Source organism: Candidatus Accumulibacter sp. ACC005 (assembly GCF_907163215.1).
GTDB lineage: Bacteria > Pseudomonadota > Gammaproteobacteria > Burkholderiales > Rhodocyclaceae > Accumulibacter > Accumulibacter regalis.
In genome coordinates, this window is record NZ_CAJQUB010000011.1 from 228945 (window position 1) to 285865 (window position 56921).

The 56921-nt window shown below is 64.3% G+C and carries 48 protein-coding genes, 1 tRNA gene, 1 other RNA gene and 1 riboswitch (1 of these 51 only partly in view); of the genes, 15 read left to right on the forward strand and 35 right to left on the reverse strand.

Annotated features, from left to right (window positions below; all coding sequences use genetic code 11):
- The 3 genes from QZ613_RS13345 to QZ613_RS13355 form a co-directional block, all read left to right on the forward strand.
- On the forward strand, positions 1–58 hold the 3' portion of the coding sequence (locus QZ613_RS13345; protein WP_043566612.1) for a glycosyltransferase family 2 protein. The gene continues 881 nt to the left of window position 1, outside the view; the window shows 58 of its 939 coding nt (coding positions 882–939); its start codon lies beyond the left edge, outside the window; it ends in the stop codon at positions 56–58.
- Between the two features lie 241 nt (positions 59–299).
- Positions 300–800: a ferredoxin-type protein NapF gene (napF, locus tag QZ613_RS13350; protein WP_043566749.1), complete on the forward strand. Its 501-nt coding sequence runs from the start codon at positions 300–302 to the stop codon at positions 798–800.
- An 84-nt stretch (positions 801–884) separates the two neighbouring features.
- Complete coding sequence (locus QZ613_RS13355; protein WP_291982840.1) at positions 885–3728, forward strand: AMP-binding protein; 2844 nt, start codon at positions 885–887, stop codon at positions 3726–3728.
- 40 nt (positions 3729–3768) lie between these two features.
- Here QZ613_RS13355 and QZ613_RS13360 read toward each other — a convergent pair whose 3' ends face one another.
- The 8 genes from QZ613_RS13360 to QZ613_RS13395 all read right to left on the reverse strand — a co-directional run bounded on the left by QZ613_RS13360 (position 3769) and on the right by QZ613_RS13395 (position 10111).
- Positions 3769–4236, reverse strand: a complete 468-nt coding sequence (locus tag QZ613_RS13360) for a nitrate reductase cytochrome c-type subunit (protein ID WP_043566614.1) — start codon at positions 4234–4236, stop codon at positions 3769–3771.
- A gap of 53 nt (positions 4237–4289) precedes the next feature.
- Entirely contained in the window at positions 4290–5192 is a 903-nt protein-coding gene (gene napH / locus QZ613_RS13365; protein WP_043566616.1) for a quinol dehydrogenase ferredoxin subunit NapH, read from the reverse strand.
- The gene (gene napG, locus QZ613_RS13370; RefSeq protein WP_043566618.1) at positions 5189–6133 is read right to left on the reverse strand and encodes a ferredoxin-type protein NapG; all 945 of its coding nucleotides are present in this window, start codon (positions 6131–6133) and stop codon (positions 5189–5191) included. The genes napH and napG overlap by 4 nt, the downstream gene beginning before the upstream one ends.
- A gap of 101 nt (positions 6134–6234) precedes the next feature.
- A complete protein-coding gene (napA, locus tag QZ613_RS13375; RefSeq protein ID WP_043566755.1) occupies positions 6235–8754 on the reverse strand; it encodes a nitrate reductase catalytic subunit NapA in 2520 nt (839 codons plus the stop codon).
- 7 nt (positions 8755–8761) lie between these two features.
- Positions 8762–9010 (reverse strand): chaperone NapD, encoded by a 249-nt coding sequence (locus tag QZ613_RS13380; RefSeq protein WP_043566621.1) that lies wholly within the window; start codon positions 9008–9010, stop codon positions 8762–8764.
- Positions 9011–9359: 349 nt separating this feature from the next.
- Positions 9360–9542: non-coding RNA, 6S RNA (gene ssrS, locus QZ613_RS13385), on the reverse strand.
- A gap of 22 nt (positions 9543–9564) precedes the next feature.
- Complete coding sequence (locus tag QZ613_RS13390; RefSeq protein WP_043566622.1) at positions 9565–9897, reverse strand: cell division protein ZapA; 333 nt, start codon at positions 9895–9897, stop codon at positions 9565–9567.
- A 13-nt stretch (positions 9898–9910) separates the two neighbouring features.
- A complete protein-coding gene (locus tag QZ613_RS13395) occupies positions 9911–10111 on the reverse strand; it encodes a hypothetical protein (RefSeq protein ID WP_291982842.1) in 201 nt (66 codons plus the stop codon).
- Between the two features lie 157 nt (positions 10112–10268).
- A riboswitch (cobalamin riboswitch) is annotated at positions 10269–10478 on the forward strand.
- 129 nt (positions 10479–10607) lie between these two features.
- Here QZ613_RS13395 and QZ613_RS13400 point away from each other — a divergent pair.
- Genes QZ613_RS13400 through QZ613_RS13410 form a run of 3 tightly spaced genes read left to right on the forward strand, consistent with a single transcriptional unit; the run spans position 10608 to position 14261 of the window.
- A complete protein-coding gene (locus QZ613_RS13400) occupies positions 10608–12482 on the forward strand; it encodes a TonB-dependent receptor (RefSeq protein WP_291982844.1) in 1875 nt (624 codons plus the stop codon).
- An 8-nt stretch (positions 12483–12490) separates the two neighbouring features.
- On the forward strand, positions 12491–13480 hold the full coding sequence (locus QZ613_RS13405; RefSeq protein WP_043566626.1) for an iron ABC transporter permease: 990 nt from the start codon (positions 12491–12493) through the stop codon (positions 13478–13480).
- A 1-nt stretch (position 13481) separates the two neighbouring features.
- A complete protein-coding gene (locus QZ613_RS13410; protein WP_043566629.1) occupies positions 13482–14261 on the forward strand; it encodes an ABC transporter ATP-binding protein in 780 nt (259 codons plus the stop codon).
- A gap of 19 nt (positions 14262–14280) precedes the next feature.
- Here the strand turns inward: QZ613_RS13410 and QZ613_RS13415 are convergent, their stop codons facing one another.
- The 6 genes from QZ613_RS13415 to QZ613_RS13440 all read right to left on the reverse strand — a co-directional run bounded on the left by QZ613_RS13415 (position 14281) and on the right by QZ613_RS13440 (position 22306).
- Entirely contained in the window at positions 14281–16035 is a 1755-nt protein-coding gene (locus tag QZ613_RS13415; protein ID WP_043566632.1) for a GGDEF domain-containing protein, read from the reverse strand.
- 237 nt (positions 16036–16272) lie between these two features.
- Entirely contained in the window at positions 16273–16695 is a 423-nt protein-coding gene (locus tag QZ613_RS13420) for a hemerythrin family protein (RefSeq protein WP_291867589.1), read from the reverse strand.
- A gap of 39 nt (positions 16696–16734) precedes the next feature.
- A complete protein-coding gene (locus QZ613_RS13425) occupies positions 16735–18687 on the reverse strand; it encodes an ATP-binding cassette domain-containing protein (RefSeq protein ID WP_043566634.1) in 1953 nt (650 codons plus the stop codon).
- Positions 18688–18778: 91 nt separating this feature from the next.
- Positions 18779–19651, reverse strand: coding sequence for a formyltetrahydrofolate deformylase (gene purU, locus QZ613_RS13430; RefSeq protein ID WP_043566637.1), 873 nt, complete (start codon positions 19649–19651; stop codon positions 18779–18781).
- 12 nt (positions 19652–19663) lie between these two features.
- Entirely contained in the window at positions 19664–20281 is a 618-nt protein-coding gene (thrH, locus tag QZ613_RS13435; RefSeq protein WP_043566640.1) for a bifunctional phosphoserine phosphatase/homoserine phosphotransferase ThrH, read from the reverse strand.
- Positions 20282–20422: 141 nt separating this feature from the next.
- Positions 20423–22306: a 7TM diverse intracellular signaling domain-containing protein gene (locus tag QZ613_RS13440; RefSeq protein ID WP_291867585.1), complete on the reverse strand. Its 1884-nt coding sequence runs from the start codon at positions 22304–22306 to the stop codon at positions 20423–20425.
- A gap of 140 nt (positions 22307–22446) precedes the next feature.
- Between QZ613_RS13440 and QZ613_RS13445 the strand changes: the two genes are divergently transcribed.
- On the forward strand, positions 22447–23058 hold the full coding sequence (locus tag QZ613_RS13445; protein WP_291867582.1) for a hypothetical protein: 612 nt from the start codon (positions 22447–22449) through the stop codon (positions 23056–23058).
- Positions 23059–23146: 88 nt separating this feature from the next.
- On the opposite strand, the gene QZ613_RS13450 is transcribed toward QZ613_RS13445, so the two are convergent.
- From QZ613_RS13450 to gloA, 4 genes are all read right to left on the reverse strand, one after another.
- Entirely contained in the window at positions 23147–24769 is a 1623-nt protein-coding gene (locus QZ613_RS13450; protein ID WP_043566645.1) for an ABC-F family ATPase, read from the reverse strand.
- Positions 24770–24949: 180 nt separating this feature from the next.
- Positions 24950–25570, reverse strand: coding sequence for a LysE family translocator (locus QZ613_RS13455; RefSeq protein ID WP_043566648.1), 621 nt, complete (start codon positions 25568–25570; stop codon positions 24950–24952).
- 38 nt (positions 25571–25608) lie between these two features.
- Positions 25609–26121: an HD domain-containing protein gene (locus tag QZ613_RS13460; protein WP_291982846.1), complete on the reverse strand. Its 513-nt coding sequence runs from the start codon at positions 26119–26121 to the stop codon at positions 25609–25611.
- A 184-nt stretch (positions 26122–26305) separates the two neighbouring features.
- Positions 26306–26692: a lactoylglutathione lyase gene (gene gloA, locus QZ613_RS13465; protein ID WP_043562824.1), complete on the reverse strand. Its 387-nt coding sequence runs from the start codon at positions 26690–26692 to the stop codon at positions 26306–26308.
- A gap of 384 nt (positions 26693–27076) precedes the next feature.
- Here gloA and QZ613_RS13470 point away from each other — a divergent pair, with 384 nt between their 5' ends.
- Positions 27077–27742 carry an OmpA family protein gene (locus QZ613_RS13470; protein WP_291982848.1) on the forward strand — a complete coding sequence of 222 codons (666 nt, stop codon included), beginning with the start codon at positions 27077–27079 and terminating at the stop codon, positions 27740–27742.
- A 44-nt stretch (positions 27743–27786) separates the two neighbouring features.
- Here the strand turns inward: QZ613_RS13470 and QZ613_RS13475 are convergent, their stop codons facing one another.
- The 11 genes from QZ613_RS13475 to QZ613_RS13525 all read right to left on the reverse strand — a co-directional run bounded on the left by QZ613_RS13475 (position 27787) and on the right by QZ613_RS13525 (position 38568).
- Positions 27787–28548, reverse strand: coding sequence for a SprT family zinc-dependent metalloprotease (locus QZ613_RS13475; protein ID WP_291982850.1), 762 nt, complete (start codon positions 28546–28548; stop codon positions 27787–27789).
- The gene (locus tag QZ613_RS13480) at positions 28532–29284 is read right to left on the reverse strand and encodes a lysophospholipid acyltransferase family protein (RefSeq protein ID WP_043562825.1); all 753 of its coding nucleotides are present in this window, start codon (positions 29282–29284) and stop codon (positions 28532–28534) included. The genes QZ613_RS13475 and QZ613_RS13480 overlap by 17 nt, the downstream gene beginning before the upstream one ends.
- Positions 29284–29823, reverse strand: a complete 540-nt coding sequence (gmhB, locus tag QZ613_RS13485) for a D-glycero-beta-D-manno-heptose 1,7-bisphosphate 7-phosphatase (RefSeq protein ID WP_043562826.1) — start codon at positions 29821–29823, stop codon at positions 29284–29286. Before gmhB ends, QZ613_RS13480 begins: the two co-directional genes overlap by 1 nt.
- Entirely contained in the window at positions 29820–31892 is a 2073-nt protein-coding gene (glyS, locus tag QZ613_RS13490; RefSeq protein ID WP_291982852.1) for a glycine--tRNA ligase subunit beta, read from the reverse strand. Before glyS ends, gmhB begins: the two co-directional genes overlap by 4 nt.
- A 1-nt stretch (position 31893) precedes the next feature.
- Complete coding sequence (gene glyQ / locus QZ613_RS13495; protein ID WP_043562831.1) at positions 31894–32799, reverse strand: glycine--tRNA ligase subunit alpha; 906 nt, start codon at positions 32797–32799, stop codon at positions 31894–31896.
- A gap of 140 nt (positions 32800–32939) precedes the next feature.
- Positions 32940–34466 carry an apolipoprotein N-acyltransferase gene (gene lnt / locus QZ613_RS13500; RefSeq protein WP_043562833.1) on the reverse strand — a complete coding sequence of 509 codons (1527 nt, stop codon included), beginning with the start codon at positions 34464–34466 and terminating at the stop codon, positions 32940–32942.
- A gap of 7 nt (positions 34467–34473) precedes the next feature.
- Positions 34474–35313 carry a transporter associated domain-containing protein gene (locus QZ613_RS13505; protein ID WP_043562835.1) on the reverse strand — a complete coding sequence of 280 codons (840 nt, stop codon included), beginning with the start codon at positions 35311–35313 and terminating at the stop codon, positions 34474–34476.
- Positions 35314–35387: 74 nt separating this feature from the next.
- Positions 35388–35855: an rRNA maturation RNase YbeY gene (gene ybeY, locus QZ613_RS13510; protein WP_043562836.1), complete on the reverse strand. Its 468-nt coding sequence runs from the start codon at positions 35853–35855 to the stop codon at positions 35388–35390.
- On the reverse strand, positions 35839–36870 hold the full coding sequence (locus QZ613_RS13515; RefSeq protein WP_043562838.1) for a PhoH family protein: 1032 nt from the start codon (positions 36868–36870) through the stop codon (positions 35839–35841). Before QZ613_RS13515 ends, ybeY begins: the two co-directional genes overlap by 17 nt.
- Positions 36867–38246 carry a tRNA (N6-isopentenyl adenosine(37)-C2)-methylthiotransferase MiaB gene (gene miaB, locus QZ613_RS13520; RefSeq protein ID WP_043562840.1) on the reverse strand — a complete coding sequence of 460 codons (1380 nt, stop codon included), beginning with the start codon at positions 38244–38246 and terminating at the stop codon, positions 36867–36869. The genes QZ613_RS13515 and miaB overlap by 4 nt, the downstream gene beginning before the upstream one ends.
- 22 nt (positions 38247–38268) lie before the next feature.
- Positions 38269–38568: a hypothetical protein gene (locus QZ613_RS13525; RefSeq protein ID WP_291867559.1), complete on the reverse strand. Its 300-nt coding sequence runs from the start codon at positions 38566–38568 to the stop codon at positions 38269–38271.
- 152 nt (positions 38569–38720) lie between these two features.
- Here QZ613_RS13525 and QZ613_RS13530 point away from each other — a divergent pair.
- The 3 genes from QZ613_RS13530 to QZ613_RS13540 all read left to right on the forward strand — a co-directional run bounded on the left by QZ613_RS13530 (position 38721) and on the right by QZ613_RS13540 (position 44616).
- A tRNA-Gly gene (locus tag QZ613_RS13530) sits at positions 38721–38794 on the forward strand.
- A 1092-nt stretch (positions 38795–39886) separates the two neighbouring features.
- Entirely contained in the window at positions 39887–43318 is a 3432-nt protein-coding gene (locus QZ613_RS13535; protein WP_291982854.1) for a hypothetical protein, read from the forward strand.
- Positions 43319–43902: 584 nt separating this feature from the next.
- Complete coding sequence (locus tag QZ613_RS13540; RefSeq protein ID WP_291902879.1) at positions 43903–44616, forward strand: DUF1043 family protein; 714 nt, start codon at positions 43903–43905, stop codon at positions 44614–44616.
- 125 nt (positions 44617–44741) lie between these two features.
- Here QZ613_RS13540 and QZ613_RS13545 read toward each other — a convergent pair whose 3' ends face one another.
- Both QZ613_RS13545 and QZ613_RS13550 read right to left on the reverse strand, forming a co-directional pair.
- Positions 44742–45797, reverse strand: coding sequence for a Glu/Leu/Phe/Val dehydrogenase (locus tag QZ613_RS13545; protein ID WP_291982856.1), 1056 nt, complete (start codon positions 45795–45797; stop codon positions 44742–44744).
- A 111-nt stretch (positions 45798–45908) separates the two neighbouring features.
- Positions 45909–49514: an indolepyruvate ferredoxin oxidoreductase family protein gene (locus QZ613_RS13550; RefSeq protein WP_043562850.1), complete on the reverse strand. Its 3606-nt coding sequence runs from the start codon at positions 49512–49514 to the stop codon at positions 45909–45911.
- Between the two features lie 106 nt (positions 49515–49620).
- On the opposite strand from QZ613_RS13550, the gene QZ613_RS13555 reads away from it, so the two are divergent.
- The 4 genes from QZ613_RS13555 (at position 49621) to QZ613_RS13570 (ending at position 52770) form a co-directional block, all read left to right on the forward strand.
- Positions 49621–50526: a LysR substrate-binding domain-containing protein gene (locus QZ613_RS13555; protein WP_043562852.1), complete on the forward strand. Its 906-nt coding sequence runs from the start codon at positions 49621–49623 to the stop codon at positions 50524–50526.
- A gap of 292 nt (positions 50527–50818) precedes the next feature.
- A complete protein-coding gene (locus tag QZ613_RS13560) occupies positions 50819–51253 on the forward strand; it encodes a DUF3037 domain-containing protein (RefSeq protein ID WP_291866290.1) in 435 nt (144 codons plus the stop codon).
- Between the two features lie 74 nt (positions 51254–51327).
- Entirely contained in the window at positions 51328–52311 is a 984-nt protein-coding gene (locus QZ613_RS13565) for a DUF2092 domain-containing protein (RefSeq protein WP_291921907.1), read from the forward strand.
- Positions 52312–52320: 9 nt separating this feature from the next.
- Positions 52321–52770 (forward strand): hypothetical protein, encoded by a 450-nt coding sequence (locus QZ613_RS13570; protein WP_291982858.1) that lies wholly within the window; start codon positions 52321–52323, stop codon positions 52768–52770.
- Positions 52771–52879: 109 nt separating this feature from the next.
- Here QZ613_RS13570 and QZ613_RS13575 read toward each other — a convergent pair whose 3' ends face one another.
- From QZ613_RS13575 to cls, 4 genes are all read right to left on the reverse strand, one after another.
- Positions 52880–53212, reverse strand: a complete 333-nt coding sequence (locus QZ613_RS13575) for a hypothetical protein (protein ID WP_291866281.1) — start codon at positions 53210–53212, stop codon at positions 52880–52882.
- Between the two features lie 76 nt (positions 53213–53288).
- Positions 53289–53723 (reverse strand): hypothetical protein, encoded by a 435-nt coding sequence (locus QZ613_RS13580; RefSeq protein ID WP_291866279.1) that lies wholly within the window; start codon positions 53721–53723, stop codon positions 53289–53291.
- Between the two features lie 258 nt (positions 53724–53981).
- Positions 53982–55397: a DUF1254 domain-containing protein gene (locus QZ613_RS13585; protein ID WP_291982860.1), complete on the reverse strand. Its 1416-nt coding sequence runs from the start codon at positions 55395–55397 to the stop codon at positions 53982–53984.
- A gap of 63 nt (positions 55398–55460) precedes the next feature.
- Entirely contained in the window at positions 55461–56891 is a 1431-nt protein-coding gene (cls, locus tag QZ613_RS13590) for a cardiolipin synthase (protein WP_291866273.1), read from the reverse strand.
- Positions 56892–56921 lie beyond the last annotated feature (30 nt).

The following is a 56921-nucleotide window of genomic DNA, read 5'->3' on the forward strand; positions in this document are numbered from 1 at the left end:
CTGGCGCAGCCTCGCCTATCTGGCGGTGACGCCGTTCGGCTGGAAGCCGGGGTGGTAGGACCTCCTGCCAACGACGCTTGCCCGACGCTGCTCTCCCCAGTCTGGTAGACTCGGCCAGCGAACGATGATCGCTGCAACCACTGGAGAGCTTTGCATGTGTGACCAAATGGCCCTGCCCGGCATTCGGCGGCGCGCCGCCGCAGGCAGGACCTGCGTCGCGTCTGAGCGCGGGTACGCGCTCGCTGGCGAGCTGGCGCCGGTGGCACACCAGCGGCGTCTTGAATGCCTGGAGTGGGCCCGTGAGCGACCCGGCTAGCCGTCGCAACTTTCTCCGCGGAAGATTCGCACGGGCGACGGCGCCATTGCGGCCGCCGTGGGCCGTCGCAGAAGAGGCTTTTCTGCAGGCCTGCACGCGCTGCGCCGATTGCCAGCCAGTCTGTCCGACCGGGATCATCCGCAACAGCGACAGCGGCTATCCGGTGCTTGATTTCGGTGTTGGCGAATGCTCGTTCTGCGCCGCCTGCGTTGACGCGTGCACCACCGGTGCGCTGCGTCGTGCACCGGCTCAGGAAGCCTGGTTTCTGCGCGCGGCCATTGGCGAGCGCTGCCTGGCGGCCAGGCAGATCGAATGCCGAATCTGCGGCGATCATTGCCTGGCAGGCGCCATTCGCTTCGTGCCGCGGGTCGGCGGAATTGCCTTGCCGGTGGTGGACACTTCGCGATGTACCGGCTGCGCGGCGTGTTTTGCGCCGTGTCCGACGCAGGCCATTCGTATCGGGGAAATCGATGAGCGTCGCTGAGTGCGGCGAGCGCGGTGCTCGTCGCCGCGTCGCTCGCCAGCCGCTGTTCGGCCGGGCGATCGCTGGCCGGAAGGCGCGCCGGTGGTGAGCGCGGAACCGCTGCCAGCGCCCTTGCTGCCGCCGTCGCCGGAAGTGTCGGAGCGCCTGCTGGGCGTGCTCACGGCTCTGGTCGCCGAGACGCGCCCGGGCCGTGTCGCACGGGTGAGCCTGGGTAGTCACCTCGAGCGCGATCTTGGCCTGGACAGCCTGGCGCGCGTCGAACTCCTGTTGCGTGTCGGCAGTGAGTTCGGCCGCTCGTTGCCGGAGGCGGCGCTGGCCGACGCCGAAACGGCGCAGGACTTGCTGCGCTTCATCGTCAGTGCAGCGGCCGAAGACCATTCGCCGACCGGCGTCGATCTGGCCAAGCACGGTGGCGGCCCGATCGGGGTTCCGACGCAGGCGGCGACGCTGGTCGATGTCTTCGAGTGGCACGTGCAACGCAATCCGCAACGCACGCATGTGCTGCTCTACGGGACTGGCGGCGGGCATGGCGAGTTTCTCCCCGAGGCCATTTCCTACGCCGATCTGTTCGCGCAGGCGCGCCGCATGGCCACCGGCCTGGTGACCCGCGGACTGTTGCCGCGACAGACCGTGGCCCTGATGTTGCCCACCAGTCGCGACTACCTGAGCAGCTTTTTCGGGGTCTTGCTGGCCGGCGGAATTCCGGTGCCGATTTATCCTCCGGCGCGGCTGGCGCAGATCGACGATCACCTGCGCCGGCACGCGCGTATTCTCGCCAACGCCGAAGCGGTGTTCATCGTCACCGTGCCGCAGGCGAAAGGCGTTGCCGCGCTGTTGCGCCGCGAGGTGCCGAGCCTGAATGAAGTGCTCACCCCGGCGGAGCTCGACAGCGAACCGATCGACTTGCTGTACCGCGCGCAAGCCGACGATATCGCTTTCCTGCAGTACACCTCCGGCAGCACGGGCGACCCCAAGGGAGTCGTTCTCAGCCATGCCAACCTGTTGGCCAACGTGCGCGCGATGGGCGAGGCCTGCGCGGTGACCAGTGACGATGTCTTCGTTTCATGGCTGCCGCTCTATCATGACATGGGACTGATCGGCGCCTGGTTTTGCCCGCTCTACTTCGGCATGCCGCTGGTGCTGATGTCGCCACTGGCGTTTCTCGCGCGCCCGGCACGCTGGTTGCGGGCCATCTCGGATCATCGCGGGACGATTTCTCCGGCGCCCAACTTCGCTTACGAGCTGTGTGCGCGAAAACTCGCCGACGGCGATGTGCAGGGGCTGGACCTCTCGTCCTGGCGTCTGGCATTGAACGGCGCCGAACCGGTGAGTCCGGCGACGCTGCAGGCTTTCGCCGAGCGCTTCGCCCCCTACGGTTTGCGCGGCGAGGCGATCACGCCGGTCTATGGTCTTGCCGAATGTTCGGTCGGGCTGGCTTTCCCAACGCTGCAGCGCGGGCCGTTGATCGATCGGATCCGGCGCGAAGAACTGGTCAACGAGAAAAGCGCCGTTCCGGCGACCAGCGACGATGACCAAGCGATACTCGTTCCGGCGTGTGGACGGGTCCTGCCAGGGCATGAGATTCGTATCGTCGACGCGGAAGGCTGCGAACTGCCGGATCGGCGCGTCGGAAGACTGCAGTTTCGTGGCCCCTCGGCGACGCGTGGCTACTATCGCAACCCAGCGGCGACGCAGGCGCTGTTCAGCGACAGCTGGCTCGACTCCGGCGATTTTGCGTATACCGTCGCTGGCGAGATCTATCTGACCGGCCGGGTCAAGGACTTGATCATTCGTGGCGGAAGGAACCTCTACCCCTACGAACTCGAACAGGCGGTCGGCAATATTCCGGGCGTGCGCAAGGGCTGCGTGGCCGTTTTTGCGAGCCAGGATGCGCTCAATGGCAGCGAACGGCTGGTCGTTCTGGCCGAGACGCGCGAGGAAGATGCGACGGTGCTCGACGCGCTGCGGCAGAAGATCAACGCTGCCGCAATCGATGTAATCGGAATGCCGGCTGACGAAATTGTCCTGGCCCCACCGAATTCGGTACTCAAGACTTCGAGTGGCAAGATTCGCCGCAACGCTTCGCGCGACGCCTACGAGAACGGCGCGATCGGTGCTCCGGCGGCGCCGGCTCGGCAACAGATGCTGCGCCTTGGCGTCGCGTCGCTGCGCGCGCGCTTGGGCGAGATGGCGCGGCGTCTTGGCCGGCGGCTCTATGGCGCTTGGTGCTGGAGTGTTTTTCTCGTCCTCGGCGTGCCGACTGCGGCGGCAGTTGTCGTTCTCGGCAAGCTGCTGCACTCGCCGGCGAGCGGACGTCGCCTGGTGCACCGGGTGGCGCGGCTCGTCCTGGTGCTCGCCGGGATTCGCTTGCAGATCGGCGCCGCGGCGGGTTTACCGAAAGCGCCGCATCTGTTACTGGTCAACCACTGCAGCTATCTTGACGCGCTGGCCCTCTGCGCGGCATTGCCGCCGAGCCAGGCCTACTGTTTCGTCGCCAAACGCGAGTTCGTCGAACAGCCGGCAGTACATGCTTTCCTGAGCGCGCTCGGCACGCTGTTCGTCGAGCGCTTCGCGGCGTCGAGGAGTGCCGAGGACGTCGACGAGATCGCTGCGGCGCTCCGGCAAGGTCAGAATCTGGTGATTTTCCCGGAAGGAACCTTCTCGCGAGAAGCCGGGCTGAAGCCGTTTCGCATGGGCGCCTTCGTCGCCGCTGCGCGGGCCGGGACGCCAGCACTGGTTGCCGGTCTGTGCGGCACACGTGCGATCCTGCGCGATCAGACGTGGCTCCCGCGGCGCGGTCGCCTGGCGCTGACCTTCGGGCCACTGCTGGCGCCGGTGGGCGACGACTGGGCCGCGGCCGTGGCCTTGCGCGATGCCGCGCGCAAGGCGATGCTCGGGCTTTGCGAAGAGCACGACCTGGAACATTGAGCAGCGTGAGTGCCGGCGGCTTGCCGGCGACCCTCCTGCCTCAGTTCTTCTTGACTGGTTTCTTGACGGCGTCGCCCTTGAAGGTGTTGTCGACCAGCGGCGGCGCGTCGACCTGCGGCACGTGGCATTGCACGCAGTTGTAGCGTCCACCGGTCGCTTCGGCGTGTTTCTTGCCGTCACGGTCGATGAAATGGCTATCGCCCATCTTCGGCGCTTTTTTCTTCTGAAAGGTCGCCGCCGAGTGGCAGTCCATGCACTGGTTGCCTTCGAGGTTGATTTCGTCGAAGTTTTGCACCGCGTGCGGGATTACCGGCGGCTGCGTGCTGAAGGTGCGCGCGACGGGTTCCTCCGTCCCCGGGCGTTTGCCAGCGTAATCCTTGATCTCGGGTGCCGGGCTGGGTGCTGCGACGTCGATTCCGCGCATCGAGGTGGTAGCGTCGGCGGCGAACACCAGGGACGTCAGGCAACTGGCGACGACGGCGATGGTAAGTTTCAGTGAGTGCTTCATGGTTGGCGTTCCCTCCACGTCAAAAAAATGATTCCTGCTCTTGCTCGAGTACTTCAGTGGCCGCTGGTCGCTGCTGTTGGTTCGCCCTGCGTGCCGTTCTCCGGTGGGTTGTTGAAGCGCAGGCCGAAAGTGAAAACATCTTTGGAGCAGACGTCGATACAGCGTCCGCAGTTGGTGCAGTTGCTGGCCAGAATGACCGGGCCGATGCCCTTGCCCGCACCCTTCAGCGCCGGGCGGATGACCTGCGGTTCCGGGCAGACTTCGAAGCAGTCCATGCAGTCGTTGCACGCCGCCCGCCTGCTGGCGGTAACGCGTAGCGGACTCCCCTTGGCGAGCAGGCTGTAGAAGGCGCCGACCGGGCAAAGGTGGCCGCACCAGCCGCGGCTCATCACGAACAGATCGAACAGAAAGACCGCCAGCACGACAACCCACGTGGCGCCCAGCCCGAAGAGCAGTCCGCGGTGCAGCATCGATACCGGATTGACCAGTTCCCAGACGATGCTGCCGGTCAGGGAAGCAAGCAGCAAGGTCATGGCCAGGATCCAGTAGCGGCTGCTGCGCGAAACGTGTGCGCTGCCCTTGATCCCCAGTCGGCGGCGCAGCCAGCCGGCGAGGTCGGTGAGCGGATTGATCGGGCAGACCCAGGCGCAGTAGACGCGGCCGCCAACCAGGAAATAGAAGACGATAACGATCAGCGCGCCAATCAGCGCGAGTTTCTCGGGCCAGTTGCCAGCCAGCAGTGATTGCAGCAGCACGTAGGGGTCGGTCAGCGGCAGGCTGTCGAGGGTCAGGCTATACGCCAGATTCCCCTTGACGATCCACACGGCGGCCAGCGGGCCAAGCAGGAACAGTGCCAGGAGCGCCAACTGGCAAAGGCGGCGAGCCAGCAGCCAGCGGTGCGCTGCGACCCAGCCTTTGCTGGCAACCGCTTCGGCACCGGCCCGCTTGCTGTTCATCGTGGCGCCTCGGCCGGCAGCTGGTTCAATCCGCTGCCCGGTGCCGCGGGACCGCCGAGGCCGGGCGGCAGGCTGGGAAGCGCCGGGCCGCCCGCCGGAACTCCTGCCGGCAAGGGGTCGCTACCGGGATCGAAGTGGCCTTCGAGATGGACGCCTTCGGGCAGGCGATCGGGCAAATCGACCAGTTCCCGGTCCTCGACCAGGGAATGCCCGCCGGCCTTGCTCTTCTCTTCCCAGCCAAGCCGGTAATGCTCGCCGAGCGAGCCTTTCACCAGTTTGGCCGGCAGCACCCTGATCGACGCCTCTTCGGTGACGCAGGCGCTTTCGCATTTGCCGCAGCCGGTGCAATGCTCGGAGTGCACCGTCGGAATGAACATCGCGTGCCGGCCGGTACGCGTGTTCGGCCGGAGCTCGAGGGTGATCGCCTTGTCGATGACCGGGCAGACGCGGTAGCAGACGTCACAACGCAGGCCGAGGAAGTTGAGACAGGTCTCCTGGTCGGAGAGGACGGCGAGGCCCATCCGCGACTGGTTGATGTCGGTCAGGCTGTGGTCGAGGGCTCCTGTCGGGCAGGCCTTGACGCAGGGGATGTCTTCGCACATCTCGCAGGGCCCGCTGCGCGCGGTGAAATACGGCGTGCCCGTGGCAATCGGTGATTCCGGTGTGGCCAGTTCGAGGATGTTGTAGGGGCAGTCGCGCACGCACATGCCGCAGCGAATGCAGGCGCCGAGAAAGTCGTCTTCGGCGGCGGCGCCGGGCGGACGGACGGCCAGGGGCGGCCTGGCCCTGGCCTGTTTGGCATAGCCGGCGAGGCCGAGCCCGAGCACGCCGACGCCGCAAAGCAGCCGCGCTGAATCGAAGACGAACTGGCGGCGGGCCAACGATTGAGTGTTGGCCGCACGCGCGGGTACGGGGCTGCGGTCTTTATTTGCCGTGGGCATTTATGGTGTCACCAGAAACCGGGCCGGTGTTCAGCGGCCATGAGGCGGGCGATGTTCTGCCCGCCCTGGCTCTCCCTGATTGTCCTGCGTTCGCGTGTCTATCAGGCTTTGACCACCTTGCACGCGCACTTCTTGAAGTCGGTTTCCTTGGAGATCGGACAAGTGGCGTCAAGTGTCAGCTTGTTGACCAGGCGATGCTCATCGAAGAAGGGCACGAACACCAGGCCAGCCGGTGGCTTGTTACGGCCACGCGTTTCGACGCGCAACGCAATCTCGCCGCGCCGGGTAACCGTCTTGACGACGTCACCGCGTTGCAGGCCGCGCTTCTTGGCGTCGTCCGGATGCATGTAGATCCAGGCGTCGGGCATGGCCTTGTACAACTCCGGGACGCGCCGCGTCATCGAACCGGTATGCCAGTGTTCGAGAACGCGCCCGGTGCATAGCCAGAGGTCGTACTCCTGGTCGGGCATTTCGGCGGCCGGCTGGTACGGCAGCGCAAAAATGACCGCCTTGCCGTCGGGCTTGCCGTAGAACTTCACGCCTTCGCCCGCCTTGACGTAAGGGTCGTAGCCTTCGCGGAAGCGCCACAGCGTTTCCTTGCCGTCAACCACCGGCCAGCGCAGGCCGCGCGCCTTGTGATAGGTGTCGAACTCTGCCAGGTCGTGGGCGTGGCCGCGACCAAAGGCGGCGTACTCCTCGAACAGGCCTTTTTGCAGATAGAAGCCGCAGGCCTTTGCTTCGTCGTTGTCGAAGCCCTTGTAGGTCTGGCTGGTCGGGAACTTGTCGACCTGGCCGTTGGCGAAGAGCACCTCGTAGAGCGTCTTGCCCTTGTACTCGGGGTTCTTGGCGAGCAGGTCGGCCGGCCACACCTCGTCGGTCGTGAAACGCTTCGAGAACTCGATGTACTGCAGAAGATCCGAGCGCGCCTCTCCCGGCGCCTTGACCTGCTGGCGCCAGAATTGCGTGCGCCGCTCGGCGTTGCCGAAAGCGCCTTCCTTCTCCATCCACATCGCCGAGGGCAGGATCAGGTCGCCGGACATCGCCGAAACGGTGGGGTAGCAGTCGGAGACGACGATGAAATTGTCGGGGTTGCGCCAGCCCGGGAAGATTTCATCATTGATGTTCGGCCCGGCCTGCATGTTGTTGGTCGTCGTCGTCCAGTAGAAATTGATCTTGCCGTCCTTGAGCAGCCGGCTCTGCAAAACGGCGTGTGCGCCGATCCAGTCCGGGATCGTGCCGGCCGGCAATTTCCACAGTTTTTCGCTGATCTCCCGATGCTTCGGGTTGTTGACCACCATGTCGGCCGGCAGACGGTGGGCGAAGGTGCCCACTTCGCGCGCCGTGCCGCAGGCCGAAGGCTGACCGGTCAGCGAGAACGGGCTGTTGCCGGGCTCGGAAATCTTGCCGACCAGCAGGTGCACGTTGTAGATCATGTTGTTCGCCCAGGTGCCGCGCGTGTGCTGGTTGAAGCCCATCGTCCAGAACGAGGTGACCTTGGCATTCGGGTCGGCATAGGCCTTGGCCAGCGCTTCGAGATTTTCTTTCGGTACCCCTGAGATCTCGTGCGTCTTGTCGAGCGTGTACTCGGCGACAAAGGCCTTGAACTCGTCAAAGGTGATGTCGCTGGTGCCGCCGGGGTTGCCCTTTGGCTTGCCGTCTTCTCCCGGATAGCCGTTGTTCATCGCCACCTTCTCGAGCGGATGATTCGGCCGCAGACCATAGCCGATATCGGTGACGCCTTTCTTGAAGTTGACGTTGCGGGCGACGAATGCCTCATTCACCGCCTTGTTCTGGATGATGTAGTTGCAGATGTAGTTGAGGATGGCCAGATCGCTCTGCGGCTTGAAAATCAACTCGTTATCGGCCAACTCGGTGGAACGGTGGCTGAAAGTCGAAAGTACGTGCACCTTGACGCCCTTGCCCGTCAGCCGCCGATCGGTGAGTCGCGACCACAGAATCGGGTGCATTTCGGCCATGTTCGAACCCCACAGCACGAAGGTGTCGGCGTGTTCGAGGTCGTCGTAACAGCCCATTGGTTCGTCGATGCCGAAGGTGCGCATGAACCCGGCGACGGCCGACGCCATGCAGTGACGGGCATTCGGATCGATGTTGTTGCTCAGCAAGCCGGCCTTCATCAGCTTGGCGGCAGCATACCCTTCCCACACCGTCCATTGGCCGGAGCCGAACATGGCGATGTTGCGCGGGCCACCTTTCTTGAGCGCAGCCTTGCATTTCTCGGCCATGACGTCGTAGGCCTGATCCCAGGATATCGGCGCAAACTCGCCGTTCTTGTCGAATTTGCCGTCCTTCATGCGCAGCAGTGGCGTGGTCAGGCGATCCTTGCCGTACTGGACCTTGGACAGGAAGTAACCCTTGATGCAGTTGAGCCCTCGGTTGACCGGCGCGTCCGGGTCGCCCTGGGTGGCGACGATGCGCCCCCCCTTGGTTCCCACCAGCACGCCGCAGCCCGTTCCGCAGTAGCGGCAGGCGCCCTTGTCCCAGCGCACGCCATCGGACTTCGCGGGTGCCGCCTGGCTGATGCCGGGAATGCTGATGCCCGCCGCGGTGGCGGCGGCGGCAACGGCATTGCTCTTGATAAAATCACGGCGAGTCAAGGTCAATTTCATCTCATACTTCCTCATCAGGATCGGGTTCAAACTGGCTGTAGACCAATGATGCGGAGAGCACGCCTGGCTGCTGGCTGATGGTGGTGAACATGTCCGCCGCAGCGCGGTCGCTGTCCGCTTCGATGGTCACGATGAGTTGGCCATCCTTGCTCGCTGCATGGACTTCAACGCCGCCCAGGAGCAGCAGACCGTCCTGCACCCGCTGCTGTACTTCGGGGCGGGCATTGACCAGCAGACTGGAAATATTCATCAGATCGAGGCTCCCCTGTTGGCAAGCTGACTTGTCGTGTCGCCACTGCGGCCGGACACTGAATCAGACAGCGTGCACCAGGGAGGTACTCTAAGCGCGCGATGCGGTCATTTGCTTGATGCAGGTCAAGCGCACAGGGAATCTCGCTGGTGCTGGCTGCTGGTGGTGAGCGCCAGCGCTGGAGGCGTCGGTGGGTCGTTTGCCGCGGGCGGGCGGGACGAGTGCGACAGAACGGCGAGCCATCGGGGCCGCTGCTTCACAGCAGCGCCCGCGCGCCGGGAGACGACGCACCGGACGAGGCGAGTCGACGCAAAAAAAGCGCGGGACCGAAGGTTCCGCGCTTTTTAATTTTGTCCCCGCAAGTGCCGTCAGGCCGGCATCCTGAACCTGGGTTCAGATAGGTCACATCCCTTCCGCATCAGGTATGCCCGACTTGAGGGGCACACACAACAGCGGTTTCTATGGTCTGCAACCAATGCCAATTTGCATTGGTTCAAGGAATCTATGACCTTAACAAACACCGCAGGGAACTCTCTCGGAGTCTTCGGAACCACTCACTCGGGCTTTAAAACCGCTTCAAGTTCCGTCTCCATGTGGGAAATTCTACGCCTAAAGGCGTCGCTGTCCAGCGTTATTTCAGATTCAATTTTCTGATCTTTTGCCGGCGCGTCCTGATTTGCGCAGAGGTGCTCGTGGGCAATGTTCAGCGCTGCCATGACCGCGATGCGCTCGGCGAGATTGCTCTTGGTCTTCTCGGCGATGTCGCGCATCTTGCCGTCGACGTAGGCTGCGGCGTTGAGCAGTGCGGCACGCTCCTCGGGCGGGCAGGCGACACGGTACTCCTTGCCAAGCAGCGTGATATCCAGAAAATTGGTTTCGTTGGGCATCGGGAAAGAATTCTCAGGCTTTGGCTTCGGGGAGTTGCAGGGCAAGTTGCTCAAGTCGGGTGGACGCAGCGCCCATGCGCTCGGCGAGGCGTTGTCTGTCCCCTTCGGCGACAGCGAGCTGCGCGCGGAGCTGGTCATTCTCGGCGCGCAGGCGTTGACAGAGCGCGACCACCTGGCCAATCTTGCTCTCGAGCGTGTCTAGTTCATTCAGCATGGCCAGACTATAGAATCAAGAGCTATCCTCGGTCAAGGCGCGCAGCTTGCTTCCTGGCGGCGCCTTGCTCTCTGACCGCTGCGCGCGCTTTCTGCGGCATGGGCGGTCTGTGCGCTGTCGGGCGCGCTATAATCCGCGCTTTCGTCGGCCTTGGTCGGCGAAGGACATCGTGCAAGGTGCCGCAACGGAGATTCTCCGCAGCGGTTAAACGGGAAGCAGGTGCGTGTTCTTCAGAACACCAGGCCTGAGCTGCCCCCGCAACGGTAAGTGAGTGCGGGTGTGTCGAAATGCCACTGGGCGAGAGCCTGGGAAGGCGACACATCAAGACTCGCGAGCCCGGATACCGGCCTTCGCACACATTTGACGGAAGTGCCGCGGGGAAGCGGACACGAAACGCTCGGCCGTGCCGCCCGCCTCGTCGTTTTCTCCCTCGTGCATTTGATATTTGTTTGCTCGCCGGTTCGCGGGGACGCTCGCCGGAAGCAGGGAGAAACCCATGATGAATCAAAGGACGCCGCGCGCAGGTTCTGCCGCGGCATTGGCCACGCTATGCGGGGCGCTTTTTCCGATCGCGGCCAACGCCGCCGACCAGCAGCTCGATCCGATCGTTGTCACCGCGACCCGACAGGCAACGCGCGCCAACGAGTTGACCAGCGACGTGTCGGTCATCACCCGTGAAGAAATCGATCAGGCCGGCCAATCCACACTCGAGCAGCTGCTGTCGCGCCAACCCGGCGTTCAGTACACCGCCAACGGCGGCCCGGGCACGAACAGCGGCGTGTTCATCCGCGGCGCGAGCAGCAATCAGTCGATCGTTCTGATCGACGGGCAGCGAATCAGCTCGGCGACGACCGGAAGTGCCGCGCTGGCGCGTATCCCGCTGGACCAGATCGATCGCATCGAGATCCTGCGCGGTCCGGCCTCGTCGCTGTACGGTGCCGACGCGATTGGCGGTGTCATTCAGATCTTCACGCGCAAGGGCGAGGGCCCGGCGCGACTCAACGCGAGTACGGGGTATGGCACCTACGGAACCACCGACACCACCGTCGGCATTTCGGGCGGGACCGATCTGGTTTCCTACAGTGTCCAGGCGGGGTATCTGGACACAGGCAGTTTCAACGCCATTCACGACAAGGCCAACATCTACTACAACCCGGACGACGACGGCTATCGCAACAGCAATCTGAGTGCGAACTTCTCCGTGCGTCCGGCGGCCGGTCAGGAAATTGGCGTCAACCTGCTGGCCAGCGACGGTACCAACCGCTATGACTCGAACGACTTCGGTGCTCGCGGTGCCGGGCAGAACTTCACCGCCGATCAGTTGGTGGAATCGTATTCGCTGTACTCGCGTAACCGCATCAACCAGGCGTGGACGAGCACGCTGCGGGTCGGCACCAGTACCGATGCCAGCAAGGGTTACGCCGGCAATGTCAGGGAGTACACGATACGGACCGACGCGGATCTGGCGTCGTGGCAGAACGATATCGTGCTGCCCGTCGGGGAAGCGCTGCTGGCCGCCGAATACACCAAACAAAAGGTCTCCGGCAGTACCGACTACACCGTGAGCGAACGCACGATTCGCTCGTTGCTGGGCGGCTGGAACGCCAATATCGAGAAGCACCGCTTGCAGTTCAACCTGCGTCGTGACGACAATTCCCAGTTCGGCGCTGAAACGACCGGTTCCGCTTCCTACGGTTATCAGTTCGCTCCCGACTGGCGAGGGCACGTGTCCTATGGCACGGCGTTTCGCGCGCCGACGTTCAACGAACTGTATTTCCCGGCCGGCAATTTCTTTTCCGGGGGCAATCCCGACCTGAAGCCGGAGCAGGCGAAGAACATCGAGCTGGGGGCCAATTGGGAGCGCGGCGATCATCGTGCCTCGCTCGTCGTGTACAACAACGACGTCACCGACCTGATCGAGTTCCGGCCACCGACCTACGCGCCGGTCAACGTCAGCAAGGCCTTGCTGCGCGGCGCGACATTGACCTACGACGGCCGTTTTTCGGAATGGGGGGTGGGCGTCGTCGTCGATTTGCTCGATCCGCGCAATGACGAAGACGGACCCAACAACGGCAATCGACTGGCCCGCCGCTCCGACCAGCAGATGAGCAGCTACATCAGTCGAAAGCTCGGCGACTGGGACCTGCGCGGCGAGTGGCAGCTGGTCGGCAATCGTTACGATGACCCGGCCAATACCAAGCTCCTCGGTGGCTACGGGCTGGTCAACCTCTATGCGGACTACCGCCTGCAGCGCGACTGGACGCTGTTTGCCCGGGCCAACAACATCTTCGACAAGTACTACGAGACAATCGACAACTACGCCACCGCCGGGGCGAACGTCTTCGTCGGTGTCCGTTACGCGCCGAAGTAGGACGCTGCGTGCCCACCCGCCGCCGTGCCTTGCTGATTCTCGCAGCCCTCGCCGGGCTGTCGCAGCTGAGCATTGTCCTGGCGCTGATGGTGGGCAGCATCGCGATTGGTCCGCTCGATGTCCTGGCGACGCTGCTTGACGGCAATGGTGGCGTCGCCGGCGAGGTGGTACGCAGCCTGCGCCTGCCGCGCGCCTTGACCGGTTTCGCCTGCGGTGGCTTGCTGGCACTGGCCGGAGCCCTGCTGCAGGTGCTGTTGCGCAACCCGCTCGCCGATCCGTATGTGCTGGGCATTTCGGGTGGGGCGGGTATTGGCGCGCTGCTGGCCATCGTCCTCGGACTCGGCGTTGCCGGGGTCAACGGGCTGGCTTTCGCGGGTGCCCTCGGCGCCATGCTGCTGGTTTTCGGCCTGGCCCATGGCGAGGGCGGCTGGACGCACTCACGGCTGTTGCTGACCGGGGTGATCGTTGCCGCCGGCTGCGGCGCCGTGGTCACCCTGATGTTGGCCATGGCCCCCGACGATCGCTTGCGGGGAATGCTGTTCTGGTTGATGGGCGACCTCTCGCAGACCGGCGACCCACAACTGGTGCTGATTCTGCTCGCCACGGTGCTCCTTGTGTCGCTGCCGTTTGCCCGCGAACTCAATCTCCTGGCACGTGGCGCTGACGTCGCGCAGGCGCTCGGTGTTGCCGTCCGCCCCTTGCGCCGTGGCGTCTATCTGGTCGCCTCGCTGGCCACTGCCGCGGCGGTCACCCATGCCGGGGCGATCGGTTTCATCGGCCTGATCGTGCCGCACCTCGTCCGTCTGGCGACCGGCAACGACCAGCGCCTGTTGTTGCCGGCCTCGGTGCTCGCCGGCGGTAGCCTGCTGGTGATCGCCGACACCCTGGCACGGACCATTCTGGCGCCGCAGCAACTGCCCGTCGGCGTGCTCACGGCGCTGATCGGCGTGCCCGTTTTTCTCTTCCTGCTGACGCGCGGCGCGGCCGGGCGCGGCTGAGATGGATCACCCGCAGCCTGTGCTGTTCGCCCGTGGCCTTCGCGTCGGCATCGCTGGCCGCACTTTCTGCCGCGATCTGGCGCTGAGCGTACGACCGGGTGAGTCGCTGGCCATTCTCGGCCGCAACGGTGCCGGGAAGTCGACCCTGCTCTCGGTGCTGGCCGGTTTGCGCGCGCCGGATGCGGGCGAGGTCTGCCTCGCCGGGAGCAGCTACGCCCAACTCGGCGCGCGGCGTAGCGCCCGCATTCGGGGCTGGTTGCCGCAGAGCCGCAGCGAGGCGTTCTCCTCGACGGTCCTCGAAACGGCACTGATCGGACGCCATCCCCATCTCGATCGCTGGGATTGGGAGTCCGACGCCGATGCCCGAAAAGCCCGTCAGGCGCTGGCCGCGGTCGGTCTGGCCGAACTCGCGCAACGCGACGTGCAGACGCTTTCCGGTGGCGAGCGGCAAAGGCTGGCCATTGCCACCTTGCTGACGCAGGCGCCGCAGCTCTACCTGCTCGACGAGCCGCTCGCGCACCTTGATCTGAACCACCAGATCGCCACCCTCGAGCTGTTTGCCGCCCTCAATCGCGACCAGCAGATGGCCAGCGTAATGGTTCTCCACGAACCCGGGCTGGCGGCGCGGTTCTGCTCGCGGGCGCTACTGCTCTTCGACGACGGCACGACGCTGCAGGGAAGCAGCGACGAGGTGATTAGCAGCGATTCCTTGAGCCGGCTGTACGGCTATCCGCTGCGTGAAGTGGGTGTTGGCGAGCTGCGCTGGTTCATGCCCGCGTAGCGCGACTACCGGCAGGCCCTCAGGTGCTCGGCGTCGACGGTCCGTCGCGATCGCTCTGCAGGGCTTGTTTGCGCCGGTACATGTCGGCGTCGGAGTATTGCACCAGCGATTCGACATCCTGTCCGTCGTCGGGGTACATGGCCAGGCCGATCGAGGCGCCGGTGTTGGCGTCCGACGCGGCCGGATCGATCGACAACAATGGCGTGCCGAGCAACTGCTCGATGTTGGTGCGCGCGCTCTCGGCGTCGTGCCGGTTGTTGACCGCGTCGAGCATGACCACGAACTCGTCGCCGGCGTAGCGTGCAACCAGATCGCGGCTGCGCAGTCCGGTAAGCATGCGCTGCGCCATTTCCTGCAGCACCTTGTCGCCGACGTCGTGGCCGAAGCTGTCGTTGATGTTCTTGAAATCGTTGAGGTCGATGAAAAGAATGGCGAAAGGGCGCGGGTCAGAGAGTTCGCGTTGCTGCGCCAGGCGCTCATCGACGCGGCGCAGGAAGGCTTCGCGGTTGGCCAGCCCGGTCAAGCGGTCGCTGAGAAGCTTGCTCTGCATGCTCCTGAAGCTTTTCGCCAGGTCGCCGATCTCGTCGCTGCGCGTGACGTCGAAGGCCGCGTTCAGGTCACCGTTGCCGACCTTGCGGGCGGCCACGGCGAGCTGCTTGAGGTCGCGGGCGACGACCGAGAGGACCATGAAGCCGATCAAGATCGTCATCAGCGAGGCCAGCAGGGCCAGAGCCACCGTGCGCTTGAAGTTCTCGGTCACCCCAAACAGGAAATCGCTGCGTGGTACCGCGACGACGATGATCCAGTCCAGTCCGGCGGCGTCCTGGATGCGCGCATAAGCGGCCTCGACTGCCTCGCCGTCGGCGCTTTCAAACACCGCCGTTTGCGGGTGCGGGGCTCCCGCGGAAGGGTGCAGCAGCTTGCGGATCTCGCGATAACTGGCGGCGACCAGTGAATCGTCGCTATCCTGCACCTTGAGTCGCACCTTGTCTCCGGCGGCGTCCTTGCGCAGGTGCGGGCCGCGTGAGGTACCGATCAGCTGGCCGTCGGTTTCGACAACGTAAGCGATGCCGTTGGCGCTCAGGCGCAACGAGTGCAGAAAATCGTTGACTCCCTGCAGCGACAGGTCGGTAGCGACGACGCCCTGAAACTCCCCCTGAGCGTTGTTGACTCGCCTGGCGCGGGTGGCGACCAGTTCCTCGGTCTTGAAGTCAATGTACACCGAGGTCCAGGTATGTGCCGTCGAACTCTCGCCGGACTTGAACCACGGGCGTTCGCGGGGCTCGAAGATGCGCGTTTCGCGAACGGGATCGGTCAGTTCGCCAGCAATCCCGGAAAAGCGATAGATCGTCCGCGGGCCGTCGCCGACGGTTCGCAGGCGCAACTCGGCGTCGTTTTCCGAATGCCGCCAGAGTCCGAAAAAGCGCCCGCTACGATCGCCGTAGTAGGCGTAATTGTTGGGGTCGCGATGCACCGAGGTCGCCAGCCAGAAGCGAGTGCGCAGGTTGTCGAGGTCGTCGTTGATGTCTTCCGGCGCGGCCACGCCGGCGGGAAACGCCGTTTCGAGCACCGCGCTGGCACCGAAGACGTGCCGCTCGGCGGCCTGGGCGATGCGGTACACCATCTCCGACAGCAGCTGATTGGACAGGGTGTCTACGGCGACCCGCCCTGCAGAGTACGACAGGCCGCCGATGGCGGCAGCCAGCACCAGCACCAGCACCACGTACGGCAGGGTGAGCATCTGCCGCAGGGAAAGGATTTGCAGGAACTTCATGGACTCTCGCGCTGAGCGACTCGGTGAAAAGCGCGCCAGAAAAGCCGTTGCGCTGCGCCGCGCTTCATCGTTAACAGTGGCTCCGGCTGTAAGGGGCTGCGCGCCTGAGCACTGGCTAGAGCGAATGCTAGGCGATGGCCGCGCGGACCCGCGTGACGGATGTCACGGCGGTTGGCAGCGCCGGTCGTCAAGCGCTTTCCTGGCGGCGCGAGGGAAACCCGTAGCGAGCGCTCGTCGTCAAGAGGTTGGCATTGGCCTTGGCGTGGCAGCCGCTTTGACGCTCGGCACGTAGTCGAAGTCGGCGACCAGGATGTGGTTGTAGAACCAGCCGTTGATGAGGAATTTGACCTCGTCGGCAATCTCGTCGAGGGTCATCTGCTTGGCGTTCTCGAGCAGCTTGAACAGCATGCGCCGGAATTCCGTGTGCAGCTGCCGATGCGCCTCGAGGCCCGGGTATTGGCAAGCGGCCATCATTTGCTCTTCTTCGCGCAAATGGACCTTGACGTACTCGGTGAGCATGGCCAGCGATTTCAGCACGCGGATCTGGTCACCATCGCCACTGAAGGTTGCTGCAAGGTCGAACAATTGCCGATGCTGCGCATCGATGTTGGGCAAGCCGACCAGAATCTTCGGCGACCACTCCACCAACTCATAGTTCATTTGCCGCTCCATTTGCTCCGTAGGGGTGGGCCAGGCGTGTCACGAAATTGCCGTCTGGCGGGCCGAATCGATTTGCTCGGAGAGCGTCAGCCAGCGCTCTTCGAGTTTTGCCAGTTCCTCGGCGATCTCGCTCATTCGTCCTCCCAGGGTCGCCAGATCAGCGGCGGCCAGCGGGTTCGACAAGCGGCTCTCCAGAGAGTGCTGTTCTTTTTGCAGATCGAGTAGCGCCTGTTCGACCCGACCCTGGTCGCGAGCCAGTCCCTTCAGCTTGCCGGGGGCTTTCCGGGCGGCCGCGGCGACGACCGATTCTGCCGGTTTGAGCGGTTCTTTGGCGCTCTTCAGTGACGCCTTGAGACTGTCCCGGTTGCGCTTGGCCTCGTCGAGAAGGTAGCGCTGGTAGTCATCGAGATCGCCGGTAAAGTCGGCCACCCCACCGCGGCTGACCAGCCAGAACTCGTCACAAACGGAGCGCAGGAGCGAGCGGTCGTGACTGACCAGCATCACCGTTCCCTCGAATTCGTTGAGCGCAATCGACAGGGCTTCGCGGGTGGCGAGGTCGAGGTGGTTGGTCGGTTCGTCGAGCAGCAGCAGGTTGGGGCGTTGCCAGACGATCATGCACAGCACCAGGCGAGCTTTCTCGCCGCCGCTCATGGTGCCGACCGCCTGCTTGACCATGTCGCCACTGAAATTGAAGGTGCCGAGGAAGCTGCGCAGGTCCTGCTCGCGGCCGCTCTGCCCGTTGGCCAGACCTTCCTTGGCCATGCGGACCATATGTTCCAGCGGGGTTTCGTCCGGACGCAGGACGTCCAGTTCCTGCTGCGCGAAGTAGCCGATGTGCAGGCCTTTTCCTTCGCTGATCGTGCCGCTGATACATCCGAGGACGCGGGCAATGGTTTTCACCAGCGTCGACTTTCCCTGTCCGTTGGCGCCGAGGATGCCGATGCGCTGGCCGGCCAATACCGAACGCGTGACCTGGCGGACGATCACCGTCGCCGGCGTGCCGGCGGCGGCCTCGGCCGGCGCCGGGTAGCCGAAGCTGGCATTGTCCATGATCAGCATCGGGTTGGGCAGGTTGGCGGCTTCCTTGAACTCGAAGCTGAACTCGGCGTTGGCCAGCACCGGCGCCAGACGTTCGATTCTTTCCAGCGCCTTGACCCGGCTCTGCGCCTGCTTGGCCTTGGTGGCCTTGGCTTTGAAGCGGCTGATGAAGCTCTGCAGATGGGCAATCCTGTCCTGTTGCTTGGCGTAGGCGTTCTGCTGCAGTTCGAGTTGCTGGGCGCGGGTTTCCTCGAAGACGCTGTAATTGCCGCCGTAACGTGTCAACTGCTCGTTGTCCAGATGCAGGGTGACGGTCGAGATCGCGTCGAGGAACTCGCGGTCGTGACTGATCACCAGCATCGTGCCTTCGTAGCGCTTGAGCCAGGTTTCCAGCCACACCAGCGCATCGAGGTCGAGGTGGTTGGTCGGTTCGTCGAGCAGCAGAAGGTCGGACGGACACATCAGCGCCCGCGCCAGCTGCAGCCGCATCCGCCAGCCCCCGGAAAAGCTGTCGACCGGATTGTTCAGTTCGGTGGTCTTGAAGCCGAGACCAAGAATCAGCGACTGCGCGCGCGCCTGCGCATCGTGTGCGCCGGCGTCGTGCAGCGCCATGTAGGCGTGCGCCAGCTCTTCGCCGTCGCCGCTCGCTTCGGCCAGGCGGACTTCCTCCTCGGCGGCGAGCAGGGCCGTGTCGCCGCTGATGACGAAGTCGGTTGCACTCTGCGAGGTTTCCGGCATTTCCTGCAGGACCTGCGCGAGGCGCCACTGTGCCGGCCGGAAGAACTCGCCGGCGTCTTCGTGCAGGCTGCCGTCGAGCAGCGCGAAGAGCGTCGATTTGCCGGCGCCGTTGCGGCCGATCAGGCCGACTCTCTCGCCGGTGTTGATGGTTACCGAGGTGTTATCAAGCAACACCCTGGCGCCGCGGCGCAGGGTTACGCCCTTGAGGGTGATCATGCGGCAGGAAACTCCAAGTGGTTGTCCGGCAGCCTTGGTCGTGCCGAGACTGCGGGGCGGTCGGGATGGTCGGGATGTGAGCGGGCAGCGGTCAGCGGAATATCACCGTCTTGTTGGCGTGCAGGAGCACGCGATCCTCGAGGTGATAGCGCAGCCCGCGTGCCAGTACCGCCTTTTCGATATCCTTGCCGTAGCGCACCATGTCTTCGACGGAGTCCGAATGATCGATGCGGATCACGTCCTGCTCGATGATCGGTCCCTGGTCGAGTTCGCGGGTGACGTAATGGCAGGTCGCGCCGATCAGCTTGACGCCGCGCTGGAAAGCCTGATGGTAGGGCCGGGCGCCGACGAAACTGGGCAGAAATGAATGGTGGATGTTGATCATCTGTCCCGGGTAACGGGCGCACATCTCCGGCGGAAGAATTTGCATGTAACGGGCCAGGACCATGGTGTCGCCCCTGACCTCGTCGTAGATGCGACAGATTTCGGCGTGCGCGCCAATCTTGTTGTCGGCGCTGATCGGCACGTGGTGGAAAGGGATGCCGTGCCACTCGACGAAGGCCTTGAAGGTATCGTGATTTGAGATCACGCACGGGATCTCGATATCGAGCTCTTTCGACTGCCAGCGTGCCAGCAGGTCGTAAAGGCAGTGCTCCTGTTTGCTGACCATCAGCACGACGCGTCGCTTGACGGCCGAGTCACTGATCTTCCACTCCATTGACAGCTCTGCCGCCAGTGGCGCGAAGCGTTCGCGGAACTCGGCCAGATGAAAGGGCAGCGAATCGGCCTTTACCTGCATGCGCATGAAGTAGCGACTGCCATGGCCATCGTTGCCGTCGTCGGCGTGATAGCTCGATTCGAGAATCCAGCCGTTGTGCTGGGCGATGAAGCCCGAGATGCGGGAAATGATGCCGACCTGGTCGGGGCAGGATCCGGAAAGCGTGTAGAAACGTCTTGTCTGCATGCGGTGGCGATCCTAGGCTGCCGCGCGCGCGGCGAAGGCCTTGTCGATTTCGGCGCGCAGATCTGCGAAGGTCCGGGTGACCGGATACTGCGGGAATTCCTCGATCACTTTCTCGGGCGGGCGAAAGAGAATCCCGGCGTGCGCCTCTCCGAGCATCGCCGTGTCGTTGTACGAATCGCCGGCGGCGACGACCGAGAACCTGAGTTCCTTCAGGCGTTGCACGGCCTCGCGTTTCTGGTCGGGCATGCGCAGGCGGTAGTGCACCAGCTTGCCATCGGCGTCGGCCTCCAGGCTGTGGCAGAACAGCGTCGGCCAGCCGAGCTGGCGCATCAGCGGGTGCGCAAATTCGTAGAAGGTATCCGAGAGGATGATCAGCTGGTAGGTCTCGCGCAGCCCGTCTACGAAAGCACGCGCCCCCTCGAGCGGTCCCATCTCGGCGATGACTTTCTGGATATCCGGCAGGCCGAGCTTGTTCTCGGCCAGGATGGCCAGTCGATAGCTCATCAGTTTGTCATAGTTGGGCTCGTCGCGCGTGGTGCGGCGCAGCTCTGGAATACCGGTGCGAGCGGCGAATTCGATCCAGATTTCGGGGACGAGTACGCCTTCGAGGTCAAGGCAGACGATTTGCACGGCAGGCTCCCGGTGGGTAGATTTTGGCAAAAAACCGGGATTCTACCAAATCCGCCCTGGCAGGTATGCAGCGCGGCAGCGCTCCGACAGTCCCGCCAGTGATGCGCGCCGCCACCGCCGGCGGGTGATCGTCGCTGGTGCTCACTCTCCGTTTTGCTTCTGATCGGGAGCTGACCCGACGGTCGCCGACGCCAGGCAACACTGTCCGCGGCCGCCTTCCTTGGCCAGGTACATGGCGCGGTCGGCAGCCAGCAGCAGGGAGTCGAGGTCGTCGGAGTCCAGCGGCCACAAGGCCACACCGACGCTAGCGCCGACCTGCACCACTTGCGTGTCAACCGTCGCCGGGCGGCTCAGCGTGACGATGAGCTTGGCGCCGATCGCCAGCGCCTGTTCTTCGTCGAGCACGCCTTCGACGACGACGACGAACTCGTCGCCGCCGAGGCGGGCGACCGTGTCCGAGACGCGCACGCATTCCTGCAGGCGTGCGGCAATGGTCTCGAGGAGTTGGTCGCCGATGGCGTGCCCGTGGGTGTCGTTGACCAACTTGAAACCGTCAAGATCGACCATCAGCAGCGCGAACATGTCGCCGCTGCGTTTGCCGCGGGCGATGATCCGCCGCAATTCGTCGTAAAGCAGGGCGCGGTTGGCCAGTCCGGTCAATGGGTCGTGGTGCGCCAGCTTGCGCAGCTCGGCTTCGCTGTGGCGCAGGCGTTCGTTGCTTTCGGCCAGCTCGAGGGTGCGCTGCATGACGCGCTGTTCGAGGAGTTTTTCCGACTGCCGCAAGGTCTCGACGGCGTTCTCTCTGGCGCTCAGGGTTTCCGCCTGCGCCGCTGCCAGCGCACGGCGCGCGCTGTTGATGCGGTCGGCGAGGGCGAAGGAAAGCAACAGAATCTCGAGCGCCGAGCCGATTTGCAGGGCGAAGACGGTCAGGAGATTGGTCGGTAACCAGTTCAGTGCGCGCAGGGCGGTCAGGGCCGCGCCGAGGAGTAGCAGACTCCATGCGGCCAGGAACAGGCGCGCGCCCGCTTGATGGCGGACGGCACACAGTGTGGCCGTGGCAACCGCGGTCGCCGCGAACGCTGCACCGAGGAGGGCAGTGGCCATTCCTGCCGGGCGGTAGCCATAAAAGACGGCCGTCGCGGCGGCCAGAACGAAGCCGGCCTGCAGCAGGGCCAGCAGGCGGTCGAAGCGCGGGCTCGCCTTCCGGGTTTCGAGAAAGAGGCGCGTGAATAGGGCACCAAAGAAGCCGGTGGAGCAGAAGCCTAGCGGGATGGCAAGGTCTCCCCACGCCGGCCAGTCGGGCCACAGGAACTGGTTGCCCAGCCCAAGCATCGACAACTGCGCGACGGCGATGGAGGCGACGACGCCGACGTAGGCCAGATAGGCGGCTTCGCGGAGCGAGAAGTAGAGCAGCAGGTTGTACAGACCGAGTGCCAGCAACATCCCGAAGTAGGTGGCCATGATGCTGTAGACGCGTTGATCGCTGGCGTGCAGGGCGGCCGGGGACCATAGTGTCAGAGGGATGGTGACGCTGCCGCTGGAAGCGACGCGCAGGTACAGTTGCTGCTCGCTACCGGGGGCCAGTTCGAGCGGGAAGACGAGATTGCGGTGCACGAATGGCCGGCTTGAAAAAGGCGCCTGGTCGCCGGCGTGTTGGCGTACCACCGTGGCGCCGTGGCGGACAAAGACCGTCACGGAGTCGAGCGAGGGATAGCCGACCTCGAGTAGCCATCGCGTCGCGGCCCCGAGTTCGGGCGCCAGCGTCAGGCGCAGCCAGTAGGTCGTCGGCGAATAGCCGAAATTGAGATCGCCGTCGCCAGCGTGCCGCCGGAATCGCGTTGCCGTCTCCGGACGTTCGATGTCGGTCAGTGTCAGCTCTCCGGCCGGGTCTTCGAGAACTTCGGTGAACGGGCGTAACGGCACCGAGCTGCTGAGCGCGGTGAGGCGAACCTGCGTGTCTGCACTCGCCGGGGCAAGCGCGGCAAGAATGGCCAGCAGCAGAATGATTGCCTGCAGAGCGCGCATGCATGTGCTCCGGTTACGCCCAAATATCAGGCTCGTCTGTAGTATACGCGGGTAGCCGGTCGGTCAGTCGGCGCGCCGCTGCCGTGAGGCGAGCGAGCCGGCTACCCCGGGATCCGAGGAAGGTAATGAAGGAGAACTGCATGCGTCTTACGGGCAGCCTGCTGCTTGTCTTTATATCGATCAGTGGCGGCGCCTGCGCCGACGAGCCAGCGCCAGTCCCCGTGCCACAGACGCTCGAGGAGGCGGTCGCTCAGCGCGAGCGAGCCGACGCGCTGCGCGACCAGGCCGAGGAGCGCTACCTGTTCGAGCAGAACGAGTGCTACCGGAAGGTTCTGGTCAGCGACTGCCTGGTGGCGGCCAAGAAACGCCACACCGAGGCGAGGGTCGCGGCGCGTCGACTCGACCAGCCAGCGATCGATTTCGAGCGTGCGGCGCGGCGTCAGGATCTCGAGGCGCGTGAGGCGCAGCGCGCTGCCGACAATCTCAGCCGTCAGGCCGAAGAACAGGGGCGCGCCGAACTTTACCGTGCCGAACACGCGGCGAAGCTAGCCGAGCGCGAGGCGAAATTGGCCGCCAAGGCGAAAAAAGCGGCGGAGGGGCGCCAGAAAATGGCGGCCGAACAGGCCAAGCGGCAGGCCAAGCTCGACAAGCGGGCTCGCCAGGACGCCGAAAGAGAAGCCAGGAAAGCGGCGCAAGCGGCTGCATCGGCGAGCAAGGAAGGAGGCAAGGCGTCGACCGGCGCGGTCAATTGATCGCGCAGACGGTCCTGCCGGGGAGCGGGTGCCCCGCCGATCCTTCGGCCCTGCACCGGTCCGACGCGTCGCCCTGATCGCTGCCGCTTCAGGCAAGGCCCTGGCTGTCGAGATACTCTTCGTAGGTGCCGAGGTAATTGACCAGCGTGCCGTCGAGGCGGATCTCCAGGATGCGCGTGGCCAGCGACGAGACGAATTCGCGGTCGTGGGAAACGAAGGCCAGCGTTCCCTTGAATTTCTCCAGGGCCGTGTTGAGCGATTCGATCGACTCCATGTCGAGGTGGTTGGTCGGCTCGTCCATGACCAGCACGTTCGGTTTCATGAGCATCAGTTTGCCGAAAATCATGCGTCCCTGCTCGCCACCCGAGATCACCTTCACCGCCTTGCGCACTTCGTTGCCGGAGAAGAGCAGGCGTCCGAGGGTGCCGCGGATCAGCGTCTCGAGGTCGTCTCCCTCGGCGGCGTTGGCGCGCGCGTAGCCGGCGATCCAGTCGGTCAGGTTGACCTCGCTGTCGAAATCCCTGGCGTGGTCCTGGGCGTAGTAGCCAAGGCGTGCCTTCTCGGCCCACTTGATGCTGCCGCGTTGCGGCTGCAACTCGCCCATCAGCAGCTTGAGCAGCGTTGTCTTGCCCACGCCATTCTCGCCAACGATCGCCAGCCGATCGCCGCCGTTGAGTGCCAGATTCAGTTTGTCGAAGATCTTCTGCTCGCTTCCCGGGTAGGCGAAGGTCAGGTTTTCGATTTCCACCGCCTGACGGTGGAGCTTCTCGCGCTCGTCGTATTCGAAGCGAATCCAGGGGTACTGGCGCGAGGACGGCTTGACGTCTTCCGGCTTGAGTTTTTCGATCAGCTTGACGCGCGAAGTTGCCTGCTTGGCCTTTGAGGCGTTGGCCGAAAAACGGCGCACGAAGTTCTGCAGATCGGCAATCCGCTCCTTGGCCTTGGCGTTGGCGTTCTGCTGGCGCTCGCGTGCCTGCGCCGAGGCTTCCATGAAATCGTCGTAGTTGCCCGGATAGACGGTGATCTTGCCGTAGTCCAGGTCGGCCATGTGGGTGCACACCTGGTTGAGAAAGTGACGATCGTGGGAAATGATGACCATCGTGCTGTCGCGATCGTTGATCACGTTTTCCAGCCAGCGGATGGTGGCGATGTCGAGGTTGTTGGTCGGTTCGTCGAGGAGCAGGATCTCGGGGTTGGCGAACAGCGCCTGAATCAACAGGACGCGCAGCTTCCAGCCAGGCGCGACGTCGCGCATCGGGCCAAAATGCTGCTCGGCCGGGATGCCGACGCCGAGCAGGAGCTCACCGGCACGCGCCTCGGCGGTGTAGCCGTCGTATTCGGCAAAGCGGCCTTCCAGCTCGGCCGCGTGCAGGTAGTCCTCCTCGCTCGCCTCGGGATTGGCGTAGATGGCGTCTTTTTCGACCATGCACGCCCACATTTCCTCGTGGCCCATCATCACCACGTCGATGACGCGCTGCTCTTCGAAGGCGAATTGATCCTGACGCAGGTAAGCCATGCGTTCGTGCGCGTCCTTCGAGACGTTGCCGGCAGTGGGTTCGAGTTCGCCGTCGAGAATCTTCATGAAGGTCGATTTGCCGGAGCCGTTGGCGCCGATCAGGCCATAGCGGTAGCCTTCGCCGAACTTGACCGAGACGTTTTCAAAAAGGGGCTTGACCCCAAACTGCATGGTGATGTTGTTGGCGACGAGCACTAAGAAACCTCGGGAAAATCATCGGGTTGCAAAAAGGGCGATATTGTACCTCAGGGATCGACGGCGTGCCTGCATGGCGGGTTGAATGGCGTACTGGTGCTTGTGTGACCCAGTGGCCGCGGTGTGCCCGGGCAGCACTGCGCGGGCGCCGAAAGATCCGGCCGGGCCCACCGTTCGCCGTCAGCGGTTGTTCAGCGCCAGCTTGATGCCGAAGGCGAGCAAGGCGACACCGGCCAGGCGAGTCGCCAGCCGGCGTGCGCCGGGCAGGAGCGACAGCTTGCGGGCGACGCGGTTGCCGATCAGCACCAGCCCGGCCTGGTAGAGCAGGCTGAGCAGCGTGACGTGCGCAACCATCGCCGCGAGGGTCAGCGGCGCTGCGTCAGCATGCAGGAAGAGGGGAAAGAAAGCGACGAAGAAGAGCATCACCTTCGGGTTGGTCAGACTGACCGCGAAGGCCTGGCGAAAATACCGCCAACCACTCTGGCGTGGCGCAGCTTCGACGTCGGCGCCGGCAACCGGCTGGCGCAGCAGCTGCACACCGATCCAGGCGAGATAGGCGGCGCCGAACCACTGCAGGCCCTGGAACAGCGCGGGGTGGGCGTTCATCAGCGCAGCCAGGCCAGCCAGTGCGGCAAGCATGTAGACCAGATCGCCGAGCAGCGTGCCGCCGACGGCACCCAGACCGGCGCCGACGCCACTGCGCGCCGTGGCGTTGAGGATGGCCAGCGTTCCCGGGCCTGGAATCAGCTGGAAAACGACGATCGCGGCGATAAAGCTCGCGTAGTTCTGAATCTCGAACATCTCGTTCTCTCCTGATCTTCCTTGCTCCGCATCGCCGCTCAGGCGTGATCGACGGTGCCGCTGGTCACGGCCAGCAAGACATCGAGCTCCAGCCAAAGGGCGTCGCAGAGGCCTTCGCGGTAGGCCGAGCGCCGGAAGCTCGCGTGTTCGTTGCGATAAACGGTCATCAGACCGCGCCGGTCGTCGAGGGCGCAGCTTCTGACGTTGGCCAGGCGGTCGGCGGCCTTGACCACCAACGCCAGTTCGGCGGCGCCGCTGACCTTGGCCAGGCGGGCGTAGGTCTCCGCCTTGCGCTCGGCGCGGCTGGCTCCCGACAGGTCGGTCAGCAAGCTGACGCATTCGGCGACCAGGGGCCCGAAGCGGTCGCGGATTTCGATGTCGGTGACGGCGGTGTCTTCGACCACATCGTGGAGGTAGCCGATGATCTGTGCCTGGCTGCCGTAGGGGCCGAGCAGAGCGACGACCTCGTCGAGGTGAAAGGAGTACGGCAGATCGCCGTAGCGTTGGCTGCCGTGGGCAGCCAGAGCAAAGGAGCGTGCTTCGTCAAGCATGGTTCTTTCCTTGCGGGCAGTCGTTCGGAGGACGCGGCTGGTCAGCGCTTCACCGGTCTTCCGCCAGCGGCCTCTTCAGCCCGATCCGACCAGGCCGGGGTCGCTGACGTGCTCAATGAGGATTCGCCGCAGGCGCATGACGATAGCCGGCGCGGTGGCGAAGAAGTTGGCGAAAGTCACCGCCTCAGCCTTTCTTCTGGATCAGCTCGATCTTGTAGCCATCGGGATCTTCGACAAAGGCGATCACCGTCGTTCCGTGTTTCATCGGACCCGCTTCGCGCGTCACTTTCCCGCCACGCGCCTTGATCTCCTTGCAGGCGGCGTAGGCGTCGGCGACTTCGATGGCGATGTGGCCGAAGCCATTGCCGAGTTCGTAGGCCGGCGTATCCCAGTTATGGGTCAGTTCAAGGACAGCTGCTTCCGACTCCGGGCCGAAACCGACGAAGGCCAGCGTGAAGCGCCCGCCCGGATAATCCTGGCGGCGCAGTTGCTGCATTCCCAGGACCTCGGTATAGAAAGCCAGCGAGCGGTCGAGATCGCCCACGCGCAACATGGTGTGCAGAATTCTCATGATCTTTCCTTTCCGGGTTGGGCTGGTGGCCGTCAGGCGCTGTCCTGAGTTTTGCTCCGATCGGCGTTCCAGGCGCGCGAACCTGCGCGGAAGAGCAGAGCAGGACTGGCGATGCGCGCGACTGCCGGAAAAAGATACACCAGAAGTGTGGTCTGTGGTCCACCTGGCTTCGGCGCCGGTCTGACGAGTGGTGTGCGAAGATGGCCAGGTGTCCCTCTGCAGGCCGCTACGCGCGCGGCGGTCTGCGCGGGGAGTGGCCTTGCGCCGGGATGACGATGGGCATAACGTGCTTCCCTCGGTCAAAGGATCGGGCAGTGCCAGCGTGTCGCCAAGCATTCGCGGCGATGCTCCGACACTTTTCAACACGCGACGGAGGTAATGAGCATGAAAAAGATTGTCATCTCGCTGGTAACGATGGCCCTTGCTGCAAGCGGACTGTCCGGTTGCGCCAACATGAGCGAAACGCAGCGCGATACAGGAACCGGTGCCGCCATTGGCGCAGTCGCTGGGGCGGTAATCGGTCGCGCTACGGCCGGCGGCAACAAGGGCCGTAGTACGGCCACCGGTGCCGCCATCGGTGCCGTGGCCGGTGCTGCCGGCGGTTATCTGTGGTCGCAGCGCATGCAGCAACAGAAGGCCTCGATGGAGCAGGCCACACAGGGTACCGGTGTCGCGGTGTCGCAGACTGACGACAATCGACTCAAGCTGGACATCCCGAGTGATATTTCCTTTGATGTCGGCCGATACAACATCAAGCCGAACATGAGCCCGGTGCTCGACGGCTTTGCCGCGAGTCTGAACCAGCATGCGGTGACCACCGTGACCATCGTCGGACATACCGACAGCACCGGCAGCGATGAGATCAACGACCCCTTATCCGTTAACCGTGCAGCCGCGACGCGCGACTACCTCGTCGCCCGGGGCGTGGCCGCCGGCCGCATCGCCATCGATGGCCGTGGTTCGCGGGAGCCAATCGCCGACAACGCCAGCGCTGCCGGGCGGGCGATGAACCGCCGCGTGGAAATATTCGTCGCCGAGCCCGCGCGCTGAGTAGTTCGCGGCGGTCTAGTCCAAGATCTGCTGTCGCCCGCTGGCTACCATTGCGGGCAATTCGCCGCGAGTCGTTTCAGTTCCAGCCGTGCAGCTCGGTAATCGGGGTACAGAGCGGCGACGACCGCCCAGAAGCGCGGGCTGTGGTTCATCTCGCGCAGGTGTGCCAGTTCGTGGGTGACGACGTAGTCGGTCACCGCTGGCGGGAAATGAATCAGCCGCCAGTTGAGGTGAATGCCGCTGCGCAGGCTGCAACTCCCCCAGCGCGTTCGCGCCGATGACAGAGACAGGGCGGGCGGCGTGACGCCGAGGAGCGGCGCGTAGTGAGCGAGGCGCTCGGCGAACAGCTCGCGGGCTTTTTCGCGCAGCGCCTTCTCGAGTACGCGCGGCGCATCTGTCGGCGCGCGCAGGCAAAGGGTGAGCGTCGGCTCGCCGGCCTGCAGGTTCCAGACGCAGCGATTGGCACCGATGGCCAGGCGGATGCGCAGCGGCCCGCCGAGCACCGGCAGTTGCAGTCCATCGCTGATCGACAGCGTTTCGTGAGCGCGGCGAGTCGACCATTCGTCGAGTTTCTCGCCGATCCATCGGCCATGTCGCAGGAGCATCGTCTCGACGTCGCGCAGCGAGGCGCGGCGTGGCGCGCCGACGCGCAGGCCGCGATGGTCGATGGTCAGGCCGATAGTGCGCCGGCTTGCTCGCCGCAGGATGTAGGCGACCGTGCGCTCACCGAGTTCGATGGTGCGTGCCGTTTCTCCGGCGGGCAGCGAATGCTCGTCGGAGGCGGCGGCTTCAGGCAGCCACGGCATCTGCGGCAGCGGCGGGCGCCGGGTAACGGTGTGGCGAGATGCGGCGCATTTCTTCCTCGATCCAGGCCGCGGCGAGGGCGTTGATCCTGGCCGCCGATTTCTCGCCCGGGTCGATCGGCGGGCCGACGCTGACGGTGATCAGGCCGCGCTTGATCCGGAAGGCGTTCCTTCCCCAGATTTCGCCCGCGTTGTGCGCCACCGGCACCACCGGGACGCCGGCGCGAACCGCCAGATGCGCGCCGCCGGGCTTGTAACGACAGGTCTCGCCGGGTGCGACACGGGTGCCTTCGGGAAAGATCACCACCCAGTAGCCAGCGGCGAGGCGGTCGCGTCCCTGGTCGAATATCTGTTTGAGCGCGTCTTTGGCCGCCGCACGGTCGATCGAGATCATTTTCAGCGCCGCCAGGCCCCAACCAAAGAAAGGCACGCGCAGCAGCTCTTTCTTGAGCACGAAGACCAGTGGCGGAAAGACCTCCTGCAGGCCGACCGTTTCCCACGCCGACTGGTGTTTGGCGAGCACCACCGACGGCGTTGGAGGAATGTTTTCGCGGCCGATTACCTGGTAGCGGATGCCCAGAACGTGGCGCGAGAGGGCCATGAAGCCGCTGCGCCAGAAGGCGATGATCGTATAGCGAGCAGCGATCGGCAAGGCGATGGCGAGCGAGACGAGCACCCCGAACGGGATCGTCCACACGCTGACCAGGAGCAGGAACAGTGTCGAGCGGATGGCGACCATCAAGACGAGAGCAGAATATGCTCGGTGGCCGCCGCCAGATCAGGAAAGACCAGCGTGCCTTCCGGCAGGCCACCGGCCTCGACGGTCTGCGCTCCCAGGCCGGTCAGGACGAGCAACGGCTGGGCGCCGACCGCCGCGGCGGCAAGCAGGTCGCGCAGCGTATCGCCGACTGCCGGGACGCCGTTCAGGTCGACGTTGAAGCAGTCGGCAATACGCTCGTACATCCCCGGCTTGGGCTTGCGGCAGGCGCAATGCGCGTCGACCGAATGCGGGCAATAGAAAATGGCGTCGATACGCCCGCCACAGGCCTGCACCGCACGGCACATCTTGTCGTGGATGGCGTTCAGCGTGTCCATGTCGAAGAGCCCGCGGCCGACGCCGGACTGGTTGGTGGCCAGCACCACCTTGTAGCCCGCCTGATTGAGGCGGGCGATCGCTTCCAGGCTGCCCGGGATCGGCCGCCATTCGGCCGGCGACTTGATGAACTGCTTCGAGTCGTAGTTGATGACGCCGTCGCGGTCAAGGATGACGAGTTTCATACGGCCAGCTTGGAGATGTCGGCGACCGCATTGAGCTGGTCGAAAAGCGCTTTCAGGAGGCCCAGACGGTTGCCACGCAGCAGGGGTTCGGGAACGTTGACCATCACTTCGGCGAAGAAACGGTCGACCTCGGCACGTACCGACGCGAGCACCTTCAGCGCGTCGGCGTAGTCCTCGTTGGCGACGTGCGACCTGACCAGCGGGGCGATCAGCAGCACACGTTCGAAGAGCGCTTTCTCGGCGTCTTCCTCGAGCAGCGCGACGTCCGGTTCGGGCAGCCTGGCGTCGGCTTTTTTCAGGAGGTTGCCGATGCGCTTGTTGGCCGCGGCCAGGGCCAGCGACTCGGGCAGTCGTTGGAACTCGCGCACCGCCGCCAGGCGGGCGGGAACCCGGTCGATCCGTGTCGGTTGCTGCGCCAGAACCGCTTCGACGACGTCGATCGAGTGACCGGCGTCTCTCAGCATTCCGCGCAGACGGTCGAGCATGAACGCCAGGAGCGGCTGCTCGACCGCTTCGAGCTTGATTCCCTGCGCGCTCAGCGCCTGGCTCGCCTGGCCAATCAATTCCGCCAGGTCGAGCGGCAGCGGCGTCTCCATCAGGATGCGCAGAACGCCGAGGGCGGCGCGGCGCAGGCCGAAGGGATCCTTGTCGCCGGTGGGCAGCTGGCCGACGCCGAAGAAACCGACCAAGGCGTCGAGTTTGTCGGCCAGAGCGGCGGCGCAGGCGATGTTCCCCTGCGGCAGGGCATCGCCGGCAAAGCGCGGCCGGTAGTGTTGCTCGACGGCGTCGGCCAGTTCCGGCGGATGGCCTTCGTGGAGCAGGTAGTAGCGGCCCATGGTCCCCTGCAACTCGGGAAACTCGCCGACCATGTCGGTCAGCAGGTCGACCTTGGCGAGCTGGCCGACCGCTTCGGCGACCTGGCCGTCGGCACCGAGCTTTTCGGCAATGCTGCGCGCGATGCGGCCCAGGCGCTGGGCCCGGTCGCCCAGCGAGCCGAGCTTGTTGTGATAGACGACTTCACCGAGACGTCCGGCGCGGGTGGTGAAACCGTTCTTGCGATCCTGGTTGAAGAAGAAACGCGCATCGGCCAGGCGCGGGCGAACGACGCGTTCGTTGCCGCTGATGATGGCGCCGGGATCGTCGACCTGCATGTTGGAGACGATCAGGAAGCGGTTGAGAAGCTTGCCGTTGGCGTCGAGCAGCGGGAAGTACTTCTGGTTCTGCTGCATGGTCAGAATCAGGCATTCCTGTGGCACTTCGAGGTATTCGGCCTCGAACTCACCGGCATAGACGACCGGCCATTCGACCAGCGCCGTGACCTCGTCAAGCAGGCCAGCGGCCGGATTGATGCTGGCGTCGAGCCGCTTTGCGGCCGCGTCGAGCTGAGCGGCGACCGTGGCACGCCGTTCGGCGAACGAGGCGATGACCTTGCCGGCGGCGAGCTTGGCGGCATACTCGGCCGGGTTGCCGACGACGATCTCGCCGGTCGACAGGAAGCGGTGGCCGAGGGTGCTGCGGCCACTGCGCAGGCCGAGCACGTTGCCGGCGACGATCGTGTCACCGTGCAGGAGGATGAGGCTGTGAACCGGGCGAACGAACTGGTGTTCGGAGTCACCCCAGCGCATCACTTTCGGAATCGGCAGCTTCTTCAGTGCCTGGGCGACGATTTCGGCGAGATGCACGTCGAGGTTCTCGCCCTTCTTCTCCAGCCGGGCAACGAAATACTCACCCTTGCCGTCGGCGGCCCTGTGCAGTTGCTCGAAACTGACGCCTGCCGAGCGCATGAAGCCCTCGAGTGCCTGCGTTGGCTTTCCGGCCGCGTCGAGCACTCCACCGACCGCCGGGCCCTTACGTTCCAGGACGCGGTCGGGCTGGCGTGCGGCGACGCCGGTTATCGTCATGGCTAGCCGGCGGGGAGTGGCGTACGGCGTGCAGACGCTGTCGTCGGCGGTGAACTGCTGCCCTTTCAGGGCCGCATGAACGGCGTCGGCGAAAGCTTCGGCGAGCTGGCGCAGCGACTTGGGCGGCAACTCTTCGGTGCGCAGCTCGATCAGGACGGTGTCGTTCATCTCATTGCCCCTCGTCGCCGGTGGTCGTCTTGCACATCGGGAAACCGAGCGCCTGGCGGGAATCAAGGTAAGCCTGCGCGACTTCACGCGCCAGCGCGCGCACGCGGCCAATGTAGGCTGCGCGTTCGGTCACCGAGATGGCCCCGCGTGCGTCGAGCAGGTTGAAGACGTGCGAGCACTTCATCACCTTTTCGTAGCCGGGTAGTGCCAGGCCGACGGCGATCAGGCGGCGGGCTTCGGATTCGTGCTCGCTGAAGTGCCGGAAGAGCATTTCGACGTTGGCGTACTCGAAGTTGTACTTCGACTGCTCGACCTCGTTCTGGTGAAAAACGTCGCCATAGGTCACGCGATAGCCTGGACCCTCGGCCCAGACCAGGTCGAAAACGTTCTCCACCCCTTGCAGGTACATCGCCAGTCGTTCGATACCGTAGGTGATCTCGCCCAGTACCGGTTTGCAGGCCAGCGAACCGACTTCCTGGAAATAGGTGAATTGAGTGACTTCCATACCGTCCAGCCAGACTTCCCAGCCGAGTCCCCAGGCACCCAGCGTCGGGCTTTCCCAGTCATCCTCGACGAAGCGGATGTCGTGCGCGGCGGTATCGATGCCGAGCGCGCGCAGCGACTCGAGATAGAGATCCTGGATGTTCGCCGGCGAGGGCTTCATGACCACCTGATACTGGTAGTAGTGCTGCAGGCGGTTCGGATTCTCGCCGTAGCGACCGTCCTTCGGGCGGCGCGACGGCTGTACGTAGGCCGCGTTCCACGGTTCCGGGCCGATGGCGCGCAGGAAGGTCGCCGTGTGGAAGGTGCCGGCACCGACTTCGACGTCGTAAGGTTGCAGCAGCACGCAGCCCTGTTGATCCCAGAAATTCTGGAGACGCAGGATGACTTCCTGGAACGTAGGCATGGGAAAGTTTCTGAACGAACGAAAAGCCGGGATTTTACTTGGTTTCTGGCCCGACAAGAACCGTGTTCGAGCGCACCGGCGACGATCGACGGCAGCGCGCTGCGGGCACCGTCACTCGTCTGCAGGCGCGGGCGGGACGCTCACGACGAGTATCCGTGCCGTCGTCTCGCGCCGGCCAACACGATCACCAGCATGGCCGCCAGGGTCAGCGCCGGCCAGTTTCCCCAGCGCACGAAAGGCGTTGCGCCAGCGTAGCCCTGCACCTTGTCGACCAATGCCCCGCGGGTGAACGGCGGCAGGAGCGAGCGCACGCGGCCATCGACATCGACAATCGCGGTCATCCCGGTATTGGTGGCGCGCAGCATCATGCGGCCGCTTTCCAGGGCGCGCATCTGGGCAATCTGCAGGTGTTGTGCCGGCGCCAGCGAGTCGCCGAACCAGGCAACGTTGGAGATATTGACGAGTAGCGTTGCCGCCGGCAATGCGCCGATGATCTCTTCGCCGAAGGCGTCTTCGTAGCAGATGTTGACGGCGACCTGCTGGCCGGCCAGCTGCAGCGGTGGCTGGCGTGCCGTGCCAGCGGTGAAGTCGGACATCGGGATGTTGGCCATGGCCATGAACCAGGCAAAGCCGGGCGGTACAAACTCGCCGAAAGGCACCAGATGCACCTTGCTGTAGCGCTGCGAAGGGCCGGCGCCGAGGCTCACCGCGGCATTGAAATATTGCCCGCCTTCGGCGACGGCGATGCCCAGCAAAAGCTCGCCCTGTCGGCGCAGGGCCAGCTTGCGCAGTGCGTCGAGGTAGTCGGCGGGAACCTGGTCGAGAAAGGCGGGCAGGGCGGTCTCCGGGAGGATCGTCAACTGGGCGGGATTTTCCTGCGCCAGCCGGTAGTAGGTGCGCAGCGAATCGACGAAGCGCTCGGGACGCCACTTGATTTCCTGTGCCACGTTACCCTGCAACAGGGCCACGGACAGCGGTTCGCCAACCGCTTGCGTCCAGCGCACTTCACGCAGCAAGGCACCAGCGCCAAGGAGCAGCAGCAGAGTCAGCAGGGGCAGCGCCGGCAGGCGGCGCACGTGGCGGCCACGGTCGTGCGTCGGCGAGCGGAGGGCGCGCCTCAGCTGCTCGTAAAGCAGCGCTCCGGCAAGTGCCGCCGACAGCGATACGCCATAGACGCCGAGGCCTGGCGCATAGCCGGCGAGCGGGCTGTGCGGAAGCTGCGCGTAGCCGGCGGCGAGCCACGGGAAGCCGGTGAACACCCAGGCGCGCAGCCATTCGGCCAGCGTCCACAGGCTGGCGAAGAGCAGTGCCCGCGGCAGCCAGCCGAGCGCCGCCAAACGAACGAAGAGCGCCCCGGCGAGCGCCGGAAACAGGGTCAGTACCAGGCAGAAAAGAACCGTCGCCAGGCCCGCCAGCCAGGCGGGCATGCCACCGAAGACGCTGAGGCTGACGTAGACCCAGGTCACGCCGGCGAGGAACAGGCCAAAGGCGAAAGCGGCGCCGAGCAGGGCCCCGCGCAGCGGGCTGCGCTGGCCGGCGGCCTCGGCGCAGAGGAGGCCGAAAAGGCCGCCGAGGCTCAGCCAGTTGATCGGAAACCAGCCGAATGGCGCAAAAGCGAAGACGCCCGTGGCGCCGATCCCCAGCGCTGCCAGGAGCCGCCAGCGCAAGGGCCTGCTAGGCAGGCGCGTCGGCATGCCGGGGTCCGGAGACGAGGAGGGTGTAGATGCGGCGAGTGTCGACGCGCAGGACCTGAAAGCTGGTGCCGTCGATGGCGATCGTCTCGTTGACGGCCGGCACGCGTCCCGTTTGCCGCAGGATCAGGCCGCCGACCGTGGCACTCTTTCCGTCGCCGAGCGAGGTTCCGAAAGCGTCGTTGAAGTCGTCTACCGAGGTGTTCGCCTTGACCCGGTAGAGGCCGCTCTGGTCAAGGTGGATGTTGTCATCCTCTTCGGCGAAATCGTACTCGTCCTCGATTTCGCCGACGATCTGCTCGAGCACGTCCTCGATGGTGATAAGGCCGGCGACGCCGGCGTATTCGTCGATGACCACCGCCATGTGGTTGCGCGAGACACGAAACTCGCGCAGCAAGCCGTCGAGGCGTTTGAATTCCGGGACGAAGATCGCCGGCCGCACCCAGTCGCGCAGGCGGAAATCGTCCCCGCGCTGCACGCGCAGCAGGTCCTTGGCCAGCAGGATGCCGATTACCTGGTCGCGATTGCCCTCGACGACCGGAAAACGCGAGTGTGCCGTACGATTGACCTGGGCGATGATCGTTTCCAGGGAATCCTTGGCGTCGATCACTTCCATCAGCGGGCGCGGGACCATGACTTCCCGCACGGTGACTTCCGAAGCGGCCAGGGCTCCTTCAGTGATGCTCAGCGCGTCGGCATCGAGCAGTTTGCGCTGGTGCGCCGATTGCAGCAGTTTGATGAGTTGTTCGCGGTCTTCCGGCTCGCGCATGAGAAGAGAGGAAAGGCGTTCGAGAAAACCCGGGGTGCCGCTACTGGTGGTCATAGGCTGATCTTTGAGGACTGAGGCGATAGCGGCGATGGCCTGGGCGCTGCCAGCGATTCAGCGCCACTATCGCATCACTCCTCGTTGCAGTAGGGATCCGGATAGCCGAGGTCAGCCAGGATGCTGCGCTCGAGGTCCTCCATCGCGGCCGCCTGTTCCTCGCTTTCCTCGTGGTCGTAGCCCTGCAGGTGCAGCATGCCATGCACGACCAGGTGCGCGTAGTGCGCGTCCAGCGATTTGTCCTGTTCGGCGGCCTCGCGGGCGACGACCGGCACGCAGAGGACCAGGTCACCGCAAAGCTGCGGCTCGAGCGCGTAGGGGAAGGAGAGGACGTTGGTCGCGTCGTCCTGGCTGCGGTACTCGCGGTTCAGCCGCCGCCCTTCGTCGGCAGCGACGAAGCGCACGGTCACCCGCCCGTCCTGGTTTCCGCTCTCGGCCAGCGCCGCGCGTGCCCAGGCGCGTACACGCGGCTTCTTCGGCAGGTCCTGGCGGTCGCAGGCGTACTGGACTTCGATCTCCAGCGGCTCAGTTTTTTTCGGCATGGTGGCGGGCCCTTGATTTGGCCTCGAGCGCTTCGAGTGCGGCGGTGTGCGCTTCGTAGGCCGAGACGATGCGTGCCACCAGGGGGTGGCGGACGACGTCTTCCTTGAGGAATTCGGTGAAGGCGATGCCACGAACCTCCTGGAGGATCAGGCGCGCTTCGATCAGGCCGCTTTTCTGGCCCCGCTGCAGGTCGATCTGCGTGACGTCGCCGGTGACCACCGCCTTGGCGCCGATGCCGATGCGCGTCAGGAACATTTTCATCTGCTCCGGCGTCGTGTTCTGCGCTTCGTCGAGGATGATGAAAGCGTGGTTCAGCGTGCGGCCACGCATGTAGGCGAGTGGCGCGATCTCGATCGAGCCGCGCTCGAAAAGCTTGCCCACACGCTCGAAGCCCATCAGGTCGTAGAGCGCATCGTAAAGCGGGCGCAGATACGGATCGACTTTCTGGGTCAGGTCGCCAGGCAGGAAGCCGAGGCGTTCGCCGGCCTCGACCGCCGGGCGGGTGAGGACGATGCGCTGCACCAGCTCACGCTCGAAGGCGTCGACCGCCGAAGCCACGGCCAGGTAGGTCTTGCCGGTACCCGCCGGGCCGGTGCCGAAAGTGATGTCGTGTTCCTGGATGTGCTTGAGGTATTCGATCTGCCGTGGAGTGCGGCCGTGCAGTTCGCTCTTGCGCGTCATCAGCGCCGGCGAGACACCGCCGCCGGACGACGTCTTGCGCACCGGTCGGTTGAGGATCTCGATCAGGCCGAGCTGGATTTCGTCGACCGACAGCGCCTCCTTGGCCTGCGCGTAGAACTGTTGCAGCGCCTCCGAGGCGCGCGTCGTCTGCGCGCTGTCGCCACGCAGCGTGAAGCGCTCGCCGCGGCGGGCGATCGAGACGTCGAGTGCGGTTTCGATCTGGCGCAGATTCTCGTCGAGTGCGCCACACAGGTTGGCCAGGTGCTTGTTGTTCACCGGTGACAGCAGCAGTTCGATGGCCCGGCTCTTGGTTTCGGGTGTCTTGACGCTCATGCGGCCTGCCCTGCGCCATGGCCGACAATCTCGCCGCGCAGCGAGTGCGGCAGCGCCGCGCTGATGCGCACATCGACGAATCGATCGAGCCACTCCGTGGCGTCGGCCGAATCGCTGGCGAAATTGACCACCCGGTTATTGTCGGTGCGTCCGGCCAGCTCGCTCTTGTCCTTTCTCGACAGGCCTTCCACGAGCACCCGCTGCACGCTGCCGACCATGGCCAGCGATACGTCCTGCGCCAGGCCGTCGATGCGCTGCTGCAGGCGCTGCAGGCGTTCGAGCTTGACCTCTGGCGGCGTGTCGTCGGCGAGATCGGCCGCTGGGGTGCCCGGCCGCGCGCTGTAGATGAACGAGAACGAGGCGTCGAAGCCGACATCGTCGATCAGCTTCATCGTCTTCGCGAAGTCGTCGGCGGTCTCGCCGGGAAAGCCGACGATGAAGTCGGACGAGAGCGAGAGGTCGGGCCGTGCCGCGCGCAGCCTGCGCACCAGGCTCTTGTATTCGAGCGCCGTGTAGCCGCGCTTCATCGCCGCCAGGACGCGGTCGGAGCCCGACTGAACGGGCAGATGCAGATGCGAGACCAGCTTCGGCACGCTGGCGTAGACGTCGATCAGCCGTGCGGTCACCTCGCGCGGGTGCGAGGTGGTGTAGCGGATACGTTCGATTCCCGGGATCTCTGCGATGTATTCGATGAGCAGCGCCAGATCGGCCGCTTCCTCGCCGGGTAGCGCCTGGCCGTTGCCGGCCATCGCGCCGCGGTAGGCATTGACGTTCTGGCCGAGCAGGGTCACTTCCCTTACGCCCTGATCGGCCAGGCCGGCGACCTCGGTCAATACGTCATGGAAGGGGCGCGAGACCTCGTCGCCACGCGTGTAGGGAACGATGCAGAACGAACAGAACTTGCTGCAACCTTCCATGATCGAGACGAAGGCGGTCGCGCCCGTGACGGTCGCTGGCGGCAGCTTGTCGAACTTCTCGATCTCGGGGAACGAGATGTCGACCTGCGCCCTGCCCAGGCGTCGCCGTTCGGCAATCAACTGCGGCAGGCGGTGCAGCGTCTGCGGTCCGAAAACGACATCCACGTAGGGGGCGCGCGCAACGATCGCCGCGCCTTCCTGGCTGGCTACGCAACCGCCAACACCGATTACCAGGTCGGGATTGGCGCGTTTCAGCAGGCGGACCCTGCCGAGGTCGTGAAAAACGCGTTCCTGCGCTTTCTCGCGTACCGAGCAGGTGTTGAAGAGAATAATGTCGGCGTCGTCGGGGGTGTCGGTCTTGACGATGTCTTCCGATGCGGCGAGTACGTCGGCCATCTTGTCCGAGTCGTACTCGTTCATCTGGCACCCGAAGGTGCGGATGAACAGTTTTTTGGCCATGTTTTACTTGCGTATGAGGTGACTAGCGTGGGCGAGGCGCCGAGGATTCGCTCGGCGTCAGCATCCAGACGCGATGGATCGCGCCCGAAGCGTTGGGGAGATAGACGACTTCCACCGGGCTCTGGACCTGCATTGGCATCACGATCAGGTTTTGCCGGCTACGGATCTGAGCCGTCGGGGCGAGCCGCCATTGCTGGCCGTCGATGATCAGGAAACCGTCTCCGGTGGGTGGCTGCATGACGCCCTTGCGGGCTTCGTCGGGCAGCGCTCGTGCGAGTCCGGCCGGCTCGTTGAGGATGCGTGGGTCGGGCGCAGGTTCCATTGCCATCTCGGCGACGCTGCTGAGAATGGTGTATAGGAGGGCGGCAGGGATGTCCATCGGGCCATTATAGACACGCTCGCCGGCGGCTGTCAGCTTTCGGCCGCTTTCGCCGTTGTGGCGAGCGCCACAAGCAGCGTAGAATGGCGACCTTCGCGGGCGTCGTATAATGGTAATACCCTAGCTTCCCAAGCTAGAGCCGAGGGTTCGATTCCCTTCGCCCGCTCCACCTCCCCCTAGCGTGGCCTTTCTTGCTGATTCCATGGGGCGTGGCCCTGAGGTTCGCGAGGCGCCCGGCAAGACTACATCAAGGTAGTCCACGCATGCACGGGAACGCGCGTCTCTGTCGTCGCCCCGGCGGCGTCCAAGCTGTTCGCGTTGCCGTCCGCGCACGTCTGCGGCCCGCCGTCGGCAAGGCCGCGTACCTGTGCGTGCGCGGTAGCTGGCGGCAGCCTGTGTGCCGCGGCACGGGCAGGTTCCAGGCCGATCTGACGTTCGCCCATGCAAGGCGCCGCCTTGTGGTCACGGGTGACGTGATCGCTTGGTGATCGGGAATCGGCACGTCGGCGATGGCTCGCTCGCGGCACACCCGCAATTCCAGCGTGCTGGTCAACCACGGACAGTCCGCTTGCCGGACTCAGCGAGTTCATGTTTTACTGACGTTTCCGGCCGACCCAGTAGGCTGGCCTATGCCGACCAGGCACACGCACAAGGTGGCGCAGAGTGTGCCCCTCTAAGGAAGCTCTGACCATGTCCGTCGCTGACCGAGGGTGCAGCGGACAAGTGCAACAACACCATGTCATCAACGGAAGCCGCATGCAGCGACCGCCGGCACTGATCGAGCCGCCGAATTCGAAGTCCGGTGTCGGACGCCGTCGGACATCGCTCCCAGTGATCCCGACGATTCACTTCATGCAGCGCTGTTCGGCTACTGCGACGCGGCGGTGGGAGACGCCCTCTACGACCTGCCGCTTCCGACCCCGTCCGGCGGAGAGGACCTCCCTGCCCGCGGGGGGCGGGGTCAGCTGTGGGGGCCCCGAAAGGCTCGGCTGGCGTCAGGCAGTCATGCCACGCGAAACGACCTAAACACTGGTTTCGCGCCATCTCCGCGTGATTGCCATTTCCGGGGCTAGGATTTCGGAGGCTTACCCTCTCGAGCGTCTTCGGCGGTGCTCGTTAAGACATCCCCCAAGGTCTGCTGGCCCGGGTTATCGGGGCCTTGTCGCGCTCGTCAGGGCGTTATTTATCAACAACCTGTCCGGAATAATGCCTGGTTTCCGACCGCCTTATGCTGAGTGTTAACTCTAGGAAAGAATACAATATGGACTTCCCTTCACCTGTCGCTTTAGCCCCGTCATCTGTCAATAAACGGGAATTGAATGCGGCGATCAATCTTCGACTTGCTCTTCTCGGATTGCCTCTCGCTGCCGACGCCGATGGCGCGTCGATTACGGAGCTGATGTCACCGATCTTGGCGCGTCAGCGGGAATTGAGCCGTCGACTTTCGGATAAACTTTGCCCTGTCGATACGCGCATTCAGAATTTTCTGAAGGAGTATCTTGCGGATGTTGGCCCGGCGCCACGGCTGCCGGGTAAAACACTGGTGCTCGATCAGTCCGGTCTGGCGCGTGGCGTTTCGCTGCCGGCCAACGGTGATCTTTTCAAGTCGCCGCTGCTCAGCAGCTACCGTCTACGCAACGGGGTTCTGCACAATCCCGCCAGTGATCGCCGTACCACTGCGGGCGTTTTTCACATCGCCGATGGCGGTTTGCCGATTCCCGACGATAAGCTGGCGGTGCCGAAGATGGCCTTTTCAAAGCTGCTTGCCTTGGCACTGAATCCTCCGCCTGAATCACTGCAGCTACCGTTTACAGCGGGTGAGAAAGCCCCGGCCATGTGCTTTGTTTCCCTGCTTTTGCGTCCATTGGTGGTGCCTGCCGTGCCAGGCTTTACAACAGAGAAGCGGATGGAAACCCGCTTTTTCGTTCCCGGTGCCCTGGTGGCCAATCTCGATTTTGTCGAAAGTATTTTTGGCAATGCCGGCGACCCCTATCTGCCTGAAAACGATGCCTCGCTCGACCCGGATGGCTGGACCGGCCACACGGGTTGCGTGATTCTCGCGCCGCATCTTACGCATGTACCCAAACACCTGCTCGGTCTTCCGCACTGGGACGCGGCAACACCGCTGCAACGTCGTGACGGCATGTGCTACAAGAGTGAAACAGAGCTGTATAACGGTGGCAGCGCATTCAAGTTGTGCGCGCGGGACCAGCGTGGCGTAGTCGTGACCATCATCGCGGACAATTATTTCGGTTACTGCAAGAAAGAGGTGAAAACGCAGATCAGTTATTCGGCGAACATGTTTGGTTCTGCCGAAGAAGAGCATTCCGGCGGGGCGCTCGTGTTTCCGAGTTATAACGAGGGTCAGGAGTATACCGACCTGACGGCGGGCGATGCCTACTCGCTGAAAGAGGTTCTGGCCCGCGACCCTGAACGCTTTTCCGTGCAGCCGGCCGGGCATGCGCTTGATCGTGTTCAGCCGGATGTCGTCCTGGTGCCAGCGAAATCGACCTTCAGTTTGCGATCGCAGACCGTCTCGTGGCCAACCCTTGATGGCGATACTCGGTCGATAAAATTGCAGGCCGGTAAGACCTATATGGGCCCCAATGGTTACCGGGTACAAATGGAGTCATCGACTGCCGATCATCGTCAGTGGAATCTCGTCGGAACCTCGGCGGAAGTTACGGCCTGTCACAAGCCGGCGACCGTTTCCGGGGGGGGGAAATCGGAGATATCCAAAGCGATTTCGGACGCGATACTCGTCGGCCATGTTTACGTCGCCGACCTCGAAAAGGACATGGACGCGGTTGCAGCAATTCTGGCGCGTGATTTCTCGGAACGCTATAGCGATCAGGAGAGAAACGGCGTTGATAACCGCCTCATACTCAGCAGTGACCGTTCGATTGGTAGCGTCATAAAACTTCTCACACCGTCGGGCCGCGATTATAACGACGCGTACAACACATGGTTGAGCGCCATTCCACAGCATATCAAGGAACTTGTCTTCGTCGTCAAGCGCTTTCACCGCGCAGAGTGGGGCGATAGCTGGCGGAGTCATTATTCGGTAGACCTGATCAACGGTCGTCCAGGGAATTCACTGAAGCTGGACGGGAGAACGCTGGTCGTGAATACCCTGCGCGTCGGTTTCGAGAAGGACGGCGCCTGGCGTGTCTTCGGCTTGCGCCATGATTTCCACCCGGCCGGCAAAGTGCAGACCGAGGACGACATCACGGCCAGCGTGGTAGCCCCCGCCAGAGCGATTGCGGGAGGGGCGGAAACGTTCTCGCAGAAGTTCGTGCAAAACTGCGAGCGTCGCCTGTTTCAAAGGCCGGACGACGCAATCCATCGCGGCTATGACCGGCAGGCGGAACTGGATCTGGCGACACCGGGGACTTTTATCTCCAACTTCCAGCCGCTTGACGGATCGGATGCGCGTGAGCTGGTTGATGACGCCATCGGATTCAGTGAGTTTACCCCACCGATGCAGGACTTGATCCAGGCCGCTGCGAGCGCGCCGGAGGGATCGTCACCCGCCTATTTCGTCTCCTCGGCACACCCGCGTCTGGTCGATGGGAAACCGACGAAAAACCCGCGCTATCTGCAACTGCGCCCCGACATCGCGTGCCCGAATGACACGGCAATTGCCAACCTGGCGATGCGCTTGTTCCGCAGGCAGTCAAGTGCCGAGCCGCTCATTACCCCGGTACATGTGGTCGCCGCCGGCCGCCGCAACAACCCGCCGGATGATGGCATTCGGCCGCTATGCCCTTACAACCCGTTGCACTACATGGAACTGCCCGAGCTCTTCATCGAGTTCATCAGTTCGATGACCGGCAAGTCACCCTCGACAACCGGTGCGGGTTCAGAAGGTGCGTTGACCAAAGGGCCGTTCAATGCGCTGCCGGCCATCATCGACCTCAATGCCGCCTTCGTCTCCTTCGCTCTCACGGGTTACGACGGATGGGTTTCCTCTGCCGGTTACGTCGGGCCGAATGTGCGCGTCGATCATGACGTCAGTTTGCTGGTGCCCGAGGTCTTTGCGCGCATGAGTCCGAGTGAGCGCGAGGCGAAAAACCTGATTGCCCGGGGCGCCCTGGAGCGCGTCGTCGATTTCGAACACCGTGGTCAGCCTGTTCTGGCCAGCCGGCTCGGCTACCGGATGACAGCACGGTTGGCGAGCACCTACTTTGGCCGGATATTTCTGCATCCGCATGCCGTGTTCACCGATGAAATGCTGCGCCCCGAGCTGCAGGACATGGACATTTTTGCCGACGGTGTGGCGAATATCGTCGCTACCCACCAGCGGGTTGCCGAAAGTTATTTCACCGATGGCACCATTTCGCTAGCCTGCCCACCCCTGCGGGCCGTCCTGGAAATCATGGCCCACGGACAGACAGCGGATGGCCATGGACTTGAATCACTGGAAGTGCGTTCGCTGTTTGCTCGCGAAAGCGTACTTGCCAGTGATTGGTATGCGGCACGCCTCGACGCCAAGCAACGCGGTGACGAGACGCGGCTGACTCATGCGCTGGCCTCGCTATACGATTTCCTTGATCGTAGCGAGAATGCCGAGGTTGCTTCGCGCCTGGGACTCTCGGCGCGCCGTGCTCGGATACAGGACGAACGGGTCCTTGTCGGTTCGTCGGAATATCGTGCCGGGCTGGTGGGGACCATCGGCCTGCAACCCCTATAGGGCGTGTTGACGACCGGGCAGTCGCCGCGGCTGCCCGGTCGTCGGTTTGCACGCTGGTCCAGCAACGATGGAGAGCGTCGCCACGATCGGAGTAGGCGCGGCATTTGGTGATAGCGTCCAGGGCGCTGTCGCGCAAAGCGTGACGCTTAGCGGCCGGCAGGCCATCGCGACGAACGGCGTGCGGGTCATCGTGACGAATGGCGTTCCCGAGGGTAGCGAGGAGGCTCGGTTTCGGCCGGGCCTGTCGGTTTTCGGCGTCGCTTCCCAAAGAGTTCGACAGATGTCGCTGTAAGCCCTTGAATGTGCAAAATTTGCCTAGGCAAAATGGGCACTACAAACGCTTGGCGGACGGTTCCGGGAGGGCGACGGTGGTGAACAACTCCTTCGGTTCTCGCCAAACGCCGATATACTTCGTTCCTGCGACATGTGCTTCCGAGCACTGAAGAACACATCCGGCAAGGCAGTCGTGCCCGCCGCGCAGACAGTCCTCGCATTGGCAGGGTTTGCACGCTGGCACGCTGCCATTCACAGAGGGAGGTCCTGGCATGACGGAACAGACAATGTGGCTGATAGGTGGGGCGGCGGTGATTGTCGCTGCGTTGATCGGGTATTTCGTGGGCCGTAGCCCACTTGGCGGCAAGACCAAACGAGTCGCGGCGCTGGAGGCGGAAGTGTCGCGCCAGCAGGATGAAATCGCCGGTTACAAGCGTGACGTCGAGTCGCACTTCGACAAGACCGCTACCCTCGTCGCATCGATGGCCGGCTCTTACAAGGACTTGTTCGAGCATCTGTCGTCAGGTTACGAACAACTTTCCAGTGGATCCGCCCGCCAGCTCTTCAGGGACCGCGTCGTCGGTCTTTTGGTGGGAAGTGCGGGCGGTGCGACGGTTGCGGAGGCTACTTCTTCGGACAAGGTGTCGGCGGCGCTGATCGCCGCTGGCGCGCAACCGCGTGAACTCTCCCCGAAAGGGCAGGGTAGCGAGGCCGAACGATCGGCTGCGGCGGGCGCCGAGGCCGAAGCGGATGCCAAGGACGTCGCTGCCCCCGCGGACGCTGAAGCGGCGATGGGTACTGCGGCTGAGGGTGAACCGGCACAGCAGGCCGAGAAGAGCAGCAGCGAAGGATTGACGACGCCGGCGGGCGCCGAGAGCAAGCCCGCAGGCGACGTGAAAGCCGCATCGGAAGGGCAGGCGAAGCCCGGCGAAAAGGCTGGAGCCGCTGCCGGGGCTACGGACGAAGGTGGCGACGATAGCGCCGGGAAGGGTGCCGGCAAGGATAACGGCGTCCGCAAGTCGTGACGCATCGCGACCCGGCTTCACTATAGGAGGGTAAGGCAACCCGCCTTGCTCGCGTACCCTGGCTGAGGTGAGGGCGGCCGGCAAGGCCAGGCAGCCGCGCCACCCTTCCGCCGCGGCGTTGCCGGTCAGCGCTTGAAGCGCTCCTCGGCGAGCGCGTCGGCGACCTCTCCGGTGGGCCGCGCTTCCCTGTCGGCGCGTTCGAAAATCTCCAGCAGGGTGTCGTGGATGCCTTCGACGTGCCGCAGCAGGGCAGCGCGCTCGAAGCCGATCCGCTCGTGATAGATGTCGATGATCCCGCCGGCGTTGATCACGTAGTCCGGCGCGTAGAGTATGCCGCGATGCATCAGCGCGCTGCCGTGGCGGACCTCGGCCAGCTGGTTGTTGGCGGCGCCGGCGACGATGCTGGCGTGCAGCTGCGGGATGGTTTCGTCATTGAGGATGGCGCCCAACGCGCAGGGCGCGAAGACGTCCACGTTGGCCGCGTAGATGGCTTCCGGAGCGAGCGCGCTGGCGCCGAGTTCGGTGCGCGCCCGGACCAGGTTTTCTTCGTGGATGTCGCTTACCCATAATTCCGCGCCGGCTTCCTTGAGCTGGCGGGCGAGGTCGAAGCCGACATTGCCGACGCCCTGGATCGCCACCCGCAAGCCGTCTAGCGAGTCGCGTCCGAGCTTGCGCCTGACCGCTGCCTTGATGCCGAAGAAGGTGCCGTAGGCGGTGGCCGGCGAGGGGTCGCCGCTGCGCATTCCCTCGGCCTCGTGCGAGGGCTTGTCTTCGATGCCGGCGACGTGCGGCGTGCGTTCGGCGAGATATTTCATGTCGGCGACGCTGGTCCCCGAGTCTTCGGCGGCGACGTAGCGACCGTTGAGCTGGTTGAGCGCGCGGGCGAAGGCGTCGAGCAGCGCCGGCGTCTTGTCGGTGCGCGGATTGCCGATGATCACCGACTTGCCGCCACCGAGCTTGAGGCCGGCCAGGGCAGATTTGTAGGTCATGCCGCGCGACAGACGCAGCACGTCGCGGATGGCGTCGTCCTCGGTGGCGTAGTGCCACATGCGGCAGCCGCCAAGCGCCGGTCCGAGATTGGAGTTGTGCACGGCGATGATCGCTTTCAGGCCGCTGGCATCGTCGCTGCAGAAAACCACTTGTTCGTGATCGGCAAAATCAGGCAGGGAAAAAACGGACATGGCAGCTTTCCTTCGTTGGTGATGAGGGAGGCAGCAATCCCGCCTTCGTCGCTTGTGGCGACGTGAACGGAACGGCCGCGGGATGAGAGGTAGAGTTGAAAGGGCGCTCGCTCAGGCCGAGACCTTGCTCGTCGGCAGCGGTTGCATGACCTGCACGCTCGGCGCGCTCCGGCCGTTGAAGCGTGCCAGCAGCTCCTGCTGCTGTTCACGGGCATGCGTGACATAGCGCTCGCGGATGTGGCCGAAGCCACGGATTTGCTCGGGCAGGCTGGCCAGTTCGACGGCCAGTTCATGGTTGCTGGTCTTGAGCCCGGTGAGAAGGGACTCGATGAGCCCCTCGTACTCGGCGATCAATTGCCGGTCGAGCTTGCGCTCGGCGCTGCGCGCGAAGATGTCGAAGGAGCCGCCGCGCAGCTGTTTGCAGCCCGCCAGGAGACGCATGGCCTTGAGCATCCACGGTCCGAAAGTACGCTTCCTGAGCTGCCCGGTGGCCGGGTCCTTGCTGGCCAGCAGTGGCGGTGCGAGGTGGAAGACCAGCTTGTAGTCGCCTTCGAACTGCGCCTCGACGCCCTTGAGGAAGGCGCTGTTGGTGTACAGGCGGGCCACTTCATACTCGTCCTTGTACGCCAGCAGCTTGTAGTAGCCGCGCGCGACCGCCTCGGCGAGCAGCGAGACTCCCGGCGTCAGCGCCTCTTCGGCGGCGCGCACGCGCTTGACCAGCGTCAGGTAACGCTCGGCGTAGGCGGCGTCCTGATACTCGCCGAGCTGCTCCCGGCGGCGGGCAATCAACTCGTCGACGCTGGCCGAGACGCGGTGGTGGTCGGGGACGTGCGCCGGTTGCGCGGCCTTGACCACGGCCGCCATATCGACTGCCGCGACGCGGCCCCACTGGAAGGCCGTGGTGTTGGCAGCGACCGCCGCGGCGTTGATCTCGATGGCCCTCAGGATGGCCTGGCGTGACAACGGCACCAGGCCTTTCTGCCAGGCGAAGCCGAGCATGAACAGGTTGGTGGCGATGGCATCGCCCATGATCGCCGTCGCCAGGCGCGAAGCTTCCAGGAAATCGGCGCTGTCGCTACCGACGGCGTCGGCAATGCGTGCTTCCATGGCGTCCTGCGGGAACTGTGGATCCGGGTTCCGGGCCACGTCGCCGCTGCGTGCCTGCGCGGCAAAGCCGCGCACGAAATCGCTGGTCGTGCTCTGGTCGCGGTTGATCACCACGCGCGTGTGGCCGGCGCGCATCTTGGCGATCGATTCGTCGCTGGCGGCGACGACCAGGTCGCAGGCGATCACCGCGTTGGCTTCGCCGGCGGCGACGCGCGCCGCGTAGAGTTGCTCCTGGCGGTCGGCGATGCGTACGTGCGACCAGACAGCACCGCCTTTCTGCGCCAGGCCGGCCATGTCGAGCACCAGCACGCCCTTGCTTTCGAGGTGCGCCGCCATCCCCAACAGCGCGCCAATGGTCACCACGCCGGTGCCGCCAACGCCGGTGACGAGCATGCTCCACGGCGTCGCCGTACCGGGCAGCGTGGCTTCGGGCAGTTGCGCGAAAAGGGCTGCACCCGGCGTCGCCGCCTTGCCTTTCTTCAGCGCGCCGCCTTCGATGGTCACGAAACTCGGGCAGAAACCCTTGAGGCAGGAGAAGTCCTTGTTGCAGGCCGACTGGTCGATCGCCCGCTTGCGCCCGAACTCGGTCTCGACGGCGACCACCGACATGCAGTTGGATTTCTCCGAGCAGTCGCCGCAGCCTTCGCAAACCAGGTCGTTGATGACCACCCGCCGGGCTGGATCGGGAAACTTGCCGCGCTTGCGACGACGGCGCTTCTCGGCGGCACAGGTCTGGTCGTAGATGATCGCGGTCGTGCCCGGCAGGGCGCGCAGCTCGCGCTGCACGCTGTCCAGCTCGTCGCGGTGACGCACCGGCGTTCCCGACGGCAGCCCGCTGTCGCCGCGGTATTTCTGCGGTTCGTCGGTGACCACGACGATGGTCTTGATGCCCTCGGCGGCGATTTGCCGGGCGATGATCGGCACGCTCAGCGGGCCGTCGTGCGGCTGCCCACCGGTCATGGCGACGGCGTCGTTGTAGAGAATCTTGTAGGTGATGTTCACCCCGGCAGCGATCGACTGGCGGATGGCCAGCAGCCCGGAGTGGAAATAGGTGCCGTCGCCGAGGTTGGCAAAGACGTGCGGGGTGCTGGTGAACGGCGACTGGCCGACCCAGGCCACGCCTTCACCCCCCATCTGGCAGAAGGTCTGCGTCGATTCGGGCGACAGCCAGGTGGCCATGTAGTGGCAGCCGATGCCGGCCAGCGCGCGCGAGCCTTGCGGAACCCTGGTCGAAGTGTTGTGCGGGCAGCCCGAGCAGTAGTGCGGAATGCGCGCGATGGCGCGGTTCGGCTTGGCCAGCGCGGCCTCCTTCTCTTCGAGGAAGGCGAGACGCGCGGCGACGCGCTCGGAGGTGTAATAGATGGCGATGCGCGCGGCGATGACGCGGGCGATCATCGCCGGCGTCAGCTCTCCGGCGGCGGGCAGCAGCCATTCCGCGTGCGGCAGCGACCATTCCCCTTTCTCGTCGAACTTGCCGATGACGCGCGGTCGCGCCGACTCGCTCCAGTTGTAGAGCTCTTCCTTGAGCTGGTATTCGAGGAACTGGCGCTTCTCCTCGATGACCAGGATTTCTTCCAGCCCTTCGGCGAAGCGGCGAACGCCTTCCGCCTCCAGCGGCCAGACCATACCCACCTTGTACAGGCGCAGGCCGATCTTCGCCGCCACGGCGTCGTCGATGCCCAGATCTTCGAGGGCCTGGCGCACATCCAGATAGCTCTTGCCGCTGGTAACGATCCCCAGGCGCGGCGTCGGGCTGTCGATGACCACCCTGTTCAGCTGGTTGGCGCGGCAATAGGCCAGCGCAGCGTAAAGCTTGTGGTGCAGCAGACGCTTTTCCTGCACCAGCGGCGGATCCGGCCAGCGCAGGTTGAGGCCGTCGGCGGGCAGCGGAAACTCGCCCGGGATGATGGTTTCGACGGCAAAGGGGTCGACATTCACCGAAGCCGAGGTCTCGACGGTGTCGGCGAGTGCCTTGAACGCCACCCAGCAGCCCGAGTAGCGCGACAGCGCAAAACCGTGAATGCCGAGCTCCAGATACTCCTGGATGTCGGCCGGCGCCAGCACCGGCATCATCAGCGCCTTGAATACGTGCTCGGTCTGGTGCGGCAGGGTCGACGACTTGGCCGCATGGTCGTCGCCGGCAATCGCCAGCACGCCGCCGTATTTCGAGGTACCCGCTGCGTTGGCGTGGCGGAAGACGTCGCCGGTGCGATCGACGCCCGGTCCCTTGCCGTACCACATGGCAAAGACGCCGTCGTAGCGGGCGTTCTTGTCGAGAGTCACCTGCTGCGTGCCCCACACCGCGGTTGCTGCCAGGTCTTCGTTCAGCCCGGCCTGGAAACGGATGTGCCTGGTTTCGAGAAATTTCTTCGCTCGCCAGAACTCTTGGTCGACGTTGCCCAGCGGTGAACCGCGGTAGCCGCTGACAAAGCCGGCGGTGTTCAATCCGGCGCGTTCGTCGCGCGCACGCTGCAGCATGGGCAGGCGCACCAGCGCCTGGGTTCCGTTCAGATAGACACGACCGCTGGCCAACTGGTACTTGTCATCCAGCGCGACGGTGCGCAGCGTGACGTCTCCGGCACCTCCGGTGTTCTTCTGCGGTGCATCCATTTGTCTGTCTCCTCGCTGGACCGGCCGTTATCGTTTTGCGCGATGATAGGGAATGCTTGCGCTATCGTAAAATCACAAAAATGCACTCGAGGTATCAGAAAAAAAGATGACCAGCGACGTCACGCTACGCCAGTTGCGTTATTTCGCCGCCGCCGCCGAAACCGGACAGTTCTCGATGGCGGCAGCGAGCGTGTTCGTCTCGCAGTCGGCGATCACCAACGCCGTCCTCCTTCTGGAAGACCGGCTCGGGGTCAAATTGTTCGATCGCAGGCCGCACGGCGTCGCCCTCACTGCCGAGGGGCACAGCTTCTATCAGCACGCACGGCACATCCTCGACTCGCTGCAGGATGCCTTGCGCGAACCGCGCTTCCGCATCAACGACCTGCACGGCGCGATCCGCATCGCCGCCACCTATTCGGTGCTCGGCTATTTCCTGCCGCCGCTCTTCGCCCGCTTTCGTGCCAACTACCCGGACATCGATTTCGATCTGCACGACAGGGGCCGGCGCAAGGTCGAAGCGGCGGTGCTCTGCGGCGAGATGGAACTCGGTGTGGTGATCCTCTCCAACGTCGACCATCGCGAGCGTTTCGGCCACCATGTCCTGATGCGTTCGCGCCGTCAGCTCTGGGCGGCCAGCGGCCACCCCGTGCTCGAGCAGCCTTATCCCTCGCTCGCCGATATTGCGCGCCAGCCCTACATCCTGCTGACCATTGACGAAGGCGAGGAATCGAATCGCCGCTACTGGACCGACAACGGTCTCGCCCCCAATGTCGCTTTCCGCACCAACGGCATGGAAGCCCTGCGCGGCCTGGTCGCGCACGGTTTCGGCGTGACCATTCTCAGCGACATGGTCTACCGCCCGTGGTCGCTGGAAGGCAAGAAGATCGAAGCCCGCCCGATCCTTGACGCCATTCCACATCTCGAAGTCGGTTTGATCTGGGCGAAAGACGCAACGCTCGCCGCACCGGCCGAAGCCCTGCGCCAGTTCCTGATCCAGGCTTGCGGCAATTGAGCGCTCTGCGGCGCACGATCAGCGGCGACGGAACGCCGCGCGAGTTGACCAGCGCAGTTGCAGCGGGCTTTGCCTATCACCAATGCCCGTCGGACCTGGATGTCCGCTCCCTTGCCGGCTGGCGAGACTTTGTCGCCTTTCTGGTCCAGCCCGTGCTATCGTACAATGACGTTTGATTTTTCTCCGGCGATTTCCGGACGCTCTGCCGCTGTCGGCAAGCGCGTTTGAGATGACGGCGATGGAAGCATCGCTGGCGGCGGCCCGGGTCCGGAGCGCTGCCGATGGGGCCACCATGAATGAGTTCGCCTGCCAATACGCCTTGCTTCGTTTTCGCCCCTTCGCCGAAACGGGTGAATTCGCCAATGTGGGCGTCGTTCTGCTGGCCGCCGAGGCCGGCTTTTTTGACTTCCGCCTGTTGAAACGTTACGGTCGGATCATGCAGTTCTTTTACCCGTTCGACCGGGAGATCTTCGTGAACGGGCGCGAGCTGTTCAAGGAAGAACTGCAGCGCTTCGCCAGCGATCTGCGTCGCGACGCGCTGGACGGTGCCAGGCGCGAGCCGAATCTGCTCCTGGCGAGCAAGCGCCTTGCCGAACTGGTTCGCTCTCACGACGGCATGTTCTACTTCGACCAACAGCGTTTCGCGCTCTGCGATGATCCCGCGACCAAGCTCGACGCACTTTATGATCACTACTGCGAGCGCAACTTCGTGAGCAGGGAGTTTTGAGCAGCAAGGGCCGCGGTTTCCCTGCTACCCTACGCTGCTTTCGTTTTCACTGCCAATTGAGGAGAGACCTGTTGATGAGACCAGAGCGTTTTCCGATAGTAGTGAGCGCTGTCGCGCTGCTGCTGGCTCCTGTTTTAAGCGCCGCGCAGCCGCCCAGCCCTGGAGCAGACAAAGCCAGCGTAGCGGCGGTTTCTGCCGCAGGCAAGGCGAGCAAGGCTGCGGCGGTGACCGCTGCCCCGACGGCCGCCGAGGCGAAAACTGCTGCGGCGGTCGCCGCCGCTGTGGCCAAGGCAGATGCCGCCGATGCCGCTGCTTCCCCTGCGCCCGTAGCAGACAGCGCGACGGCTGCCACTCCCGCAACACCGGCCGCTGCCCCGGCGGCGCCACTCATTGAGCCGGAGGCCGCCGCAGCGCTCAAGCGCAGCAGCGAATTCCTGCAGGAACTGAAGACCTTCAGTTTGCGCGTCGACGCAAGCACCGACGAGGTTCTCGATAGTGGCCAGAAAGTGCAGTTCGGCTCGCTCGCCGATATCTCGGTGGTCAAGCCCAATCGGCTGCGGGTGGACGTGATCGACGACGACAAGCAGCGCCAGTTCTACTACGACGGCAGGACGTTGACCGTCTATGGCAAGCTGGTGAACTATTACGCCTCGGTGAAGGCGCCAAAAACCATCAAGGAGATGTTGGCCTTCGCCGAAAGCAAATACGGCCTGGAATGGCCATTGGCCGACCTGCTGGCGCCGGAATCGCTTGCGGCGAACGTAAAGTCAGGCTTTTATCTGGGCAAGGGCCGCGTTCGCGGTGTTCTCTGTGACCACTATGCCTTTCGCCAGGACGACGTCGACTGGCAGATCTGGATCCAGGAAGGCAAGACGCCGCTGCCAAGGAAGATCGTCATCACGACCAAGAACGAGGAAGCGGCACCACAATATGCGGCCGTGCTGAGCTGGAATCTGTCGCCCAGCCTGGCCGATAGCGTGTTTCGTTTCGTTCCGCCCAAGCGGGCCGGCAAGATCGTCCTGCGCGAGCTGGAAGTCCAGCCCGGCAACGAGAAGTGAGGTGAGATGATGAGCCAAGTCCAATCCAAGAAACGCTTGTCCGGTCGCTGGTCGCGTGCCGTATTGATGTCGCTGCTGGCGGTAGGGGCGCATGACTTCTTTGCCGCTTCGCAGGCATATGCGCGCGGCGCCACACGCACCAGCATCAATCACAACACCAATGTGAACCGCAACACCAACGTCAATGTGAACCGCAACACCAACGTCAATGTGAACCGCAACGTCGACGTCGATGTGAATCGCCGCGGCGGCTATCACCCGGTGGCAACCGGAGTCGCCGTCGGCGCCGCCGTTGCGGTCACGGCAGCGGTCGTCGGCTCGATGGTCACGACCTTGCCGCCGAGCTGCGTGCCCTACGTCCATGCCGGAATCACCTACCAGCAATGCGGCGGTGCCTACTACCAGCCGCAGTATGCGGGCAGTTCGGTGACCTACGTGGTGGTTGACCCGCCACGCTAGAGACCCCTGCGGCCGGCGAGCTGGCGGGCTTTCCCGCGCGACCGTCGTGACGAGGAAAGCCGGCTTGTTCGCCCCGGCCTTGCGCTGGACAGCCCTGGCGGTGTGCAGTCTATTGCCAGTCGACCGCGTTCCTTCCCGCGATCGCGAGGCAGGTCGACGATCCGAGCTGGCAAACGGCGATGTAGGTGGCTTTCTTTCCACAGCCGGCGACGCCGACGGTGTATTCGGCACGTTCGAGACCGTTCCAGAGGACGGGTTGGAGAATATTGCTCGAGAGGACCGTGCCGGCTGCGTTCGCACAGGACATTTCGAATTGTCCGCGGCGTACGGCCACCCGCAGCGCATTGTCCTGATCGTTGGCAAGCATCTGCTGATCACTGGCGCAGCCAGCGAGGACAAGAAGCACAGCCGATAGTGAGCGTATTCCGTGTTTCGAAGTCATGAGAGCCTCTCGCGAGTGGGTTGGCAAATCCTGCCCCCGGCTTTGTCCGGGGATGGCGGACAGAGGTGGCGGTCAGTCACCGTCGTCGTGCGAAGAAGATATCGTAGCGCTGCTTGGCGACCGCCTGATAGTAGGTTCCGGTCAGGCGGTCGCTTGCCGGGTCGTAGGCAAGATCGTAGGTCGAACCATCGTAGCCACCCGCGCGCAATTCGAAGAAAGCGCGCAGCTTGCCTCCTTCGCGCGCTGCTTCGGCCTTGGCGAAGGGCAGTTGGTTCGGATTGAAATAGGTGGCTTCGAGTTGGCCAGTCGCGCCGACATTCTTGATCACGATCGTGTAACCCCCGTCGGGTCTGACCCACGTGCCCTTCAGGACCTCGCTCGCCGGGATCGCGTCGGTGGCCGGAGGCGATGCTTCCTTGACGATGGGCAGCGGCTCGCCCGCTGTTGACGCTGACGCGGCCGACAACGCCAGGATCAGGCCAAGTGACAGTGAAATGGTCGTCTTTCTCATGGCGGCAACTTTCGCGGTGGGATGGGGTATGGGTTGGCAGCGAGACGCAGCTTCCTGCGCGCTCGCCGGCCAGCACGAACAATGGCCCCGATTATCGCTGGATTTTGCCCGCCATGGTCAGGCGCCGTGCGGACGCCCGCGACGACCTGTCGCAAGGGCTGCCAGCGGGGCGGACGACGGCTCGCGCACGCTGACGCCAGGCCGCAAAGGCCCGCCAGGTGACCGGCAGGCAGCGAGTTTTCCGGCATTGCTTGCGCCTCAGTCCAGCCGCTTCAGCGCAGGCGGCGACCAGCTGCCGTCGAGCATTTCCTCTTTCGGCCAGTAGACACGCATGGTGACGCTGAAGTCCCCGCTCGCTGCCGGCAGCCAGTTGGCTTCCTTGCCCTTGCCCGGCGACTCCTTCTGAATAAAGACGTCGAGCGAGCCGTCCCGGTTGTACCTGAGCGGCATCCAGCTGGCGACGTTGTAACGGTTGACCGGATTATCGACAAAGAACGATTGCGCGTCGTACATGGTCAGTGACCAGAAGGCGTTGGCCGGCGGCGTCTGGCCCTTGTCGAAGTGGATCACGTAACGCTGGGCGCCGTTCAGCGGCTTGCCGTCGCCGTCCGTGAACGCATTCGGATAGATCGCATCGGCGGGGATGTTGGCGCCCAGGCCGATCAGGGCGACCACCGCGCGCAGATCGTAATCGGTGCCGAAGTCACCGACTTCCCTGGGCGGGATATACCAGCCGTTGACCGGCTTGCCGGCGTGCTTTGCCGCGGCGTGAAGTCTCTCCAGGGCGATGGACAGCGATCCCTCCAAGCCCCTGGCGACGGCCGGGTCAAGCTTGCTGGCGGTGAACTTTTCTCCCGGGATCAGACCGATCCTGGCCAGGCGATCGAGCAGCGGCGCGTCTGCTGCCGGTGGCGGATTGGCCGCCATCAACTGTGCCAGCCTGTTGAAGAAAGTCGTGGTGTCCATCTGTGCGAGCTGATCGACCGGTGCCAGCTTGCTCTCGATGGACGTGTCGACGACCCCGGTCGGTGGCGTGTAGCGTTTGCCGAATGCGCTGAGCGGGGTGATCCTGTACTGCTTCTGGATGCGGTGCACCGCCGCGTAATCCCTTGCGCCGTTGGTCTGGGTGCGACCGGCGATCCATACCGTATTGGTCGGCGCCTTGATTTCCTCGACACCCTCGGGCAGCGTCCCGCTCCAATCGGGGCCGGTGATGACGAAATTGCCGGCCTGCGTGCCGCTGGTCCGTTTTCCCGGCGAGGCGAAGACGTTGGTCCAGGCGTCGAGCATGGGCATCAGGTAGTAACGCTCGCCGGTATCCGGCACCGACAGGACCATCGGTTCCTTCGCCAGGTCGAGCCAGGCGAACGAATAGAGCGTGTCGACGTTCATGCGCACGATACTGTGATCGGACGCTGGCGGGTAGCTGCTCATGCTGCCGAACTGGTTGATCGGCGCGTGCGCATTCGCCTGTGGGCTGGGCACGTTGGTCGACAGCTGTCGGGTAAGGTCCATGAGCACCAGCGGTAAGCCGTAGATGGCGGCTTCGACGCCGATCCTCTGTGCTTCCAGCGTGCTGCGCTGACTCAGTTCCTGCGCCCGGCCCGGCGTACTGACGAACATCGTCAGCAGCGCAAGAGCCAGAACGGCGCGCTGCAAGAGGCTTCGTTCCATGACCATCTCCTTGTCGCTTCAATTGTTCGATTGATGGCAGTTGCCCGCTTCGGTGAACCGTCCTCAGAGCAGCGGGCTGAGCACCTGTACCGCGTTCTCGGTCAGGCAGCGCCATTTTGGCCGGGCGCGCCAGCGCTCGAGTTGCAGCGGCTGTGATTTGCTTTCGTAACGCCGTTGCATGTCTCGCGTGGCGATCGAAAACTCCCGGTCGTAGGTGATCATCGACACTTCGAAGTTCAGTTCGAAACTGCGCAGGTCGAGATTGACCGTCCCGAAGATGGTGAACTCTTCATCAACGACCATGCTCTTGGTGTGCAGCAGGCCGGCGCCGAAACGCTGGATGGTGATGCCGACGGCGAGCAGATCCTCGACGTAGGCGTTGCTTGCGTAGCGGACCAGCAGCGAGTCGATCTTTTCCGGGACGATGAGGATCACGCGCACGCCGCGGATGGCGGCCGAGCGCAGCGCAACGAGGAGCGTTTCGCTGGGCACGAAATACGGCGTGGTGAGAACGATTTCGCGTTTGGCGGCGTAGATCGCAGCCAGCAGCAGTTGCTCGATGTGCCGGGTGGACGACTGCGGCCCGGAGGGAAAGATCTGCACCTGACTGTTGCCGGCCGGTGCCATATCCGGTGGCGGCGGTGGTGCGAAGTCGCTTCCCGTCTGCAGCGCAGTCAGCGACAGGGAAACAGCTTCGAGAACCCATGCCGCCGGTCCTTCGATGCGCACCATGGCGTCGACCCATTCGCCGACGCCGGCATCCTGCTTGAAAAAACGGGGGTCGGCGATGTTCATGCTGCCGGTGTAGGCGATGCGGCGGTCGATGACCGCGATCTTGCGGTGGTCGCGCAGGTCAAGGCGGACGAGCAGCGCGCGCAGAGGGTTGACCGGCAGAATCTCGACGATAGTCACTCCCGCCTCGCGCAGTCGGTCGATCGCCTCGCTCTTGAAGAAAGGCCGGCTGCCGAGCGAATCCATCAGCGTCGAGCAGGGGATGCCGCGCTGCGCTGCACGAATCAGCGCGGCGACCAGATCGTCGACAAAGCCACCGGGGTTCCAGATGTAGAACTCGAGGTGCACCGAGCTGCCGGCGGCGTCGATGTCGGCGATCAGGGTGCGCATGCTGACGCTGCTGTCGGCCAGCAGCTGCAGGCTATGGCCACCCATCAGCGGCAGGCCGACCGAGCCGGTGGCCAGTCGGCTGACGCTCTCCGCTCCGGTGTTCAGCTCACCGGGATCAGCCAGAGCCGAAGCCGGGATGTCCTGCGCCCAGCGCAAAATCTGCGGCTGCAGGGCGATTGCCCGCTCCATCCAGGTCCTGCCGAGACGGCGCTCGCCGATCAGCAGGTACATCAGGACGCCAACCGCCGGCAGAAGGATGACCAGCAGCAGCCACGCCAGCGCCGTGCCGTGTGCCGTCCGACGCGAAAAGATGCGTAGCGAAACCGCCAGCAGGACGACGATATGCAGGACAGTCAGATAGTTGAAGACCATGCGTCGGAGTATGCGGCGAGCGTAGCAAAC

Excerpts from the sequence above, each read along its gene's own strand:
- QZ613_RS13555 (WP_043562852.1), top strand. The coding sequence starts at position 49,621 with ATGACCAGCGACGTCACGCTACGCCAGTTGCGTTATTTCGCCGCCGCC.
- QZ613_RS13445 (WP_291867582.1), top strand. The coding sequence starts at position 22,447 with ATGCGTCTTACGGGCAGCCTGCTGCTTGTCTTTATATCGATCAGTGGC.
- QZ613_RS13480 (WP_043562825.1), bottom strand. The coding sequence starts at position 29,284 with ATGGTCGCCATCCGCTCGACACTGTTCCTGCTCCTGGTCAGCGTGTGG.
- QZ613_RS13580 (WP_291866279.1), bottom strand. The coding sequence starts at position 53,723 with ATGAGAAAGACGACCATTTCACTGTCACTTGGCCTGATCCTGGCGTTG.
- QZ613_RS13360 (WP_043566614.1), bottom strand. The coding sequence starts at position 4,236 with ATGAAGCACTCACTGAAACTTACCATCGCCGTCGTCGCCAGTTGCCTG.
- glyQ (WP_043562831.1), bottom strand. The coding sequence starts at position 32,799 with ATGCCTACGTTCCAGGAAGTCATCCTGCGTCTCCAGAATTTCTGGGAT.
- purU (WP_043566637.1), bottom strand. The coding sequence starts at position 19,651 with ATGCAGACAAGACGTTTCTACACGCTTTCCGGATCCTGCCCCGACCAG.
- QZ613_RS13575 (WP_291866281.1), bottom strand. The coding sequence starts at position 53,212 with ATGACTTCGAAACACGGAATACGCTCACTATCGGCTGTGCTTCTTGTC.
- QZ613_RS13585 (WP_291982860.1), bottom strand. The coding sequence starts at position 55,397 with ATGGAACGAAGCCTCTTGCAGCGCGCCGTTCTGGCTCTTGCGCTGCTG.
- QZ613_RS13420 (WP_291867589.1), bottom strand. The coding sequence starts at position 16,695 with ATGAACTATGAGTTGGTGGAGTGGTCGCCGAAGATTCTGGTCGGCTTG.
- QZ613_RS13470 (WP_291982848.1), top strand. The coding sequence starts at position 27,077 with ATGAAAAAGATTGTCATCTCGCTGGTAACGATGGCCCTTGCTGCAAGC.
- QZ613_RS13565 (WP_291921907.1), top strand. The coding sequence starts at position 51,328 with ATGAGACCAGAGCGTTTTCCGATAGTAGTGAGCGCTGTCGCGCTGCTG.
- QZ613_RS13550 (WP_043562850.1), bottom strand. The coding sequence starts at position 49,514 with ATGGATGCACCGCAGAAGAACACCGGAGGTGCCGGAGACGTCACGCTG.
- QZ613_RS13400 (WP_291982844.1), top strand. The coding sequence starts at position 10,608 with ATGATGAATCAAAGGACGCCGCGCGCAGGTTCTGCCGCGGCATTGGCC.
- QZ613_RS13545 (WP_291982856.1), bottom strand. The coding sequence starts at position 45,797 with ATGTCCGTTTTTTCCCTGCCTGATTTTGCCGATCACGAACAAGTGGTT.
- QZ613_RS13570 (WP_291982858.1), top strand. The coding sequence starts at position 52,321 with ATGAGCCAAGTCCAATCCAAGAAACGCTTGTCCGGTCGCTGGTCGCGT.
- cls (WP_291866273.1), bottom strand. The coding sequence starts at position 56,891 with ATGGTCTTCAACTATCTGACTGTCCTGCATATCGTCGTCCTGCTGGCG.
- QZ613_RS13515 (WP_043562838.1), bottom strand. The coding sequence starts at position 36,870 with ATGAGCGTCAAGACACCCGAAACCAAGAGCCGGGCCATCGAACTGCTG.
- QZ613_RS13390 (WP_043566622.1), bottom strand. The coding sequence starts at position 9,897 with ATGCCCAACGAAACCAATTTTCTGGATATCACGCTGCTTGGCAAGGAG.
- QZ613_RS13505 (WP_043562835.1), bottom strand. The coding sequence starts at position 35,313 with ATGACCACCAGTAGCGGCACCCCGGGTTTTCTCGAACGCCTTTCCTCT.
- ybeY (WP_043562836.1), bottom strand. The coding sequence starts at position 35,855 with ATGCCGAAAAAAACTGAGCCGCTGGAGATCGAAGTCCAGTACGCCTGC.
- glyS (WP_291982852.1), bottom strand. The coding sequence starts at position 31,892 with ATGAACGACACCGTCCTGATCGAGCTGCGCACCGAAGAGTTGCCGCCC.
- gmhB (WP_043562826.1), bottom strand. The coding sequence starts at position 29,823 with ATGAAACTCGTCATCCTTGACCGCGACGGCGTCATCAACTACGACTCG.
- QZ613_RS13535 (WP_291982854.1), top strand. The coding sequence starts at position 39,887 with ATGGACTTCCCTTCACCTGTCGCTTTAGCCCCGTCATCTGTCAATAAA.
- QZ613_RS13440 (WP_291867585.1), bottom strand. The coding sequence starts at position 22,306 with ATGCGCGCTCTGCAGGCAATCATTCTGCTGCTGGCCATTCTTGCCGCG.
- QZ613_RS13560 (WP_291866290.1), top strand. The coding sequence starts at position 50,819 with ATGAATGAGTTCGCCTGCCAATACGCCTTGCTTCGTTTTCGCCCCTTC.
- gloA (WP_043562824.1), bottom strand. The coding sequence starts at position 26,692 with ATGAGAATTCTGCACACCATGTTGCGCGTGGGCGATCTCGACCGCTCG.
- napH (WP_043566616.1), bottom strand. The coding sequence starts at position 5,192 with ATGAACAGCAAGCGGGCCGGTGCCGAAGCGGTTGCCAGCAAAGGCTGG.
- QZ613_RS13425 (WP_043566634.1), bottom strand. The coding sequence starts at position 18,687 with ATGATCACCCTCAAGGGCGTAACCCTGCGCCGCGGCGCCAGGGTGTTG.
- QZ613_RS13395 (WP_291982842.1), bottom strand. The coding sequence starts at position 10,111 with ATGCTGAATGAACTAGACACGCTCGAGAGCAAGATTGGCCAGGTGGTC.
- QZ613_RS13410 (WP_043566629.1), top strand. The coding sequence starts at position 13,482 with ATGGATCACCCGCAGCCTGTGCTGTTCGCCCGTGGCCTTCGCGTCGGC.
- QZ613_RS13460 (WP_291982846.1), bottom strand. The coding sequence starts at position 26,121 with ATGCTTGACGAAGCACGCTCCTTTGCTCTGGCTGCCCACGGCAGCCAA.
- QZ613_RS13475 (WP_291982850.1), bottom strand. The coding sequence starts at position 28,548 with ATGCCGTGGCTGCCTGAAGCCGCCGCCTCCGACGAGCATTCGCTGCCC.
- QZ613_RS13380 (WP_043566621.1), bottom strand. The coding sequence starts at position 9,010 with ATGAATATTTCCAGTCTGCTGGTCAATGCCCGCCCCGAAGTACAGCAG.
- miaB (WP_043562840.1), bottom strand. The coding sequence starts at position 38,246 with ATGGCCAAAAAACTGTTCATCCGCACCTTCGGGTGCCAGATGAACGAG.
- napG (WP_043566618.1), bottom strand. The coding sequence starts at position 6,133 with ATGCCCACGGCAAATAAAGACCGCAGCCCCGTACCCGCGCGTGCGGCC.
- QZ613_RS13455 (WP_043566648.1), bottom strand. The coding sequence starts at position 25,570 with ATGTTCGAGATTCAGAACTACGCGAGCTTTATCGCCGCGATCGTCGTT.
- QZ613_RS13415 (WP_043566632.1), bottom strand. The coding sequence starts at position 16,035 with ATGAAGTTCCTGCAAATCCTTTCCCTGCGGCAGATGCTCACCCTGCCG.
- QZ613_RS13525 (WP_291867559.1), bottom strand. The coding sequence starts at position 38,568 with ATGGAACCTGCGCCCGACCCACGCATCCTCAACGAGCCGGCCGGACTC.